This is a genomic window from Chthoniobacterales bacterium (genome assembly GCA_035274845.1).
Lineage (GTDB): Bacteria > Verrucomicrobiota > Verrucomicrobiia > Chthoniobacterales > UBA10450 > AV80.
In genome coordinates this window covers 57,672-115,342 of sequence record DATENU010000020.1, presented here as the reverse complement: position 1 = coordinate 115,342, position 57,671 = coordinate 57,672, and the positions used below count along the sequence as shown (strand labels likewise).

Annotated in this window: 43 protein-coding genes and 1 tRNA gene (1 of these 44 only partly in view); 32 read left to right on the top strand and 12 right to left on the bottom strand. The window is 58.6% G+C overall.

The genetic code is table 11. From position 1 onward, the window contains the following. Window positions 1-2,613: the 5' portion of an ATP-binding protein gene (locus VJU77_14010; GenBank protein ID HKP04463.1), read on the bottom strand. Its footprint begins 381 nt before the window's first position; the window shows 2,613 of its 2,994 coding nt (coding positions 1-2,613); it begins with the start codon at window positions 2,611-2,613; the stop codon falls past the left edge of the window. 503 nt (window positions 2,614-3,116) lie between these two features. Further along, window positions 3,117-3,530 carry a response regulator gene (locus VJU77_14005; protein ID HKP04462.1) on the bottom strand — a complete coding sequence of 138 codons (414 nt, stop codon included), beginning with the start codon at window positions 3,528-3,530 and terminating at the stop codon, window positions 3,117-3,119. Window positions 3,531-3,740: 210 nt separating this feature from the next. On the opposite strand from VJU77_14005, the gene VJU77_14000 reads away from it, so the two are divergent. From VJU77_14000 to VJU77_13920, 17 genes are all read left to right on the top strand, one after another. After that, window positions 3,741-4,538: a tetratricopeptide repeat protein gene (locus VJU77_14000; protein HKP04461.1), complete on the top strand. Its 798-nt coding sequence runs from the start codon at window positions 3,741-3,743 to the stop codon at window positions 4,536-4,538. Window positions 4,539-4,656: 118 nt separating this feature from the next. Next, window positions 4,657-4,989: a PadR family transcriptional regulator gene (locus tag VJU77_13995; protein HKP04460.1), complete on the top strand. Its 333-nt coding sequence runs from the start codon at window positions 4,657-4,659 to the stop codon at window positions 4,987-4,989. Between the two features lie 4 nt (window positions 4,990-4,993). Further along, window positions 4,994-7,654, top strand: coding sequence for an ABC transporter permease (locus VJU77_13990; protein ID HKP04459.1), 2,661 nt, complete (start codon window positions 4,994-4,996; stop codon window positions 7,652-7,654). A 19-nt stretch (window positions 7,655-7,673) separates the two neighbouring features. Further along, window positions 7,674-8,384 (top strand): DUF4386 domain-containing protein, encoded by a 711-nt coding sequence (locus VJU77_13985; GenBank protein ID HKP04458.1) that lies wholly within the window; start codon window positions 7,674-7,676, stop codon window positions 8,382-8,384. A gap of 4 nt (window positions 8,385-8,388) precedes the next feature. Continuing rightward, a complete protein-coding gene (locus VJU77_13980) occupies window positions 8,389-9,498 on the top strand; it encodes an NAD(P)-dependent alcohol dehydrogenase (GenBank protein ID HKP04457.1) in 1,110 nt (369 codons plus the stop codon). 272 nt (window positions 9,499-9,770) lie between these two features. Continuing rightward, window positions 9,771-10,403 (top strand): hypothetical protein, encoded by a 633-nt coding sequence (locus VJU77_13975; protein HKP04456.1) that lies wholly within the window; start codon window positions 9,771-9,773, stop codon window positions 10,401-10,403. Window positions 10,404-10,654: 251 nt separating this feature from the next. Next, window positions 10,655-11,038, top strand: coding sequence for a GntR family transcriptional regulator (locus VJU77_13970; GenBank protein ID HKP04455.1), 384 nt, complete (start codon window positions 10,655-10,657; stop codon window positions 11,036-11,038). 4 nt (window positions 11,039-11,042) lie between these two features. Further along, complete coding sequence (locus VJU77_13965) at window positions 11,043-11,915, top strand: ABC transporter ATP-binding protein (protein ID HKP04454.1); 873 nt, start codon at window positions 11,043-11,045, stop codon at window positions 11,913-11,915. 20 nt (window positions 11,916-11,935) lie between these two features. Next, window positions 11,936-12,835, top strand: a complete 900-nt coding sequence (locus VJU77_13960) for a hypothetical protein (GenBank protein ID HKP04453.1) — start codon at window positions 11,936-11,938, stop codon at window positions 12,833-12,835. A gap of 5 nt (window positions 12,836-12,840) precedes the next feature. After that, window positions 12,841-13,575 carry a hypothetical protein gene (locus VJU77_13955; GenBank protein ID HKP04452.1) on the top strand — a complete coding sequence of 245 codons (735 nt, stop codon included), beginning with the start codon at window positions 12,841-12,843 and terminating at the stop codon, window positions 13,573-13,575. Between the two features lie 28 nt (window positions 13,576-13,603). Then, on the top strand, window positions 13,604-16,024 hold the full coding sequence (locus VJU77_13950; GenBank protein HKP04451.1) for an ABC transporter permease: 2,421 nt from the start codon (window positions 13,604-13,606) through the stop codon (window positions 16,022-16,024). Further along, window positions 16,021-16,764: a DUF4386 domain-containing protein gene (locus tag VJU77_13945; GenBank protein ID HKP04450.1), complete on the top strand. Its 744-nt coding sequence runs from the start codon at window positions 16,021-16,023 to the stop codon at window positions 16,762-16,764. Before VJU77_13950 ends, VJU77_13945 begins: the two co-directional genes overlap by 4 nt. A gap of 92 nt (window positions 16,765-16,856) precedes the next feature. Continuing rightward, a complete protein-coding gene (locus tag VJU77_13940; protein ID HKP04449.1) occupies window positions 16,857-17,834 on the top strand; it encodes a PHB depolymerase family esterase in 978 nt (325 codons plus the stop codon). 38 nt (window positions 17,835-17,872) lie between these two features. Next, complete coding sequence (locus VJU77_13935) at window positions 17,873-18,274, top strand: hypothetical protein (protein ID HKP04448.1); 402 nt, start codon at window positions 17,873-17,875, stop codon at window positions 18,272-18,274. Then, window positions 18,271-18,672: a hypothetical protein gene (locus VJU77_13930; protein ID HKP04447.1), complete on the top strand. Its 402-nt coding sequence runs from the start codon at window positions 18,271-18,273 to the stop codon at window positions 18,670-18,672. The genes VJU77_13935 and VJU77_13930 overlap by 4 nt, the downstream gene beginning before the upstream one ends. Before the next feature lie 2 nt (window positions 18,673-18,674). Continuing rightward, window positions 18,675-19,787 (top strand): NAD(P)-dependent alcohol dehydrogenase, encoded by a 1,113-nt coding sequence (locus VJU77_13925; GenBank protein ID HKP04446.1) that lies wholly within the window; start codon window positions 18,675-18,677, stop codon window positions 19,785-19,787. After that, a complete protein-coding gene (locus tag VJU77_13920; protein ID HKP04445.1) occupies window positions 19,784-20,917 on the top strand; it encodes an NAD(P)-dependent alcohol dehydrogenase in 1,134 nt (377 codons plus the stop codon). The genes VJU77_13925 and VJU77_13920 overlap by 4 nt, the downstream gene beginning before the upstream one ends. 138 nt (window positions 20,918-21,055) lie before the next feature. On the opposite strand, the gene VJU77_13915 is transcribed toward VJU77_13920, so the two are convergent. Continuing rightward, window positions 21,056-21,682, bottom strand: coding sequence for a hypothetical protein (locus VJU77_13915; GenBank protein ID HKP04444.1), 627 nt, complete (start codon window positions 21,680-21,682; stop codon window positions 21,056-21,058). Window positions 21,683-21,845: 163 nt separating this feature from the next. On the opposite strand from VJU77_13915, the gene VJU77_13910 reads away from it, so the two are divergent. Genes VJU77_13910 through VJU77_13900 form a run of 3 tightly spaced genes read left to right on the top strand, consistent with a single transcriptional unit; the run spans window position 21,846 to window position 23,763 of the window. After that, complete coding sequence (locus VJU77_13910) at window positions 21,846-23,072, top strand: saccharopine dehydrogenase NADP-binding domain-containing protein (protein HKP04443.1); 1,227 nt, start codon at window positions 21,846-21,848, stop codon at window positions 23,070-23,072. Between the two features lie 52 nt (window positions 23,073-23,124). Then, complete coding sequence (locus VJU77_13905; protein ID HKP04442.1) at window positions 23,125-23,532, top strand: hypothetical protein; 408 nt, start codon at window positions 23,125-23,127, stop codon at window positions 23,530-23,532. Between the two features lie 33 nt (window positions 23,533-23,565). Continuing rightward, on the top strand, window positions 23,566-23,763 hold the full coding sequence (locus tag VJU77_13900; protein HKP04441.1) for a hypothetical protein: 198 nt from the start codon (window positions 23,566-23,568) through the stop codon (window positions 23,761-23,763). A gap of 282 nt (window positions 23,764-24,045) precedes the next feature. On the opposite strand, the gene VJU77_13895 is transcribed toward VJU77_13900, so the two are convergent. Beyond that, a complete protein-coding gene (locus VJU77_13895; protein HKP04440.1) occupies window positions 24,046-25,275 on the bottom strand; it encodes a hypothetical protein in 1,230 nt (409 codons plus the stop codon). A gap of 90 nt (window positions 25,276-25,365) precedes the next feature. Here VJU77_13895 and VJU77_13890 point away from each other — a divergent pair, with 90 nt between their 5' ends. The 3 genes from VJU77_13890 to VJU77_13880 all read left to right on the top strand — a co-directional run bounded on the left by VJU77_13890 (window position 25,366) and on the right by VJU77_13880 (window position 27,776). Beyond that, the gene (locus VJU77_13890; GenBank protein HKP04439.1) at window positions 25,366-26,628 is read left to right on the top strand and encodes a DUF4339 domain-containing protein; all 1,263 of its coding nucleotides are present in this window, start codon (window positions 25,366-25,368) and stop codon (window positions 26,626-26,628) included. 93 nt (window positions 26,629-26,721) lie between these two features. After that, window positions 26,722-27,567, top strand: coding sequence for a histone deacetylase (locus VJU77_13885; GenBank protein HKP04438.1), 846 nt, complete (start codon window positions 26,722-26,724; stop codon window positions 27,565-27,567). 135 nt (window positions 27,568-27,702) lie between these two features. Then, window positions 27,703-27,776, top strand: a tRNA-Pro gene (locus tag VJU77_13880). Between the two features lie 1,450 nt (window positions 27,777-29,226). On the opposite strand, the gene VJU77_13875 is transcribed toward VJU77_13880, so the two are convergent. Together VJU77_13875 and VJU77_13870 are read right to left on the bottom strand one after the other, a co-directional pair. Next, window positions 29,227-29,532: a DDE-type integrase/transposase/recombinase gene (locus VJU77_13875; protein ID HKP04437.1), complete on the bottom strand. Its 306-nt coding sequence runs from the start codon at window positions 29,530-29,532 to the stop codon at window positions 29,227-29,229. Window positions 29,533-29,862: 330 nt separating this feature from the next. Next, window positions 29,863-29,988, bottom strand: coding sequence for a hypothetical protein (locus tag VJU77_13870; GenBank protein HKP04436.1), 126 nt, complete (start codon window positions 29,986-29,988; stop codon window positions 29,863-29,865). A 435-nt stretch (window positions 29,989-30,423) separates the two neighbouring features. Between VJU77_13870 and VJU77_13865 the strand changes: the two genes are divergently transcribed. After that, window positions 30,424-33,420 carry a toll/interleukin-1 receptor domain-containing protein gene (locus tag VJU77_13865; protein ID HKP04435.1) on the top strand — a complete coding sequence of 999 codons (2,997 nt, stop codon included), beginning with the start codon at window positions 30,424-30,426 and terminating at the stop codon, window positions 33,418-33,420. 81 nt (window positions 33,421-33,501) lie between these two features. On the opposite strand, the gene VJU77_13860 is transcribed toward VJU77_13865, so the two are convergent. Further along, on the bottom strand, window positions 33,502-37,089 hold the full coding sequence (locus VJU77_13860; GenBank protein ID HKP04434.1) for a CHAT domain-containing protein: 3,588 nt from the start codon (window positions 37,087-37,089) through the stop codon (window positions 33,502-33,504). A 94-nt stretch (window positions 37,090-37,183) separates the two neighbouring features. Here VJU77_13860 and VJU77_13855 point away from each other — a divergent pair, with 94 nt between their 5' ends. Beyond that, the gene (locus tag VJU77_13855; protein HKP04433.1) at window positions 37,184-37,723 is read left to right on the top strand and encodes a hypothetical protein; all 540 of its coding nucleotides are present in this window, start codon (window positions 37,184-37,186) and stop codon (window positions 37,721-37,723) included. 33 nt (window positions 37,724-37,756) lie between these two features. On the opposite strand, the gene VJU77_13850 is transcribed toward VJU77_13855, so the two are convergent. The 3 genes from VJU77_13850 to VJU77_13840 are packed head-to-tail and all read right to left on the bottom strand — an operon-like array spanning window position 37,757 to window position 43,479. Further along, complete coding sequence (locus VJU77_13850) at window positions 37,757-39,172, bottom strand: hypothetical protein (protein ID HKP04432.1); 1,416 nt, start codon at window positions 39,170-39,172, stop codon at window positions 37,757-37,759. 45 nt (window positions 39,173-39,217) lie between these two features. Further along, window positions 39,218-40,333, bottom strand: coding sequence for a toll/interleukin-1 receptor domain-containing protein (locus tag VJU77_13845; GenBank protein HKP04431.1), 1,116 nt, complete (start codon window positions 40,331-40,333; stop codon window positions 39,218-39,220). Continuing rightward, window positions 40,330-43,479: a tetratricopeptide repeat protein gene (locus VJU77_13840; protein HKP04430.1), complete on the bottom strand. Its 3,150-nt coding sequence runs from the start codon at window positions 43,477-43,479 to the stop codon at window positions 40,330-40,332. The genes VJU77_13845 and VJU77_13840 overlap by 4 nt, the downstream gene beginning before the upstream one ends. A 137-nt stretch (window positions 43,480-43,616) precedes the next feature. Here VJU77_13840 and VJU77_13835 point away from each other — a divergent pair, with 137 nt between their 5' ends. Beyond that, on the top strand, window positions 43,617-44,045 hold the full coding sequence (locus VJU77_13835; GenBank protein HKP04429.1) for a hypothetical protein: 429 nt from the start codon (window positions 43,617-43,619) through the stop codon (window positions 44,043-44,045). Window positions 44,046-44,364: 319 nt separating this feature from the next. On the opposite strand, the gene VJU77_13830 is transcribed toward VJU77_13835, so the two are convergent. Beyond that, the gene (locus tag VJU77_13830) at window positions 44,365-46,506 is read right to left on the bottom strand and encodes a TIR domain-containing protein (GenBank protein ID HKP04428.1); all 2,142 of its coding nucleotides are present in this window, start codon (window positions 46,504-46,506) and stop codon (window positions 44,365-44,367) included. A gap of 409 nt (window positions 46,507-46,915) precedes the next feature. On the opposite strand from VJU77_13830, the gene VJU77_13825 reads away from it, so the two are divergent. Beyond that, window positions 46,916-47,833 (top strand): hypothetical protein, encoded by a 918-nt coding sequence (locus tag VJU77_13825; GenBank protein ID HKP04427.1) that lies wholly within the window; start codon window positions 46,916-46,918, stop codon window positions 47,831-47,833. A 251-nt stretch (window positions 47,834-48,084) separates the two neighbouring features. Here VJU77_13825 and VJU77_13820 read toward each other — a convergent pair whose 3' ends face one another. Next, complete coding sequence (locus VJU77_13820) at window positions 48,085-49,575, bottom strand: PQQ-dependent sugar dehydrogenase (protein HKP04426.1); 1,491 nt, start codon at window positions 49,573-49,575, stop codon at window positions 48,085-48,087. Between the two features lie 959 nt (window positions 49,576-50,534). Here VJU77_13820 and VJU77_13815 point away from each other — a divergent pair. The 5 genes from VJU77_13815 (at window position 50,535) to VJU77_13795 (ending at window position 57,301) form a co-directional block, all read left to right on the top strand. After that, window positions 50,535-51,389, top strand: coding sequence for a lasso peptide biosynthesis B2 protein (locus VJU77_13815; protein ID HKP04425.1), 855 nt, complete (start codon window positions 50,535-50,537; stop codon window positions 51,387-51,389). A gap of 160 nt (window positions 51,390-51,549) precedes the next feature. Continuing rightward, entirely contained in the window at window positions 51,550-53,364 is a 1,815-nt protein-coding gene (locus VJU77_13810; protein ID HKP04424.1) for an asparagine synthase-related protein, read from the top strand. A gap of 180 nt (window positions 53,365-53,544) precedes the next feature. Then, on the top strand, window positions 53,545-53,685 hold the full coding sequence (locus tag VJU77_13805) for a hypothetical protein (protein HKP04423.1): 141 nt from the start codon (window positions 53,545-53,547) through the stop codon (window positions 53,683-53,685). A 121-nt stretch (window positions 53,686-53,806) separates the two neighbouring features. Then, on the top strand, window positions 53,807-55,615 hold the full coding sequence (locus VJU77_13800) for an ABC transporter ATP-binding protein (protein HKP04422.1): 1,809 nt from the start codon (window positions 53,807-53,809) through the stop codon (window positions 55,613-55,615). Window positions 55,616-56,755: 1,140 nt separating this feature from the next. Further along, the gene (locus VJU77_13795; GenBank protein ID HKP04421.1) at window positions 56,756-57,301 is read left to right on the top strand and encodes a GMC family oxidoreductase; all 546 of its coding nucleotides are present in this window, start codon (window positions 56,756-56,758) and stop codon (window positions 57,299-57,301) included. The last annotated feature ends 370 nt before the right edge of the window (window positions 57,302-57,671 follow it).

Here is a 57,671-nt window from a genome sequence, read left to right as displayed (position 1 = left end):
AGGGTTTTTGGACGAATCGTATTTGCCGTGACAAAAAAAATACATGACGTGCGGCTCAGGGGGACTCAACAAGGGATCGAGGGCCGCTTTGAGCTCCTTCCACGATTCGAGAGTCGAAAAATGCAGGGCCCTCATCTTATCGATGTGATCAGACTCCCCGCTTAACAATTCCGTAGCCAGTGGCATTTTCAAAATCGGTGCGTTCCCTGCTCGAACCTCGCGAACGAGATCCGCGAATGCTTTGGCGCCGCCCGGCTGGGTTGGTTGCTCGACAATGTGTTTGAATCCCCAAAAACCGTATGGACAAACGACGTCGTCGTTGAACCGGCCGGTGACCGGATCACGATGCGTACATCGTTTAACCCCTTCCGCGTACGGTAAAGCCGTTCCGTCCTCGGCACGAAACGCTTCACAAGCTGTCTGCACGCGGTCCGGATCCAAAGGTAGATCATAGACCAAAGCCCAGGGCCAGATATCTCCCAAGTTTTTTAGGCGCGAAATCTGAATGACCTGCTCGTCGCGCAATGCTTGTTTGAGGTGTTGGACAAGCTTTTCCGCTGACTCACGCTCCTCCGCGGTTGGGACCGCGCCGGTGCCGAGGAGAGCTTGATAGAAATTGCTCCCTACTCGGGCGAGCTTCGTCAAGTCCTCTTTGAACCTTTTCCTAGCGTCAGCGGAACTCGGGGTATGATCGCTCTTGAATCGGTACTGCTTCTCCGGAAGACCGGTTTCTGCATTGATCCGGACCTCGCCATTATCGTCCTTTTTTGGATCAAAGGAGATTTCCAGCATTACCGTTCGCGCCTGATCCAACGCGTTTTCAATTTTCCGGCCCAAATCGCGACTCAGCGCGACATCGTCACCCTTAACATTTAAGGTATGCGTCTCATCCGTCCCTTGATTAAGTCCCAGCCACAAACCGCGCGGCGGCAGGTCCTCCACCCGCGCAAAGTCCGCACTAAATGTAAGCTCTATGATCGCACGCTGCGGTTCCCTTGCATTCTCTTGGCCAGCCACTACATCGGTGGAAACACGGAGTGCTTGCAGCAAATGATTCCGGTAAAAAATACATAATCTTAGAAACGCCCGCCCTAGTTTGAGAGCCTTAAGCGAAAAATCTCGGGTCTCGGTCGGCATGCCCGGTACCAAATTCAATCGCTGCGTACGGTCGTCTGGCTGAGTTTCAAAATCATTACTGAAAATTGTTATTTCCAATGGTACCGGCTTGTTCTTGGTTTCGGGAAAAGCATGTCCTATTTCCCGCTCGCTTGGGAACGGCTGTGCTTCCTCCAAGATCGTGCGCTCATCAAATGGGGCGATATTTACTCGGAGAAACACGGTCTGCCCAATCCGCAGTGGCTGTCCTTTGGCGAAATGATTTTCCTTGAAGCGATCTGAAACAAACCAGAGATTCACATAGCGTTCGACCGGCTGCGCTCTGTCCTCTCTTGGTTGCTGAGCGGAATGACTTGGTGGCCCCGCGCGTCGACGTTGCTTTTTTCTGTGCGGTATCTTTTTGCGCGCTATCGTCTTGTGAGGACGTGGACCTGCTCCGAAATTCATATACTCTCTCCAAGAGCTGCCCCGGGTAAACCAGTGCGCAACCATCGGATTTATCCAACTCAATTTGTCCCGGGAATATTTTAGGAGCCCCATTCGGCGAAGCTTTAACAAGGCTGGGCTTCTGATTAGATCATCCGGGAGAGTGCCGCTTTCTTTGAATACGCCGATAACGTTCTCCGTCTGGTCAAGCAAGTCACCGCGCAATGACAGGAGTTTACCGGAACCCGCAAAGTGGTACATGAAATGGGCGTTGTGCAGAAATTCATCTTGCAAGCTCTCAATATCGTTTTGGGTGATGGTATAGTTGGGTGGCTGGGCCGATCTCTCGATTCTTTCTAATAGCCCCTGGACGAAGGAAGGCACTCCCTGGGTCCAGCTTTGGATTTTTTCGCGCGCACCTAAATCTAGTCGAACCCTCAACCGTTCCTCCGCTTGCGCGAAAAGCGCATTCATTTCCAACTCGTCAAACGCACCCAGGGCACCGTGCAAGATCGGCTTGTTCTGCAATTCCTCGTCGAGAAAATCGCCTGCGCATGCGAGCAGAACTCGCGCTGGCGGCTGATGCTGCCACCGATACAGGGTCTGGAATAAATGCTCTTTGGCCCTGGCTGGCAACTTTTCGCAATCGTCGAGGATTAAGAGGAAAGTGAGCCGCTGCTGGTTTGCAACCGTCTCGATAACCCGGAATAATTCGTCCACGCGAACTGACGCTGGGAAAATGCCGGAAAAGCCCAGTTGGTAGCGAGAGCCCGCATTTAACGCGAAAAGCAGATCATCCCACTGTTTGTCCTTAGGACCAATTGCTACCTGTGCCAGGCTTTCCCGACCTAAGGTGACGAGACCAGCACGCTCGGATCTAGCGCGAAAAGCAATTTCATTTAGTAATGAGGTCTTGCCGACACCATTGTGACCGTGCAACAGAACATTCTCTCCATTATGGAGAACGCGCCAGATAAGCTCATCCGCGCTTACACGAGGCCATTCCAAGCGTCGCGGCACCTTAACCCGATCGCCCAGCGGAAATTCTAACGGCTCAGTTCCAAACAGCATCTGCCTTGTTTCGGATTCGATTGGCTCTCGATGTAATGGTTAGCGCAATGGTTGCATTTCAGTCTGTCACCACAGATAGGGCAGTGACAGAGGGAACCGTTCACGAGGATAAGACCGAGACCACTTGATAGGAAAAGCGTGACGTTCTTGTCAAGATTCTTGCGACCAGCGCCAATAGTGCGAACGCGAAAGGGCAGACTACCTCGTCGCCGAATACGGGATCAGCATCATGCTTCGGAGCATGTTTCGGTAAAATGTCTGCTCTTTTGCGTCAGACGGTCCGCAACATTCGGGGAAGCGGCTTAGCTGAGAAAGCGGCGGCGGGAAAGCAGGAGCTGAGTCTGATGACAATCGATGGCCCGGCGCTTTATTTCGGGTTTGCGGCAGCATGAGCGCTTCACGAAAGAAATTCGGGTCCCGCCCATGGACGATTAACTCCGGCAATGGGATTTGCTGAAAAGATGGAGCGACGTGAGAAAACAGTTTCGCGATCCTCCGCGCGTTTAAGCGCCGCTCAGCGATTCGCGGACGGCGGCGATCAGCTCGCTGCTGCGGGCTGGCTTTTCGATGACGTGTTTTATCCCGAGCTCTACCAGCCGCTGCCGGGCATCCCCGGTGATGGAAGCGGCATAAACCACAATGGGCCCGGCATAACCGGCCGCCCGGCTCTTTTCGATCAGGCCGAACCCATCGACCCCGGGCATGCGAAGGTCCGTTATGAGCGCCTGGAGAGCGTGAGGGTTTTTGGTGAGTTTCCCGAGGGCATTGAAGCCGTTGTAGGCGGTCTCGACCTCAAACCCATCGGCCTTAAACGCAGCCTTGAGCGTGCCGAGAATAAGGTCGTTGTCGTCGACGCAAAGGACACGAGGACGGGAGCCGTCAGGCGAAAGGCGAGGTTCCACACGTGAAAGCTTCATCGATTCTCTATTTTCCGGATGAGGACGGGATCGGCATGAATGCTTTCGGCGCGGGTTGCGGCGAGATCGATTAATTAAAAGTGGCCCGCGGCGTCAAGCCTGCGTTTGTTGCAAAAGAGGTCTCCCATGCAGTTTGGTGGGTTCGCCAACGGTTTTCAATTCGCGGCAAGCTCCCCTTGCCGATTCATCTGTTTCGACGAACCGTCCTTCGTGCCTCCAGTCTTTATCGCGCTTCGAACGGCGCCAATATCGGCGGTCGTAGCAATATCTCTGATCCTCAACAGCTTCGCCTTTGCGGAGAGCAGTCCAGATAAACTCTCCAGTGAGGCGGCGTTCAAGACTGCGACTGAATTGATGGGCAAAGGAGAATTCAAGCGCGCGATTCCGTACCTCTCCCGGGTCCAACGGGAACTTCCCGATGACGGTTCGGTCCTGTGGAATCTCGGTCTGGCATTTGCCGCAACCGGAGAACACTCAAAGGCCGTCGAGACCTGGCAAAGCTACCGCCGGATTGAGCCAGACGACTGGGCCGCAAGGGCAAAGCTCGTTCAGGCTTATCAAGCGCTTGGCGACGTCAAAGCGCGGGATGACGAAATCAAGTCGCTTTATGAATTCCGCAACAATTCGTCCGATCCAAAGGTCAACACTGCTGAGCGATTTTGCCGCGAGCAGGGTGTGATTGCCAACCGGAGCGTTTTCGTTTTCGAGTATTTCGCCCCGCCCGGGCCGCGACCGCAATATCTCCGATTCTGCATACTGAATAAGAAGGGCGAGGTTGATTATTACCTCTCTCTGGGGAGTTACGACGATACGACGGCTATCGCCCGCGAGCTGGGTGAGCTCAAAGAGGACGAGCGATTGTATCACCTCGACGAATACACCGACACTGGACACAGAACGTTCGCCTTTTTTAAGACGCGCCCAGAATATGAAGAGGTGCGATCCGCGGTGGTAAGGGCGCTCGGAGGAAAGTCGAAGCCGATATCCGGCTCGTCGATTTCTAAATAGCCCAGGCGAACGCACCAACCGCGTTCCGTCGAGATTGAGCCGGATCATCCTTTGTTGTCGACCTTCGACAAATAGTGCTTGACTCGTGTAGAAGCACGACACTAAGGTCCGCTCCAACATGGACAAAGTACGCAACGAATTGCTCCAGGGAACGCTCGATCTCCTGATCTTGAAGGCTCTCTCAGCCGCTTCCCTGCACGGCTGGGACATCTCAAAACGCATCGCGGTCGTCTCCAAAGATCGGCTGTCGCTCAAGCAAGGCTCGCTCTACCCGGCTCTCCACCGCCTCGAGGGACGCGGTTGGATCGAGGCTGAATGGGGTGTCTCCGAAGCCGGGCGGAGCGCCAAGTTCTATCGCCTAACCAAGGCCGGCCGGAAGGAGCTCGAGGTCGAGAAAGAGCATTGGCTCTCGTTCGCCTCGGCGATGACCAGCGTCCTGAACATGGAGTAAACAAATGATGCCTGAACGTTTTCGCTGGCTCCGCACAAAATGCAGCCGGCTTTTTCGCCGCCGCAAACAGGAAGCGGCGCTCGAGGCCGAGATGCAGTTCCACCTCGACCAACTGACGGCCGAATATCGCGCCGAAGGCATGTCGGAGAGAGATGCGCGTCTCGCAGCACAACGCGAGTTCGGAGCCGCCGCCGCCGCCTACCGCGAGGAAGTCCGCGACACCTGGCGCCCTCCCCAACTGGCGGACCTGTGGCGCAGCCTGCGCTTTGCATTTCGCTCCCTGGCCCGAAGTCCCGGCTTCACAGTGCTGGCCATTATCACACTGGGCTTCGGCATCGGCGGAAACACAATGATGTTCAGCGCCTTCAATGGCCTGGTGGTCAAACCGCTGCCCTACCCCGACAGCGAGCGGCTCGATCGAATCGACCGGGTGACACCGCAGAATCCGGAGGGCCGCGTTTCGCCCGCTGATTTCCTCGCCCTTCAAAAGGAGATGAATGGCTATGGCGAAATCGCCGCCTACGCGCCCGGAGACGCGACTCTTGCCGAGCGCGGACAACCGGCCGACATGGCCGATGCCCTCCGCACCACGGCCAATTTCTTTTCCATCCTCGGCGTTCAACCTCAGCTCGGCCGTGACTTCCGGCCTGGAGAAGACCGGCCCGGCAACGACCGCGTGGTGATTATCAGTCCCCGCTTGTGGCAGAATCGCTTCGGCGGCAGCGCTGACATTATCGGCCGCTCCATCCGGATTGACGGCGAGCCACACGAAATCATCGGCGTCCTGCCGGCTTCGTTTAACGACTGGCGCCACATGGGGTGGGTCGACCTTTTCCGGCCGCTCGCTCTCGACCAGCAGAAATCTGCTGATCGCCAAAGCACCTTTCTCCGGCTCATCGGCCGGCGCGCCGACAACCTCTCTCGTGCGGAGGCGAACGGTTTCATCGCCTCCTTCGGGGCGCGGCTGGCAAAGGACTTTCCCGAGGTCAACGCGGGCAGTACCTGGCGCACCATCCCCTTGGAAAACACGGTGCAGGGAAAGACCTCTTCCCGGATGATGTGGATGCTCATCGGGCTTTCAGGGTTTGTCCTCCTCATCGCCTGCTCGAATCTGGCGAACCTTCTTCTCGCGCGCACCATGTCGCGCGCCCGGGAGTTCGCAGTGCGCTCTGCTCTCGGCGCATCGCGCCTGCAATTGCTCCGCCCCTTGATCGCTGAGTCGCTTTTGCTCGCGCTGGCCGGCGCCGTCTGCGCTCTTCTCGTTGCGCAATGGGGCGTCGATTGGCTCGCCGCTCGATCCACGGGCGATAACGGCGAGCAGGTTATCCTCGAGTTTGACTGGCGGGTGTTCGGTTGGGCCTTTGCGGCCTCGCTCGTCACCGCTCTCGCCTTTGGACTGGCGCCGGCGCTTTTCGCTTTGCGGCTCAATGTAAACGACACGCTCAAGAGCGGCGCGCGCGGCATGACCGGCGGTCGCGGCCATCGCCGCTTTCGTCAGGCGCTCATTGTCGGGCAGTTCGCTCTCGCGATGGTGCTGCTTTCCGGCGCCGCCCTTTTCATCTGCGGGCTCGACGAATTGAACCACCGTCGCGCCGGCTGGCAATCCGATCGTCTCCTCACCGGAACCGTCGTGCTCCCCGCGACCCGCTATTCCAATCCGGACAAAATTACCGCGTTCCATCGGCTTGTCCTGGAACGACTGGAGTCGCAACCCGACGTCGCCTCGGCCAGCATTTCTGCCTTCACGCCGTTCTTCAATTGGCCGGACACGCGCAAATATCTGATCGAAGGTCATGAGCTTCCCCAGCGCGGTCACGAACCGGCTGCGGTCGTAAACAGCGTCACGGCCCGCTATTTCGAAACCGTCGAGACACGCATGCTCTCCGGCCGCTCCTTCAGCGAAAAAGACACTGCGACATCGCCAAGAGTCTTCATCATCAATCAGGCGATGGCCCGGGGGCTGTTTGGCAACGAGAATCCCATCGGCCGGCGTCTCGCGCAGGCCGGGACAAATCCGCAATGGGGCGAAATCGTGGGCGTGGCGACCGACGTGAAATCGGTCATGCCAGACCCCGGGCCGGTCACTTTTCAACTCTACCAACCCATGGCGCAAGAGCCCGGGCCCAACAACGAAATTGCCATCCGCACCTCGGGTGCCGCGCCCGCCAGCCTCGTCGATTCCATTCGAAATCTCATGGCCGAGCTCGACCCGGACTTGCCCGTGCGTCAGCTCCAACCCGCGGACGCAACCGTCGAGCGCGCCAACTATCAAACTGCTGTCCTGCGCGACATTCTTACCTCATTTGCCTTGCTCGGACTTGGCCTGGCGTCGCTCGGAGTTTACGGCATCATCGCCCGCACGATGGCGCAACGCACCGGCGAATTCGCCATTCGGCTCGCGTTAGGAGCGTGCCTGCGAGACATCACGCGCATCGTTCTCGCATCGGGAATAAAACTGGCGATCATCGGATCTGCGCTCGGCATGCTGGGAGCAATCGCCGTGGGCCGGTTTCTTGCCGCCGGCCATCCCGGGATGCATCTCAACCGCCCTTCCGTAATGATCGGGACCACGCTCGTTCTCATCACCGTGGCTCTGGTCGCCTGCTGGCTTCCAGCCCGCCGAGCCGCGCGGATCAACCCGATTGACGCTCTCCGCGCAGATTAGCGCTTTGCCATCAAGTTCTATGAACTCAATTAAGAAACAAGGACACCTCGCCGGCCTTCTTTGGCTGTTGTGCACGGCTACCGGCGGCTGGGGCATGTCGTACATCCGCTCGAACATTCTTGTTCCGGGCGACGCTGCCGCGACCGCAACTCATCTGGTTGCTTCTGAGAATCTATTCCGCGCGGCGATCGTCGGGATCCTTCTTTCGCAAGTCTTCCTGCTCTTCTTCGGTCTGGCTTTGTATCGCTTGTTCAAGGCGGTCGATCGGTGCAGTGCCCTCGTGCTGCTGACCTCGATCCTGATTACTGTCGGCATCGCGGTCGTTAACACGCTCAACCTCTTTGCCGCCATGGCGCTCCTGGGTCCCACCGATTATCTAAAGGCGTTCACCCCCGAACAGCGTAATGCCCTGGCGATGGTCTTTCTCCGGCTGAACAACAGTTCTGGCCAGGCCCTCGTCGAGTTATTCTGGACGCCGTACTTCTTTGCCTTCGGATTGCTCGTCATCAAATCGAGATACCTCCCGAAAATCCTTGGCTTTCTCCTGATCATGATGAGCGCAGGCTACGCCATCAATACTCTGACCAAGTTTCTAGCTCCCCAATTTTATCCCGCGACCTTCACCACGCTGGCGATGGCGTTGGGCGCGCTGGGCGGACTTCCAACCATGATTTGGCTTTTGTTCCGGGGTGCTCGGGAGCAACCTTCAACCGAACAATCCGCTCCTTAAGCTTATGAAACTAAAGCGCATCGTGAAGTGGACGTTCCGGGTCATCGTCGTTCTCTTCCTTCTCATCGTTCTCGGCCTGTTTATTGGCTACTGGAGGTCGACAAATGACTGCGGCAAGACCGCGGCTCCGGCTAATCCAATCAAAGCGATTGTCTATTGCGACTACGGCGCACCGGACGTCCTGAAACTCGAGCAGATCGAAAAGCCGGTCCCGAATGACGATCAAGTCCTGATCAAAGTCCGCGCGGCTTCGATCAATCCTTACGACTGGCATTTCATCAGGGGGATCCCGTACATCTTCCGCCTCGACGCCGGACTTCGAAAACCGAAGGTCCTCCGGATTGGCAGTGACGTTGCGGGAACGGTCGAGGCGGTAGGCAAAAACGTCACGCAATACAAGCCAGGCGATGACGTCTTCGGGATCTGCAACGGCGCCTGGGGAGAGTACTGCCTCGGAAAGTCGAGATTGGCCCTGAAACCAGCCGAGATCAGCTTTGAGCAGGCTGCTTCTCTCCCGGTGGCGGCCATCACCGCGCTTCAGGCTCTTCGGGACAGAGGAAAGGTGCAGCCGAGACAGAAGGTTTTGATCAACGGCTCGTCGGGCGGTGTGGGGACGTTCGCCGTGCAGATCGCCAAAAGCCTCGGCGCGGAGGTGACCGCGGTGTGCAGTGGAAGGAATGTCGAACTGGTCCAATCGCTCGGCGCAGACCACGTGATCGATTACACGAAAGAGGATTTCACCAAGAGCGCGGAACGTTATGACGTCATTCTCGATAATGTCGGAACCCAGCCGTTGTCCGGATTCAGGCAAGTCCTGAAGCCCAACGGGATCTGCGTCATGATCGGTGGCGGTGGGCCGCATGAGGGAAATTGGATTGGACCGCTGGCTCGCCCGATCAAAGCGCTGCTGCTCTCGCCGTTCATCAGCCAGAAATTGACCATGATGATCGCAGACATGAACAACAAGGACCTGACCGCCCTGGCCGAACTGATGAAGAGCGGGAAAATGAAATCCGTAATCGACCGGACCTACAAGTTAAGCGAAGTGCCCACGGCCGTCCGGTATGTCGAAGAAGGCCACGCCCGAGGGAAAGTAGTGGTCAGCGTGGAGTAACCGACTGGCGGTCCTACGGAAGCCGGTACGCCTCCACCACCGCCACTCCGCTGCTCCCGCCCGCGCCCCGGACGATCGCGGTGTAATTGAGTTCTTAGGAAACGGCAGGCAGCGGTGCCAATGCTTATCCTCCCTGGATGCGACCCGTGCAATCGGACAGCGCCCGGCTTGAGTCCGCATTCCCAAGAAAGTTCTCGACACGCCTGAGGAGCCCAAGTTTCAATCGACGCACCCTCGCCTTCGCTCCGACCTCTAACCAACCCACCCTGCTTATGCCACTAGTCCCACTACCTCCCCGGAACGATGACGGCAGTTACACAACACCACCCGCCGCGATGGAAATCGACGGTGATGGCGCTAATGGCCAAACCGGAGGCGTTCCGGTTTATGCCCCTAAAGGTTACACGCCCGCGTGCCTGGATTTCATCGAGAATGCCGGCAAGCCCGGAAATTGGTTTGGCGTCGTCACGGACACAGGCAAACCGAACGGAAATCCGGTGGAGCAGGATGACGATGGTCCCGCTCCGGGCGCCTATGTAAGCGCGACAAGCTACCGTTGGCCTCAACTTTCGCGCATCGATCCGCTGGCCTACGTGGACGCGGCGGGCGTCCCCTATATTGTTCTGCCATCGCATTGGCGGATTCTGGCCGTGGGCGTTGTGCTGGGCTGCAAAGCCACCGTGAAAGACACCAAGACCGGCAAAGTCCTCAACGCGGCGGGAGTCATGGATTTCGGACCCAAGGCGAAGCTGGGCGAGGCGTCCATCGCGTGCGCGAAGTTTTTTGGTATTCCCTCCAGCCCCAAGAATGGCGGGACAAGCCAGAAGCGATTTATCTACACATTTTTCCCGGGCGTGCCTGCGGTCATTAACGGCGTCACCTACCAGCTTCAGCCGATGCCGTAGCGTCCCCGCCCGCTCCTCCGGCGGTTGATTCGGCGCCGGGACGCGAATTCGTTGAGCGTCGCGCCGAGCCCTTTATTCTGAAGGGCTCAGTGTCTTCAAGCGGGATCGCCGCACCCCGGCTCGCTCGCATGTCCAGAATCCGAGTTTTGGCGGCGAAAAAAAAGAAAAGAAAAAGCTTGCGCGTGAATTAGTGATATAGTTAGCTACATCACTAATGAAGGACAAACAGCCATCGCTCCGGGAGGCCCGCGATGAATCGTGAATGGAACAATGCCCAGCCGATTTATCGCCAGCTTCGCGATGGCGCCGTCCATATGATTCTCGATGGCGTCCTCAAGGAAGGCGATCCGCTTCCGTCGGTGCGCAACGTCGCGGCCGACTATCGGGTCAATCCCCTCACCGTCCTCAAGGCGTATCAGCAGCTCGTCGACGAGGACTTGGTCGAGACGAAGCGAGGCCTGGGGATGTTCGTCAAACCAGGCGCGCGCGATCTCCTGCTGAAGGGTGAACGCGAGAAGTTTCTCAAGGACGAATGGCCGCGAGTGGCGGCGACGATCGAGCGGCTCGGCTTAACCTCCAAGGAATTGGACGCCGCCGCTAAAGATGGAGCATCAATCGGAAAGGAGAACCGCTAACCTCATGGCCTGCATTGAAGCAAAAGGTCTGCGAAAAGTATTCGGGACGACGGTTGCGCTGGATAATGTAGATCTGCGCGTCGAAGAGGGACGCATCCTCGGACTTATCGGTCCCAACGGCGCCGGGAAAACGACCGCACTGAACGCGATTCTTGGCCTCACTTCCTACGAAGGGGAACTAAGCGTTTTGGGGCGCGATCCCTGGACTTCGCGTGATGCGCTCATGCGCGACGTCTCCTTCGTCGCCGACGTCGCGGTGGTGCCGCGCTGGATTCGGGTAACGCAAATCCTTGACTACGTCGCCGGCGTCCATCCGCGATTCGACCGCACCAAGGCGGAAGCGTTCCTGGCGAAAACCTCCATTAAGCGCACGAGCAAGGTGCGAGAATTGTCGAAAGGGATGGTCGCCCAGCTCCACCTCGCGCTGGTCATGGCGATCGACGCGAAGTTGCTCGTGCTCGACGAGCCGACGCTCGGGTTGGACATCCTTTATCGAAAACAATTTTACGACTCGCTCCTGAACGATTATTTCGACGGGAGCCGCACCATCGTGGTGACGACCCATCAGGTGGAAGAGGTCCAGGACGTCCTGACCGACCTCATGTTCATCAATGGCGGCCGCATCGTCCTCAATTGTACGATGGAGGAATTCGAGGCGCGCTATTTCGAAGTGATGGTCAATCCCGACCGGATCGACGCCGCCCGGGCGCTGAAGCCGATTTACGAGCGGCAAATGTTTGGGCGCAGCGTGCTCCTGTTCGACCAGGCTGAGCGGCAGCAACTCACTGCCCTCGGCGAAGTCCGCCGCCCGAGCATTGCCGACTTGTTCGTCGCCGTGATGGGCAACTCGCAGGCAAACGCCGGAGGAATTCAATGAACATCGCCCAGGCAAATTCAATGGAATCAGAACCAATTAGTCCCGCGCCCCCTTCCCCAACCCGGCCGCTCCTCTGGTCGGTGCGGCGAGAATTATGGGAAAACCGGTCCATCTACCTGGCGCCGCTGATCACCATGGCAGTCCTGCTCTTTGGCTTCCTGATGAGCACGCGAGGTCTGCCGGGGCGGCGACGCGCCGTCTTGTTGCTCGACGAAGCGCACCAGCGGATGGCGATCACTCCGCTCTACGGCATGGCGGCGTTTGCCATCATCGTGACGGCATTCTTTGTCGGCGTGTTCTACTGTCTCGACGCGCTTTCCGGCGAGCGGCGCGATCGGAGCATTCTCTTCTGGAAGTCGCTGCCGGTTTCGGATCTCACCACCGTGCTCTCCAAAACGATTGTCGCGCTGGTGGCTCTACCTTTGGTCGCGTGCGCGGCCATCATCATCACCCAGGTTTTCATGGCGCTGATCACTGCCGTAGTCCTGCTGGTGAATGGGATGGGGACGGCGTCGTTCGTCCCGCAGTTGAAATTCTTCCCCTCGCCGTTGCTCCAGCTTTACAGCGTAATCGTCATCGCACTCTGGCATGCGCCCATTTACGGGTGGGCGCTCCTGGTTTCCGGCTGGGCCCGGCGCGCGACTTTCCTCTGGGCCGTGATGCCGCTGCTCGCCATCGCCGCGATCGAGCGAATGGCGTTCGAAACCACCCATTTCATGGCGTTCCTGAAGTATCGCGTCGGCGGCTGGTTCGCGGAAGCGTTCGCCTTCAAAGGCCATGAAAGCCTGGCTCTCGATCCGGTGACCCAAATGACTCCGGGCCATTTCCTGAGCCTGCCTGCGCTTTGGCTGGGACTGCTCTTTTTCGCAATCTGCCTCTTCGCCGCGGTGCGGCTGCGCCGTTACCGCGGGCCAACCTAACAAACATGAACAAACAAATAATTATCGCCCTGGCCAAGGTAACAATTCTGGCAGCCGCGGTCATCCTGCCTCATCCCTCCAGCGGCCACGCCGAAGATAAGACGGACGCACTAAAGCAGCGCATCCTCGCCCAGGCCCAAAGTGTCGGCCCGGACGATTATGCCTTCACCCGCACTTCCCGCACCGAACAAACCTCGAACGGTAAGACGGAGACACGCACCCTTATCGACAGGTACGATCCGTCAAAATCCGGCGACGCACGTTGGACCCTGGTTTCGGTGGATGGGACAACGCCGCCTGGGGACGTGCTCGACAAGTATAAGAAGGAGACCCCAAAGCGGCGCGTCCCCGGTTACTACCGGCTCGCCCGGTATTTCGCGACGACCGCCACGACTTCGACCGATTCCCGCGGCCGGACCGTTTTTCACTTTGGAACCCTGCCCAAGGACACCGCGCTCGTCATGGATTCCGATGTGTCATCGAACACGAGCGCCGACGTAACGGTGAGCGACACGAACGGGACAGCGTTCGCGGAGCAGGTGCGTCTCACGGTCAAACCGACGCGGCTTAAGCTGATCATGAAGCTGGAGCACTATGAATCCACGGCTCGTTTCAAAATGGGGCCCGAGGGCAAACCGATCTTGATCGAGCACATCGCCGACATGGCTGGCTCGGGAATGGGCCAGGAAGGCAAAGCCCACACCGTGATCACCTACAGCGACTACCGGCCGGCCAGGTAATCCGCATCCAGTAGAACCAACCAGACCCATGTTCGCGATCCTCCGCTCCGCCATTCGCTCACTCCTGCGCAGTCCGGGCTTCACGTTTCTCGCAATTGTTACTCTTGGTCTCGGCATCGGCGCCAACACCGCCATGTTCAGCATTCTGAACACGATCATGCTCAAGCCCCTGCCCTACCCGCAGAACGAGCAGCTCGAGCGCCTCGATCGCGCTACGCCTCAGAACCCCCAAGGCCGCGTTTCGCCAGCAGACTTCCTTGATCTCCGGCGCGACGTAACGAGCTACGGCGAAGTCGCCGCCTACGCGCTCGGCGACACGAGCCTCTCCGAGCCAGGCCAACCGGCAGAAGTAGTCCGCGCCATGCGCGTCACCGCGAACCTGTTTTCCCTATTGCGCGTCCCGCCACAGCTCGGACGCGATTTCCTCCCGCGCGAAGAGGTGCCGGGCAACGATCGCGTCGTTATTCTCAACCAGCGGGTCTGGCAAAACCGCTTCGGTGGCCGCAGCGACGTCATCGGGCGCATCATCCGGGTTGACGGCGAGCCGCACGAGATCATCGGCATCCTGCCGGCATGGTTCAACGATTGGCGGCACCTCGGTGGGTTCGATTTCTTTCGCCCGCTCGCGCTCGATCAGCAGAAATCCGCTGACCGGCGCACGACCATGCTGCGTATCCTCGGCCGGCGCGGGCCGGGCCGCACCTTTGCCGAATCAAAAGCGTTGATCGGGAACTTCGGCGGGCGCCTCGCCGCGGATTTCCCGGAGGTGAATGGCGGGACGACGTGGGTCCCCGTCGAGCTGAACTCGACCGCGTTTCCGAAGAGTGCCCGCCAGATGCTGGCGATGCTGATCGGGCTCTCCGGTTTTGTCTTGCTCATCGGGTGCTCTAACCTCGCCAATCTTCTTCTCGCGCGAACGATGGCACGCGCGCGTGAATTCGCGGTCCGCGCAGCGTTGGGCGCGGCGCGGTGGCAGTTGCTCCGGCCCCTCATTGCCGAGTCCCTTCTCCTCGCTCTTGGAGGCGGCGCGGCGGCGATGGTCGTGGCACAATGGGTCACAGACTGGCTCTCCGTCCGGACCACCTCCGAGAATGGCGAGCGCCTCCTTTTCTCGCTCGACTGGCACGTTTTCGCCTGGGCATTCGGTGCGGCCCTCATCACCGCCGTCGCGTTCGGCCTCGCGCCCGCCCTCTTCGCGTTGCGGCTCAACGTCACCGAAACCTTGAAGAGCGGCGCGCGGGGCTCGACCGGCGGCCGCGGGCACCGGCGTTTTCGTCACGCGCTTATCGTCGGACAGTTTGCACTCGCGATGGTGTTGCTCACCGGCGCGGCTCTTTATATTCGAGGACTGGACGATCTCAACAACACGCGCGCCGGCTGGCAATCCGATCGGCTGCTCACCGGGACGATCGTGTTACCCGCCACTACGGCCGGCGATCCCGAGAAGATCAACACCTTTCACCGCCTCGCCCTCGACCGGCTGAGAGCCGTGCCGGGCGCCGCGTCCGTCAGCATCTCATCCTTTACCCCGTTCTTTAACTGGGGCGATGTGCGTCGCTACCTCGTCGAAGGCCGCGAGCTACCACCCCCCGGAAAGGAGCCTGCGGCAATCGTCAACGGCATCAGTCCGGATTACTTCGACACTTTTGGCACGCGCATCCTAAGCGGGCGCGCCTTCAACGAGCGTGACAATCTCAGCGCGACCAAAGTCTTCATCATCAGCCAAACCACGGCGAAGGCGCTCTTCGAAAACGAAAATCCACTTGGGCGCCGGCTTGGGCAAACCGCCCTGGGCGCAATTCAATGGGGCGAGATCGTCGGAGTCGCGGCCGATATCAAACCGATTACGCCGGATCCGGGCCCCGTAACGCTCCAGCTTTACCAGCCGATGGCGCAGGAGCCTCGTCCATTCAACGAAATCGCCATTCGCACGAACGGCGTCGCGCCGGCCACGCTTGTCCAGAGTGTTCGCACAATCATGGCGGAGCTCGATCGCGACCTTCCGGTCCGCCAACTTCAGCCCGCGGATATCACGATCGAACGCGCCAATTCTCAAAGCAAGATCCTGCGCGATATCTTCACTTCGTTTGCCCTGCTTGGCCTTGGCCTCGCCTCGCTGGGCATCTATGGGGTCATTGCCCGAACCATGGCGCAACGCGCGGGCGAATTCGCCATTCGCTTCGCGCTCGGCGCCCGCATCCGCGACGTCACCCGGCTCGTTCTCAGCACTGGCGTCAGGCTGGCACTCATTGGCGCAGGTATCGGCCTTTTCGGCGCGCTCGGTGTTGCCCGCTTCCTCGCTGCTGACAATCCGGGCATGCGCTTGGACAGCCCGCCTGTTCTCGCCGCCACCACTCTGTTGCTGATCGGTGTTGGCCTCGTCGCTTCCTGGTTACCCGCTCGGAGGGCGGCCCGCATCAACCCCATCGAAGCCCTGCGCGCGGAATGAACTCTGAACACCTGGAAGAACGGCCGTTGAACGCACTCAGAAAACAATCCAGAATGGCGGCCCTCCTCTATTTCATAAACGGCCTGCCCGCTCCCTTCGCCCTCCTCTACGTCCCGAGCGTCCTGATCGTGCGCGGAAACGCCGCGGCTACCGCCCTGAATGTCCGGGACTCGGAGTATCTGCTCCGGCTCGGCATGGCCGTCGAACTCTTCTCCGCGACCGTCGCCATTTTCGCTGTGATCGCGTTCTACCGCCTGTTCAAGGCGGTCAGTCACAAACACGCGATCGCCATGATGATCCTCCTGGTGATTTCGGTTCCTATTTCGTATCTCAACGTTCTGAACGATCTCGCCGCGCTGACCTTCGCTCGCGGCCCGGCTTTTCTCTCCGCTGTCTTTGATAAAGCCCAGCTCGACGCCTTCGTCCTCTTCTTCCTCCGGCTCCACAATCAGGGAATCATCCTCGCTCAAATCTTCTGGGGTCTTTGGCTTTTTCCTTTCGGCATCGCCGTGATGCGATCCGGTTTTATCCCACGCTTTGTCGGGATCGCGGCGATCGCTGCGGGCATCGGCTACCTGATCAATTCCTCGGTCGCTCTTTTCCTGCCCGCGTCAGCGCAAGGCATTGGCGATCTCGCGATGATCCTTGGAATCGGAGAACTGGCGTTTCTCTGGATGGTGATCTGGGGCGCGAAAACTCAACCGAATCGGCAGGCGGTCGTCGCTTCCGCCCTGGCGTGAGTTATGGCGGCATGAACCAATGAAACGAAAAACTCACCGCAAAAGTAATGTCGCGCCGGCACTGGTTAAGGAGGGCGACTCGTCCAGCGATAATGTACCGATACTTTAAAAAAGCCTTCGTCGCCCTCGTTCTAACATTCATCCTGTTCGCGGGGCTCGCTCTCGCTGCGTTTCGTCACACCTACCCCGACGAGCCGAAGCTACCCGGTAATCTTGAGCATGGATCGCTTGAATATGGCAATCGCATTCGAACGTGGATAGCGTATGTGCCCTCAAAGCCGCAAGCACAGCCACCCCTGGTGATCACACTGCATAGCTCCATGGGCACGTCGAAAGGTGCGCGGCAGTCCTTTGGGTTCGACTTCGATCTGCTCGCCGAGGAACATGGTTTCATCGCGGTCTATCCACAGGGCTACGAGGGCCACTGGAATGACTGTAAAAAAAAGGGGCCATTTGCTGCGAAGGCTGAGAACGTCGATGATGTAGGCTTCTTAAAGGCCCTGGTCGATCGTTTGGTAAGGGACCACAACGCCGACCGCGGTCACGTCTATATAACCGGAGTGTCGAATGGGGGCGCGATGACCATTCGTCTCGCGTTAGAAACGCCCGATTTCGCACGCGCCTATGCTGCCGTTGTCTCCAATGTCCCTTCCCCAGAGAACATGGCAATCACCCCAAAAGGCAAGCCGGTGTCGATGCTTCTAATGGAGGGGACGGCGGATCCTATGAATCCATGGACCGGCGGCGACGTGGTCCTTTACGGGGTGTATGGCAACCGCGGCCCCGTTCTCTCCGCCCAGGCAAGCGTCGACTACTTCCGCGCGCTTGACGGCGCAACAGCTCCGTCTCAAACGACGCAAATCCCGGACACTGATAAGACCGATGGGAGTACCGCCGAACGTGAAGTATGGAGCGCCCCAGGCAACCTTACTGTGGAACTTGTGACTATTCGAGGTGGTGGCCACAGCGTGCCTCATCCCGGGATGTGGGGCTTCCGGTTGCTGGGCAACTCCAACCGCGACTTTCATGCCGCACTGGAAATTTGGAACTTCTTCCAACTGGCGCGTTGATCACGCACTGCGCAGCACAACCAAAGAGAAATTGCACCATGTCTGAAGACACATCGCTGCTCCGCCTGTATTTCATGCGGCTGCTTTACCTCCTTAATTTCGCAATGCTCGGACTCCAGGTCTGGCCCACAATCATTAGCCACCCCGGACCGTGGGATCCAGTGAAAGGCGTTGCCTACAGTTTTTGGGCAGCGTTGTCGGCGCTAAGTATTTTAGGACTTCGGTATCCGCTTAAGATGGTGCCTCTGCTTCTTTTGCAGTTTCTCTACAAGTCGATATGGATCCTGGCCGTTGCACTGCCGATGTGGTCGACCTTCCGCTCGGAGGAACTCACAAGGGTTATGGGTCTAGGCGCTCTCGTGGATATTGCGGTTATTCCTTGGCCTTATGTTCTGGCGAATTATGCCAAAACGCGCGGCGACCGCTGGAGATTCAAATGAAACAGAACACAACCCTAACCATCGCCTCTCTCCTCTCGATCCTTTTAGCAACGTTTCACTTGGCGGACGATATCGTCCGCGGGATGTCGGGGGGAGGGCTTTCCAACCTCGTTGCGGTCGTCATCTGCGTCGTATGGCTGTATGGAACACTCGTGCTCGCCGAGCGTCCAGCGGGGTACATCATCATTCTCGTCGCCTCGCTTTTGATGATGGTCGTCCTCATCCTCCATATGAAAGGGCCGGGAGTCGGCTTCGGGACTGTCCGCAGCAACGGGCTGTTCTTCGTGTGGACACTCCTTGCGCTCGGCGTGACCGCGCTCTTCTCTGTCATCCTCTCAGGACGCGCACTGTGGAAGGGGGCCTGGCGCGATTCCTCGCGCGACGCCAAAGAGGTCTAACTATGCGATTGAGGCGAATCTTAAAACGCAGCATCCTTGCAGTGGTCATTCTGCTCTTCGCCTGGTTCCAGTTCGCCTACTGGACTTCGACCAACGACTGTGGACGCCCCATTCCTGCCAGCGCCGAGCGGATGAAGGCGATCCGGTATTGCGAATACGGCCCGGCCGATCAGGTCCTGAAACTCGAGCAGGTCGAAAAGCCCGTTCCGAACGACAACCAGGTTTTGGTCCGCGTGCGAGCCGTGTCCCTCAGATATTTCGACGGCGGCATGCTCGGCGGCAGTATCCCCGGCAGACTCCTCTTGGGACTTCGTAAGCCGAAAAATACCATCCCGGGATCCGACTACGCCGGGACGGTTGAAGCAGTGGGCCGAAACGTGACCGAGTTCAAGCCCGGCGATGAAGTCTTCGGCGTCAGGGCCGGTTGTCTCGCGGAATACATCTGTGTCAGGGCCGACCGCGGAGCGATAGTTAAGAAGCCGGCCAACAGTACCTTCGAACAGGCCGCGTCGATCCCCACCGCACTCGTTGCCTTACAGGGCCTGCGCGATACGGGCCGGGTGAAAGCAGGACAAAAGGTGTTGATCAATGGCGCGTCCGGAGGCGTTGGAACGTTTACTGTCCAGATCGCCAAGGCTTTCGGCGCGGAGGTAACCGGCGTTTGCAGCACGAAAAACCTGGACCTGGTCCGATCGCTCGGGGCCGACCACGTGATCGACTACACCAAGGAAGACTACACAAAAGGCGATCAGCGTTATGACGTAATCTACGATCTCATCAATAATCATTCGTTTGCGGAACGCCGCCGCGTCCTCAAACCGGGTGGCATCTGTGTGCTGGCGGGGATCGGCGGCTCAGGCATTCACGAGGAGACCTTGTCGCGCTTTATTGGCGGGCTCACCGCCTCGTTTCGTTCGAGCTTTTCGAAGGAAAAGTTCCTCAGATTTGGGGTCGATTTCAGCAAGAAAGACCTCGGGGTTCTGCGCGACATGACGGAAAGCGGAAAGATCGCGCCCGCTCTCACCAAAACGTATCCGCTTACCGAGACCGCCGCCGCCTACAAATACCTCGAGACCGGCCACGTCCAGGGGAAGATCGCGATCACGATCGAATGAAGCTCGTTAGGCGATTTCTAAAATGGACAGCCGTCACCATGCTCATCGTAGTGCTGGGAGGCGGACTCTACCTTTTTATCGCCTACTGGCGGTCAACCAATGACTGCGAAGGCAACACCGCTGCGCCTACTAATCCCATGAAAGCTATTCGTAAATGCGAGTACGGTTCCCTGACGCTGCGGGACGTTGAGAGGCCTGCTCCCACCGACAATCAGCTCCTCATCAAAGTCCGCGCTTCTTCCCTCAACGCGGCCGACGGACACCTGCTGCGCGGCTCCTACCTGATGCGCCCTTTTTCCGGAATGCGGAAACCGAAGGATTCGCGCTTCGGGATCGATTGCGCGGGCACGGTCGAAGCCGTGGGTAAGAACATTACCCAGTTGAAGCCAGGCGATGAAGTTTTCGGTGCGGCGAACGGTTCAATCGCCGAATATGTCTGTGTCAACGAGCGGACCGTGGTCACGAAGCCGGACAACATCACGTTCGAGCAAGCGGGCTCGGTCGCCGTCGCCGGACTGACTGCTTTGCAGGGTCTGCGCGACCAGGGGAACATCAAGCCCAGGCAGAAGGTCCTGATCAACGGAGCTTCCGGAGGCGTCGGTACTTTCGCCGTCCAGATCGCCAAGGCGCTGGGTGCGGAGGTGACCGCGGTTTGCAGCTCGCGGAACGTGGAACAGGCCCGATCAATCGGCGCGGACCACGTGATCGACTATACCAAAGAAGACTTCACCCAGGGCGATCAACGTTACGACGTCATCTTCGACAACGTCGGCAACCATACCATCAGCGACCGCCGGCGTGTCCTGACTCCCGACGGCATCTGTGTCCTGGCTGGAATGGGCAGCGCCGGGAAGCACGAGGGACAGTGGCTGCGCCTGTTAGGCAACTTGAAGGCCTTCTTTGTTTCGCCGTTCATCTCCCAGAAGTTCAAAATGTATATCGCCAAGACTCTCAAAGCAGACCTGACCGTTCTTCGCGATCTGATGCAGGAAGGGAAGCTAATTCCCGTGATCGATCGGCAATATCCGATGAGCGAGACCGCGAAAGCTCTTCGTTATCTCGAGGACGGGCACGCCCGAGGCAAGATCGTCATCACGATCGCCGATGCACCGGCCGGCCCTCAACCGTAAGCAACGATTTGGAAGCGCCGTTCCCCACCCTCTAATTCGCGCCCATTCGCGTTATTCGCGGGCCCAACGGCGATTTGGAAAACGCAGCCTTGCTGAACTCTCAACAATCAACTCTCAACTATAAACTCTCTTCCCCCCTTAGTAGCCGTGGCCGGGGCGTTCGTAGTACGGCTGGTGGCTGTTGAGCATGCTGCCTTCGTAGGCGCGATCGTGCATTTTTTGAATCTTATCCCGGCTGAGGCCGACAACGTTTCGCGCTCTCGCCAGGTCCGCGGGTTCCCAATGATCGCCCAGATTACTTCCGGTCCCTCCATTTACCCAGACATAGGTCTTCCCGTCGATAACCCGCATCTTGGGACCAGCGGTAGTCGTAACCTGGTCGGGCGCGACTTGTCCGGTGATCTTCAATGATCCCCCTACCCTGATCTTCATGGCCACTCCACCGCCGCTAAACTCGCTGCCTGACACCGCGTCAGCGATCACCTTTTTTGTCCCGGCGGAAACAACGAGCAGATAGCTGTTGCTTTTTGGCTCCGCGCTTCGGGAACTGAACTGAACCACATAATCGCCCGCCGGCAGATTGCCGGTCGAGAACACGCCGCTGGAACTTAGGGCGCTCTTAAAAGCGACTTTGCTGTTGCCATCGAACACGGTCACGTTCAGCGCCGGAATGGCGCCATACGCCATCGAAGCGAAGATCAGAGCGAGGCCGAGAATGCCATTGCGAATCAGGTTCACGAATAGTGAAGTAGGTAGCGTTTTCATGCGAATATCCTGACGCTCTCCTCCGACCGAGTCGAGGGGAGCGGCGCGGTTAGACCGTGCCACTTCCGGTGTTTCAGCCCATCCACTTTTCCACGTGATTTGCGAAAGCAACGGCCTGCTTTTTGCCTTTCCGGAATCGCGGGAATCCTGTTAATCCTTGCCGATGCCCCGGGACGAAAAGGCCAATATCCTCGTCGTGGGCGCCGGCGCCCAGGGCGCTCCCTGCGTTTCCATCCTGGCTCGCCAGGAGTCCGTCGGCCGAATTCTCCTCGGCACGCGCGTCCTTGCCGATGCCGCGTCTGTGCGCGATCGGGTCGGAAGCGAGAAAGTCGCCGCGGCAGAATTCGACGCGCGCCAGCCTGACGCCAGTGTCCGCGCCATCCGCGATTCCCTGGGGACCGTGGACGTGGTGATCGATCTCACTCCATCATTCATTTCGGTCGACGTGATGAAAGCCACCCTGGCGTTGGACGCTCACTACGTGAACACCGCCGCCTGCCCGGAGCATCTGGCCCAGTTGATCGCGGGCGAACCGCTCGACCTGGCCGACCGTTTCGTCGCGGCGGGACGGACCGCGCTGCTGAGCTGCGGAGCCAGCCCCGGCGTGGTGAACATTATCTGCCGCCGATTTTGCGATGAACTCGATACCGTTGAGCGGATCGAGATCAGGGCGGGGTTCCATGTTCCCGCACAAAGAGAGATGGTCAAGACTTGGACACCCACCTGGTCTCCCGAGCAGCAATATTTCGACTACTGCGATCCGCCCTGCCTCTTCCACGATGGCCGACACGAACACATGCCGGTGTTTCACGAGCCGGAGACCTACAATTTCGGGGGCAACCTCGGCGAAATCCAGCTCACTCATCACGCCCACGACGAGCAATACACCCTGCCGCTGACGATCGGGAAAGGCATTCAGTATTGCTGCTACAAGTTCCCGTTCGAACCAGCCATCGCGACCCTCTTTTCCACCGGGTTCACCGGCGACCGCGTCGTCGAAGTGGAAGGAGGCAAAGTGAAAGCGGTCGACGTCCTCATGGCGCTGTTACCGCGGCCGGTGCACATCGCGGTGCTTGATCCGCAAGTCCAGAAAGACCTGGTCCCGCTCATCGCCGCCACCCAGGCCCATATTTTGATAAAAGGAACGGCCGGCGGTAAGGAGAAGACCTTCCGGATCGTCACCAGTGTCTTCTTCGACGAAGCCGCGAAAGCCCTGGAGCTATTCGGCACCGCAAACGTCGCCGTCGGCTACGCCGCCGCGACCGGCGCCTTACAGCTGCTGGAAGGAAAAACGAAACCGGGAATCGTCTGGCCCGAAGAACTCGACGCCGCCCGTTTCATCGAACTGGCCAATACGCTCGGGCTAACCTTGAACCTGAGCGTCAGCTAAAACCGAGGTCCGCCGTCGCTCATCTTGTTCTCGTTAAACGCAAAGCACGCGCGTGAAGCTCCCAATGTCCATCAAGGTCTATGCAGCTCTCTCGTTTCTCTCCGCGGGGTCGGCCTTGTGGAGCGCTGCGTCCATCGTGGTGGCCGGGCTGGCAGCTCAGCACGCTGATCAGCTCCTGTTTGAGTTGCTCTGGGGCGCCTTCAGTGTCGCTCTCGGATTCGGCATCCTTCGGTTGCGTCCGGCGTGGCGGGTCGTGGCGCTCGTTTGCTGTTGCTGGGCGTTTGCCGTGTTCGCTCTCGTGCTCGTCGCATGGTGCATTTGGCCGCACAGTGTCACATGGCCAGTCCTGGCCATCACGCTGGTCGCAGCCACCCTAAATGGTTTCTTCTTCTATCGTTTTCGCCAGCCTGATATCAGGTTGTTGTTCCAAGCCAAGTCCGCCGTCGCCCCGAGCGTCTGACCAAACGATGGAGCGTAACGACAATGGCACATCATGTCATCGAAAACCAAACTGAAGGAGGGCGAGTTTTGCCGAGTCATTGGGGGCACGCACGCCGGAAAATCCGGGACCGTTCACGATATCAAAACCAGCAAGACTGGTCACATCACGATCACGGTTAAGCAGAAAAACGGCGAGTGTTTCAAAACGCTGGCCAGGAATGTCGAGGTTCAGCCAAAGGCTGGCGTCTAACCAGCGAATACGGCCTGCTCCAAAAAAAAAGAAGGACCGGCCGTGCTGATCCCCCGAGCCAATTGAGGCGCGCCTTCAGCGCTCGGGTATTTCGATATTCACGGTCCTGGGGCGTTGCCCCAGGTTAGGTTGATTTTGCGCCGTTGGCGCAGACGGCGATCTGAAGCGCTGCCCGGGCAATTGCAGGGCGACCGCTCCGGTTGCCACTTTGTCGCAAGAGCCCTCTCGCGCGGCTCTCAACTATTAACTCTCAACTCTCCCCTGGCCGGCGAGCGATGCTCGCTACTTACCCTCGGCATAAGGGATCGGCATGATCCCCTGGGCGCGCGCTTCGGCGAGGTCGATCCATTGGTAGTTGGGATCGGCTGCCTCGACTTTCTCTTTGTTCTTGAGCAGATCTTCGGTCCCGACCTGAACCGCCTTGGCGAAGGTCTTCCAGTCGCGGCGGGACCGAACGGCCGGGTCGAGCTTGTCGCGTAACGCGGTCAGGGCGGCGGGATCGTTCGGTTTCTTTTCATCGGCGGTATCGGGAAGTCCCAGGACGGTGGTTTCCAAACCGATGAACTGCGATTTGCCCGCGCCGAGATAAAACCCGGCATACATGTGGCCGGGCACAGTCACGAGGAAAGGTTCGATCGAGATTTTGCGCAGGATGGAGGCGAACAGGACGCTGCCGTCGACGCAGTTGGCCTGGGTATTGGTAAGCGATTGATCGATGAAGCGGACGAACTGGCTCTGGACGGTCTCGGAGCCGCCGGGCGTCGTGGTGGTGGAACTGTATTGCAGGCCGCGCTTTTGCAGGGCCGACCAGACAGCGAAAACCTGCCGGAGCGTTTCGTCATGCTCGTGCGTGGTGACGCGGAACGCGCTGACGATTTTCGTGTCGAGCGCTTCCTGAAGAATCTTATCGAGCATCGGATGGTTCTCGTTGACGTAGGCGGCGAACATCCAGCCGAGCTCGGTGGATCCAGCGATGAAGTTTTCATCGTCGAGGGTTTCCTCGGACTTGGCGACGCCAAAGGGGCAATCATTGATCGAGCGCACCTGGAGCGTCTCGTGCTTTTCCCCGGACGATTCGCCGTCCACTTCCACTTCAAAGGTGACGTTGAGCGGCACCTGCTGGGTGACCTTGCGCAGCCGTTCGAATTTGTAATTCACCTTCGGCGCGATGAAGTAATCCTTGCCGGCCTCGGCCAGCTCTCCGTTCCAGGAGGTCGCCGTCATGAGATCGTTTTCCTTCACGGTCACTTTGACTTTGGCGTTTTCCGCCGGGGCCTTCACGGAAACGCCGACTAAACCAAAGCGTTCCCCGAGCAAATAGGGATCGGGCGCTTCCGCTTCTTCGTCGCCCGGCTCAATGGGGCGGACCGAGGCGGTCGCGATCAGCAGCGACGGGAAAAGCTGGTGGTCCATGTTCGCTTCCGGAGTCCATTCGACCTCCTCCGCGGCGGCGGCCAGGGAGAGACAAAAGCACACGAATATCGGGGCGAACAGGCGGACGAAAGACTTCATGGCCAAATGGATGGCCGTTCTTTTTGAAAAGACAAGCGCCAAGCCGAAGCGGGCTTGATCTTGCCGGCGGTTTCCTTCAGAAGATTTGACATGCAACTTTACGTCGGCAAGAACGGCCAACAGCTCGGGCCTTTTTCACTCGAGGAAGTCAATCGAAAGCTGGCGGACCGAACCTTCTTGGGAACAGACCTGGCCTGGTATGAGGGCGCCGCGGGATGGGCGCCGCTCTCGAGCGTAGCGGGGGTTGTTCTTCCCCCGGCCGAGTCGACGGCGCCGGCCGTGCCAGTGGCGGGCGCCGCACCAATGCCGGCGCCCACGCCAGCGCCAGTCCCGGCCGCAGTCCCGAGCCGGCCGAGTGCTTACCCTGCCCAACCGGTAGCGACAGGGAGCCGCAGCTACAAAACGATGGCCCGGGTCGGATGGATCTTGCTGGGAGCCACGCTGCTCATTTCCTGCATACCCATTCTGGGCTGCGGCGCGTGGATCCTCGTCTGGCCCGTCGCCATTGCCGCGATCATTCTTGGAATCATCACCATCAGCCGAGGCGGAACGGGCTCGGGCATCGGGCTCATAATCGCCGCCATAGTCCTTCTACCGGTCGCCTACATCGTGCCGGTTTTCACCACCGCGCTCCTGGGCGACAAACAGGAACGCCAGAACGAAACCCAGATTATGGAGAACTTGCGCAGCATCGATGGCGCCAAGTCGCAATGGGTCACCGCCACGAAAGCGACAAACGGAGCGGATGTGACCATGGCCAACCTAACGACTTATTTGAGCGGAAAGGAAATCAAACCGGTCGTGGAGGAAAATTACGACCCGGCGCCCGTTGGTCAGCCACCCACGGCGACGCTGCCGGCAAAAAAATCACTTGGAGGTTTCACGCAGGGGGAAGTGCTGACCGCCGCGGCCATCGAACAAGATCTGGCCAAGGGTTCATTTTCGTGGATAAAAACATCGATCACCAAGTTGGGGAATGCGCCAAGTCCAACTCCAGCCGTGATTCCGTCGATGCCACCAAAGGTGACGACCCCGCCCGCGTCGCCAAGCCCGTCTGCAGCTCCGAAACCAGCGGTATCGCCGCCCCCAAGCTCGTCGCCGTCGCCTTCCGCGTCCCCAAGATCGAGCACCGCTCCTCATTCGCTGATCTCACCGCGGCAACAGCAGGAACCGGAGGAATCGCCTTCGGCACGCCAGTCGCCTTCCGCCAAGTTCGCTCCTCAACAGAAAGGCCCCCCAGCGAAGCCTCGCCAATCACCTTCGGAACCCGATAATTCCGGCGGTCTTCGGCAGGGAAAAAAGAATCCTCCGGGCGAAGTCCCTTCGCCATCACCAGAGGAGGACGACGAGTGACGGTCTTGCCGACCAAGCCAAGAGCCGATTTTTTCTGTTTGTGACCGCCGGGTCTTGGGGATAACCGTGATCATTTTCCACGATCCTCGGTGCGTGGAATACTCCGCGCCGGGACATCCGGAGCGCCCTGACCGGATTCGGAAAACAGTTCCGCTCCTGAAATCCCGCCATCCGGACTGGGAATGGCGGGTGCCCCAAGCGGCCACGGAAGAAATGCTGCTCCGCGCTCACTCTCCTGGCCACATCGACCGCGTCAAAAGCGCGGTCACGGACTTCGATGCCGACACAGCGGCGCATCCCGGCATTTTCGAGCACGCGGCGCGAGCCACGGGAGCCGCGGTCGACGTCGCGCGCGAAGCGCTCGGCGGAAACGCAGCTTTCAGCCTGATGCGGCCTCCGGGACACCACGCCATGCGTGAGCGCGCCATGGGCTTTTGCTATTTCAGCCACATTGCCGTTGCCGCTCACGAAGCGCTGGCGAATGGCGCGGAGCGAGTCGCCATCTGGGATTTCGACGCGCACCACGGGAATGGAACCGAAGATATCGTGGCGGGTAATCCACGAATCGCGTTCGCCTCAATTAATCAATTTCCCGGTTATCCGGGAACGGGAACGCGCTCGTTTGGCAACATTCACAACTACCCGGTTCCGCCGCTCGGCCCGCGAGCGAACCATGTCGGCGAAGTCCGCCGGGCACTCGATCAATTGGTTGCGTTCAAGCCGGACCTGCTGCTCGTCTCCGCCGGCTTCGATGCTTTTACAGGCGATCCGATCACGGAAATGACTCTAGAAACCGAAGATTTCGTGACGTTCGGCCGGTGGATCCGCGAAACGAAGATCCCTGCGGGCGCGATCCTCGAAGGTGGCTACAGCGATCAGTTGCCGGAGCTGATCGATGCGTTTCTCGCCGGGTGGAGCGAGCGCTCCGACGCTCGATAACTAACGGCGCAAACCACCATCGCGCGACGTAGCGCGCGATCCACCTGGCTTCACCGCCTCAATGCGATCCTTTTCGCGATCTGCAAAACTTTGGTTGGCAGACCGAAGAGGGGCAGTGGATAGTGGCCGCGTCATCGGGCCGTAGCACAGCTTGGTAGTGCGCTTGAATGGGGTTCAAGAGGTCCCGGGTTCGAATCCCGGCGGCCCGATTATCTTAACTGATTATAACAGAGCATGTTATATTCTGCACACAAAGAGAATGGGGCAATATGGGCAATACCGATTGCCCAAATACTGCCTGCACAACCACGAATTATCCGCCAGTCGTCAGGCCCCGCCGAGCAGGTCCTTCCGTCATTCTGACGAATATCCGGCGGCGACGAGTGCGGCCTGCACAGCCAGCGCGCCCTTTTTGTAGACGGTTACCGCGAGCAACTCTACGTCCCGATAAACAGCCCAAAATCGAGCGCCATAATGGGCGACGACCGTTTGCCCGCGCCTTTGGCCGCCGACCGCTAGATGAACCCTCGATAAGGTCTGCCGTTTGTCGATCTGAATCAGATGACGAGGGCGTGTTACATTTCCTGCGTGACATGTTGGTAAATGTTTCAGAATAACGCGACATTATCACGGCTATTTTTAACAGAAATCAGCTCTGCGAACTGGGGATATCTCCAACGAATGACACGGACAGGCGACGCCGCGCGCGGCGATGTTTAGTTATGAATAAGTAAGCTTGCGCCCGATCTTTTTCGCCGGCCCGCCCGTCGCGCGAGCCAACGCATCAATCACCAAAGAGACCTCTGCGTTCGGCAATAAGTCCCGTCGGACAACTGCCTACATCAATAACACCTTGGCGAGCACGTACGCCGCGATGCGTTAGTTAAGAATGATGAAGTGTCACCGACTCTTTTTTTCCGGCCCGTCCGCGGGGCAAGCCAGGCATCAATCGCTAATAGAACTTCTGCATTCGCCAACAAATCCCGTCGGACAATTTGCGCCAGATTCGTCTCCCAGGACCGCGGCGGTCGACCGTATTGCTCGGAAAGGTGCCTTGCGAGCTCTGCTTTAACGCCGCGCGGTGCGAGTTCCCGGGCAACGATTTTGAGCCAGCGATCAAAATTTGGAGTAGCACGTTTCATTGGACGAATCGTTACGCATTTATGGCCATGAAAAGCAACCTTGCAACATCCGACATCAGTGCCGAAGCAATTGGTCGCTTTCCCCGCCGAGGATGCGACCGGCGGGCCAAGCGAGCGCGCTCGCGACATTGGCGGAAATTGGCAGACGCGCCAGACTTAGGATTGCGAAATCATCGATTTCAAGGCTTCGCTTTTCGTTTCAAAAGGAAATGTTCTTACGAGGGGTAAGCATCGATTTCGACGACGTTGCACAATTCTACGAATGGGTGAGCAGAAAAGCGGTCATTTTAGTGGCCTGACCCCAAAAGCTAGACAGGTTACAAGTGTAGTTCTGCTGGTTGTTTGATCTGATAAAATCCGGTTTGGTTAGTCTTGGCAAGTTTGGGCGGAAGGAGGCCGGGAGGAGCCCAATTTTGTTCGCGCCTCGGGCGAACTTTCCTGGTGTTTGGTAGCCGAGCGAGCTGTGGCGCCGCTTTTCGTTATATTCCACGCGCCAGCTCTCGATGTGACCGTTTTCTCACGGACTGCCCGGCTTGATGTAGAGGGTTTTAATCTGCCGCTCTTTGAGCCAATCCTGGATGGCGTAGGCGATAAACTCCGGGCCGTTGTCGCTGCGCAGATGTGGCGGTGTGCCGTAATGCGCGATTGTCGCTTCGATGATCGTGATCGCGTCCACGACCCGGAGGGACCAGGCCGCGTGCATCGCCAGGCACTCTCGGGTGTGCTCATCAAGGAGCGTCAAAATACGGAAGCGCGTTCCATTTTCCGTTTGGTCCTCCACAAAATCCCAGCTCCAAACCTGCCTTGGGACAGTCGCCCGCATTCGAGTGCTCTCCTGCGGTCCCAGCCGCCGCATCCGTCTTTGTCTTTGACGTACCTGGATTCCCGCCACCCGGCGCAAGCGCTGGACGCACTTCGGATTTGATCCTTAGACCGCTGCGTCGCAGGAGCGCTGTGATGCGCCGATAACCGTAACGGGGATGCTGCTCGCTTCGTTTAATCACGGCTCGATTCACTCCGCGCCTCTTTCGACTAAGCTGCGCCGGCCGATAATAACTCGAGCGCGCCAAATCGATCGCTCGGCAGGCTTGGGCCGCGCTGCCCAAGCCTTCTTCCACTGTGAGCTTCACCGCCCGGCGCCCGCTTTACGGGCTTACCATTTTTTTGCGTTCACCTCTTTTAAGATCTGCACCTGCACCGTCAGATCCGCCACCACCCGCTTCAAACGCCCGTTCTCTTCCTCCAGCGCTCGTAAGCGCCGCGCCTCGTCCACTTCCATCCCCCAATTTGCGCTTCCACCCATGGTATGTTTGCACCCCAAAGATTGTGCTTGGCGCAGGCCGCCACCACCGTGGCCCCGGCTCGCACTTCCTTCAGAATCGCTATCTTCTCTTCGTAACTAAATCGACTCTTCTTCATTTTCGTTTTGCCTTTCTAAAGGCAGAACTACATTTATGTCATGTCCACGTTTCCGGGGTCAGGCCACTAGCACAAATCCTAGTACACAAACTTGCCACACTTCGGTTGCTATATTTTGGATCGCCGATTGCAACTGCACCTCTTGCAGAAGAACGGGATCAAACCGTGCTTCCTATTCACGGTTACTATTCGCCAGAGATATTTGTTCATCGCCAAAGACAGGTATTTCGAGGCAAAGTCACGAGACGGTTACGGCGAAGTGGCGCCCAAAGAGCGAACGCGGGGCTGAAATGCAATGCCCGCGGCGGATGGTGCACAGCCACGGCCTGTAATTATGAAGACTGATCCGCTTGAACCCCTGGCGGCCAGGCGAAGTTTACTGCGGCGCTGTATGGACCATTTCTACGGGTTCGATGTCTTTATTTGTTACACCCGCGAGGATGATCGTGAGAGCCGCTATGCGAATGCGCTTTTCGTCAAGCTCGCCAATGAGAAGCCTCGATTAAGATGTTTTCTGGATATCAAAGGACTTAACCAAGATGAAACCCTCTCCGAGGCCATCGCAGGGCGTCTCCGTGAAAGCCGCTTTGTGGTCATCCTAGCCGGTAGTGCCACGGGAGAAAGGCCCTCTGTGCTCAACGAAGCCCGACTCGCAGTTCAGATGAAGAAGCGGATCATGCTGGTGGATCGCGGGATAGGATGGGCGAATTCCTCGAGCAGTCTAAAGCAAGTTGTCGACCCACGCAGCGTCATGGAACCGAACCCGGCGGTTCCTTCTACAATAGTGATCGCCACACTTCGCAATCATGTCCGGCGCTGGCAAGTTGATACGTTGCGGCGCGTGGGCATCGCTACCGCTTTCGTCACCGTGAGCATGCTGGCAATGGCGAGCTTCGGACTTTACCTACGGCAGACGAAGATAGCCGCGGCCGAGGCGGCGGCGCGGCAAGAGGCGAATAAAGCGCGGAAACAGGCAGATGACGCGCTCGCCGACGCACAGCACCAGCGTTCCAACGAGGGTTACATCGCGGCCCAGCGAGCGATCAATGAAAGTGAGGAAATGGAGGCGCTTCCGCTGCTGCTCCACGCGCTGCGGATCTGGCCGGAGAACCGTCTGGTCGCCGACCGGCTCTATGGCCTTTTAACCCAGCGGACCTTTGCGATCCCGGTCGCGGGGCCGGCCTCGGCGGACGCATATCAAAGTTTTTCGCGCATTTCAGGTTTCGGCGTTTCGGATGATGGAAACTTTCGCGTTGTACTAAACGGAATTCCGAATGAGTTTCGAGGCTCTGTGCCTGGGGAGCACAAAATGGGATTGGCTGACCTGAGCAAACCGGATTCGGGATTGGACCCTTTCTTCAGCGGAACCATGAGCCGCGACGGGAGATGGTTTGCCACCAGGGCGGTTGACGGCTTCGGAGAGCAAAATTGGTTGGCCGTCATGGATTTGAATACGTCCAAGGAACTTCGGCAAAAGGTGCCGAAGGAAGTTTCGGCAATCGCCTTGCTTCCCTCTCTGGGGTTGGTCGTCGCCGCCGGTGGGCCCGAAAACCGTAACGAGCGTGAAGTGTCGAAACATCCCGATGGGATCGACGTCTACATCTGGAGGTTTGCCGGTCCAGAGCCGAAATTGGTTACGCAGAAGCTGAATATTGGAACGTCCAGTGTTCGCCACATCCAGCCCTTTCCAGATGAAAGGCGTCTCGCGTTTCTATACAACATGCCCTCGGTGAAGGGTGAGGGCATCTGGCTTTGTGAACTCCAGACACAAAATCTGACGCTGGAATCTACGCAGGAAAAATTTGCCACCATTCCATCGTACTCTGACCTATCTATCGATGCGAGCGGCGCGGTGCTGGCTTTCTCTCCTCCGCACTCTTCTGGAGACAAAAAGACCTCTCTCCCGGCATACGCGATTCAAGGCACAAATCTCAAGCAGCTTCAGGATGTGGAGTGGCCCATGGCACTCCAGCGCTCGGCTGGCCGCGGGTCGGAAGGGCAATTTTGGCCGGGGACAGATTTGTTTCTGTTTTGTGGCACAGATCGCCTCCTGTTGGGTAAACTTCGCCAAGAGGCGTCGGGCAAGCTTCGGATCAAGGCGATCACTACTCCCATGACTTGGTATTTGGCTGGCGCGCGCGACTTCTTTCTCGGGGCGCTCGTATCTGAACACACTTCGGTCAAAGGCAGAGACATCGAACATTCCGAATACTGTATCTTCGATGGGAAGCAAGGGATGGCCTTGCCAGAGGTTGTTCCGCAGGAGGCGCCCACGCGTTTCTATGGAGGGAGTCTGCTCGAGGGAGTCACCGAACTGGCACGGTCCACCAATCCATCGATAATCCTATCGGCCACCGTGACGACCTTGGGAAGAGATCCATCCGATCCAAAAGAGTTGCCAGATGCTTTCACTTTTGAGCTCGCTCTACGCCGTGACGCCAGACAAGCGATTCCCCTCAAGCCTGACTTTAAATTAGAGTGGTCTGAGGATTCTAGCAACGTGAATGCTCGGGGAGCAATTTCGAATGATGGCCAATACGTCGCGGTGGCAGCTCACGACAAGGAAGGCTTTTCGCTGATGGTTTGGGATACGGGAAATGGGAAATTGCTAACGGTCAAGCAGCTACCGAAAACGCTCGAACTAGACGATAGCGCCTCTTTTGGCAGTATCGTGGGCCTGTGCTTTGGCGATGATCCTTCGACCCTCTGCTTGATCAATGAAGCGGGCCGCATTCTTCTTTGGGACTGGCGACGCCGCGCACCTTTCTCCGATCTCCTGGCTCCTCGCGCAGGCTGGAAAGCGGACAAAAACCAGCTCTTTGATGTTTCTGAGCTGCAGTGGACCCGGGGGAAGCTGCAGTTTGTCATGAATACCGGCCAACAGAAATACCGGGTCACTTACAAGCTCGGATTCCCGCACACTCTGCCCACGATTACGCGACTCACGCAGCTCGTCCGGGCCATCACTGGCGCGGATGCCGATACGAATGGATATGTGGTGCCAGTTGCTTCCGTCGTGGAGAATCGCGAACAGCCTATCTCCAGCGACACGGTCAATCGCCTGCGGCAAGAGTGGGCGGACGCGAAGGGCGACGATGAGGAGTTGACATTCTGCCGCTGGTATCTGGCTGATCGCGCAACCCGACCAGTCTATCCCGGTGCGAAGCAAACGGTGCCCGAACTCTTCGAATTCTTTCTCCATGCCGGGCTTTATGACGAAGCCGAGATGCTCAGCTTCGGGGACGGCAAAAAGATCGAGCGCGTTCGGGCAAAGAACAAGCAGGACAAATAGCCAGAGATCTGAACGGTTAGAGTCGATGAGATCGTTCGTTAACGTAGTTGCAGGATCAGTGAAGCGCGTGCTGCCGTGATTCTATCTACCCGAGATGAGGCGGAAATTGGCGCCCCCGACAAGCATGTAGTTCGCCCAATCGGGTTCGCGGGCGGCGAACAAAGCGTTGCGGCCCGCGAGGGCCGCCTGTTCGAGCGTTTCGCCGATGGCGAGCTTGGTGTACACCGTGCCGGCAAATCGCTCCGCAGCAGAATCCCCCACTTCCCAAAAGGTGCCCAGATAGGCATCCATGCCGCTCTGAAGGAACAGCTCCGCGAACGCGGCGGCGTTGGTGGCGGGCTCGCCGCGGACGCGCCCCGCTTCGCAGGCATTAACAAATGCGATACGCGGTAGCCGGGCGACGCTCCCCAGGTCTTCGCCGGTGAAGGGCGTTGGCCCAGCCAAAACCAGCCCGCTTTCCGCAGGCCCGGGACCGTCGAAAAAAGCATGGCCGCAGTAGTGCAGGATGTCGGCCCTGGCGAGCGCGTCGGCGACTTTGGCTTCCGTGGCCTCGTTTTCCCAAAGCTCTTCAAGTTCCAGGCGGTCGCTTTGGCTGAGAAGAATTTTACGCACGGCCTCGGCCTCCCTGGCCGCGCCGGGGAGGTCGCGAGTTGGGTTCGCGATGAGCAGTATCTTGAGTTTCGCTTTTTTTGGCGGCTGGGCGAACTGGCGTTCGAACGCCAAGCCCGAAATGGACAACCGGCGCGTGATGCCGCCAGCGAGCGCCGGTCGCAAATCCGGCGGGGCTAGGAGCATCTCGAAAGGAACCTTCGACGCAGCGGTATCGTGCATCACCACCATCCGCGAGTCCCGGCACGCCGCGAGGATCGCCGACGCCTGCTTCCCGAATAACCGCTCAGCCAGTTCTTCGCCTCGCTGTTCGAGAGTCTCCAAGTTCGGCGTGCTGCGTTTGCGCGGTCCGCTGCCTTCGGCGAGACGGGAAAGCTCGGCCGGCGACAATTTGGTGCGGATGGTGGGAACCACGGCAGCCGAGGAAGGCAGCAAACACGTCGCCTCCAAGTGATCGTCTTCGAGTCGGACATGGAGGATCATCGGTTCTCGAGGACCGGGCTCGGCAGCGATTCTCGCCAGCGATTGGCGCGTCGTCAGTTTTAGCTCCGAGTCTCTACCCAGCGTGTCGCAGAGAGTATTGAAGCGCGTGTCATCGGTCTCATGCCATACGAGCACCGGACGTCGCGGGCTTTTGGAAAAACCGCGTATCATCGCGCTTGCGACCGCCTGCGTATCCGCCAGTACATTCCCGCCAAAGCTCACCACTCCCACTCGCTGGAACCCGTGCCGCGTCGCCTCCTCGCAAGTCTCCGCCGCCGCCTGCTCGATCCTGCCTAGGATTCCGGCTGAGTCGCCCAAAGCGCCGAGCGATGCGAGGAAAAGCCATTCTGCGTCGATGATCGTGTCTTGCAGACTCACCAAGGTCCGGCCGGCGGAACGCGCCTCCGAGGCGATGCCACCGGTGAGCTGGTCGATGGCCGCGCCGGCGCCGCCGAGCGGCACTCCGTCGAGCGTGGCGATGGCGACCGCATCGAGCTTCTCCGCCGCAGTCAGGCTGTCATGGACCAGCTCGATCTGGAGGATGCCCGCGGCTTGCGCGCGAGCGATACCCAGCAGGCCTTTGGAAATCAGGGCCGAGAGCATTACAGAATCGCGGGTCCGGAAGAGCAGCTGGTTTTCTTTCACGGACAGCCCATTCCAAGCCAGGGAAGCCTCGTCATTTTTCAGCAGCGCGCCGGCGAGATTCTTTATCGCCGCCGCGAGCTCTGCCATCGTCTCCGGTAACCCGAGTTTTTTCCGCATCGGATGCGCGTCGAGCTGGCCGGCGTTCTTCGCGAAATAGGGGTGCTGCATCCAGATGCCGTCCTGTAGTTTTTCGGGCGCGGCCTTCCCTTCCAAAAGGTCCGCCACGATCGCCGCCGCGCCACCGAAGCCGCCCGACACGTAGAGCGGATTGCCGATTTCCAGCGACCGCCACGCCTCCTCGACCACGCCGGGATAGCGACCGCCATAGCCCGCACCCCCGGCCTCCGTTCGAGCATCGGCATTTCCTCCGAGGATCACGCGCGCCGCGATGTGCTTTTCCATGACTCGGCGCATGTCCGAAAAATACAATGCGTTCGGCGGCTCGCCTTCCTTCGTGGGAGGGGAGAGGATCGCCTCTGCGGCCATATCGGGAGAAGCCGCGAGATGATGAATGCTGAGCGGAATATTCTCTGGGGCGTCGCCCGGGGAAATGATCGCCGCGAGATAGCTATGCAAATCCTGCGCGGTCTTCGTTGCCGTCTGGTTGTAATTCTGGATCAACTGCGCCAACAGCGGAGTGAAGCCTCCGGGGCGAAAATCGCCGCCATACGCTATCGCCGCGCCAGCGGAGATGAGCGTGCGAGCGATGGCCACGGTCGCATCCTTCGCGTGCTCCGCGGTGAAGCCCTCCGGACCGCCTGCATCCGGGCTGTCGGAAAGCGACATCGCGACTTGCATGCCTTCCAGAGGAGAAGCCACGTCGGCCGCCTCCTCCCCGCGGCTCAGCAGTCGGCGAAAGGCCGTGGAGGGAGTGGCTAGGTGCAGGCGCGGACGTGCGGCCTTTAGCACCCGCCGCTCGATCACGGAGAGCTCGGGATCGGGATGCAGCACCAGTTGAGCGCGCTCGCTGCGCAACGGCCCTTGGGCGAGGTCGAGCAACTCCGGCGGTCGCGCCACGACCGCGACGTCTTGAGGTAGATTCGCCGCCGTAATGATGCGGCGCGCTTCCCGGCGGAAAAACTCCGAACGCAGCCATTCCACCATCGCTTGCGAAACGATGGGCGAGGGATTGCCGTCCCAGACGAGGCTCGGGCTATTGCCGCCATAGGGCGAACTGCGCAGTTCGCCCCGGCGCAGTATTTCGACCGCTAGCACGGGCATTCCGTGCAGCTTCGCTACGAGCACCTCCCGTTGGCACCAAACGCGCGAGCTGTAAACATCACCCCGCACGGAAATCAAAACCCCGCGTGTCACGGCGTCGTCGAGCTGGCCTTCGAGCGATTCGCCTGGTCGCAAATCCGTCGCATCGAAGAATGCCTTCCCGGTCGTGTCGGTCACCGCGAACGCGTGGATCTTTTTCGCCGCTTCATCCGTGGCCGTAAGGTCCGCCTTCGCATGGGAGATGAATAGTTGCGGACTCTGCCCCCCGGCGTTCCAGAGGCGGCTCACCGCGAGCACGATCTCATCGAGCGTCGCCCGACGGGGGTCACCCCGGCCGTAGAGCATTGAGAGCATCTGTTTTCCCGGCAGCTTGCCTTCGTCCGACCGCCAGTTTGCCGAAATCGGGACCGTCAACACATGCCCCGGCCCAAGCGCTGCGTGCCAGTCCGCCAGGGTCCGCAGCACCACATTAACCATTAGCCCGCGCGTCGCGCTCCCCAGTACGGGAATGAGCACCACCGTATCAGCCGCCGCGACATCGACAGATTCCGCCTCGACGCCTACCAACACCGAAATCCCCGGTCCATGCGCCAACGGATCGTCGATAGGCCGTGTCAGCCTGCCATAGAGATCGCTCCCCAGCCGCAGCGCCTCTTCGCGATCGGACTGATGGAAATATACCGACTGCAAAATCAGCACGGGCCGCTTCATGACGATTCAATCCTGACGCCCGACAGGGAAACGGGCAAGCCGGTTTCAGTGGGACATAGCATTTCTCCAAGGTTCTTCCCATCGCTCGCAGACTTTGAGCCATGGAAGCAAAATCACACCACTAAGCTCCGGGCTCGACGCGCCCAATACAATCCGTTCGGCAGCTCGGCCCCTTCGCCAGGACCTGGTCAAACTTGAAAGCGCTGGCCTTCGAATACTCCACCAGAGTCGAGCGCGAATCGCCGCCAACGTTGGTATTGAGGTCGTTGAGTTCCTTGCATCGCACGGTGTTGCAATAGCGTTTTTAGAAGGCGCTGCACGCGCGGATTCCTTAGAGCCCTATTCTTCCGGCTTTCTGAGTGCTCGGCCGTTTCGCCGGCGCCTCGAGATCTTCGATGCCGAGACTTGGCGCGAGCTGGACAAATTTCCAGAGGTCTCTGTCGAACTTCTGTCCGGTTTTCTTTACTTTGTCCTCCCGTGGCTGGATTACCCGGATATTGTCGCGCTCCTCCGCGGCAAAGGTATGGCAGGACTCAATCCGTTGCTCGCACCCGCAGAACAGGTCGAATTGTTTGAAACGGTGGACCCAGGCCGAATCATCGAACTCGTCCTGCGCGGCTTGGGCCGGCTTTAGTCTAAAAGTCTCCTGCCTTTCGATCGGAGCCGGCTACGGCGTCGAGGGCCTGCCTGCCAGCCACCAATCGCGCAATTCTTTCCAGCGCTGATGCCGCGGTTGGGCGGTGCGCAGATGCTCACGCCAGGTCGATTGCGTTTCCAGCGACAGCGTAGCGAGCGAGCCGTCGGGTTTCAGCTCCCGGCCTCCAAGCAGCACGGCGAAGCGGGTAATTGCCTCATCGCTTTCTGCGGGAGGCGGCCACGGCAGGTGTTGCACGAAATTGGCGCGATAACGAACCGCGAGCGTTCGGCCGTCTCTCTGCCATTGAGCCGCGTCGATGGCGCGCTCTTCCAGTTCCAGCGTCCAATCCATGTCGCCTCCGCCGAGCCGGCGGATTAGCAGCGCGCTGTCGCGCGGCCGGCGAAAGCTCCACGCGCCGTCCGGCGAAGGCCCATCCGCGCCAATCGGCAAATCCGGCACCACGCCACGATCCGCCGGGAGCGCGAGCGGCAATTGCCAGATGCCGAGGTGCGAGATGGGATGCGGATTTCGTTCGTCATTCGCATCGAGAGCAGGCGTCAAAGTGGCCGCCACGTAGCCGCCTGTAGAGTCAATGACAGGGGACTGGAGCCCCTCAGGCAACGCGTCGTTTGGCGACAGGCGCCAGCCAAGCCGCAAGTCGAAGACCTCGAAGCGCCCGGTCAGCGGCTCGAGCAAAATTCGAGGAAGATCGGTGGAGACGCCGGAGAAAGTGGCATTGATCGCATCGAAATCGAGCCGCTCCGGGGTGGCGAAATCCGGTGCGGAAAAGCGCCGTAGTCCTAGCATCCGCGCCTCAATGAGCCCGTCGGTTTTGCCCGGAAGCCACATAGCCTGGCCTTTCGACACTCCTTCGCTCACGACAGAAAATGGAGCGCGCGCCTTGAGCACCACCCAACCGTCACCCTCTTGATCGCCATGATCGCACAACAAAAAATCGCCGCCGGGGTGAAAGCGAAGCGAGCTGATTGGGTGCGCGACTGAAACGTCCGCGCAGAGACGCGCGCCGGTGTCTGCGTGAAAGAGGGCAAAGCTCTGCGCCCCGGTTGACACGGCCAGAAATGGTTCACTCGGATGCCAGTCCGCCGCTGAGAGCGGATAGGCCTTGTCCGAGAGAATAATGACTTTATTTGCGTCGTCGATCGGGCGAAGACGGGTGCCCTTCTCGCGATCCGAGAGAACCAGGTGGATGACGCCGTCGCTGCCTCGGAGGACAGGCATCGCCCACGCAGGATCGGTATCGTCGCGTCCTTCCGCGTAGTCGAGCAGTTGAAAAGGATCACACGAGAAGCTCAGCCAGCGCCCATGCCATGAGGTGATTACGAGAAACTTTTCGTCGCGCGAAAAAAGGTGCGTCTGACCTTCGAGCGGCGGAACAAAACCGGCCGGCCACCTCCCGGCGACCGGGCCGGTGGCGCTTCGTTGCATCCGCTTGACGAGCCATGCATTTTGCCCATCGGCCGTCGCGAGTAGCTAGTTTCCAGTCGCGCTCCAGCTCAGGGTGTTGGCATGCCCGGGCAGTAACAATGGCGGCTCCGGTACCGGGCTGGACGCCGCGCGCCCGTAGCGCAGGCAAAGCCAAAGTTGACCCGAGGCGGCGGGATTTTCCGGCCAGTAGCGCAACGCCCGGGCAAGATACGCGAGGGCATCGGACCACTTTTCCTCCCGGAGCAATTCCACTGCTCGCACATGATCGGCACCGCTCGCCTCGCGCAACAAAGTCTGACGGCGATAATTTTGATAGACGGCCGCCGCGGCGAAGAGGCCCACGGCCACAAGCACTGCTACGGCAAGATACAGCGCCCGGCGCAAACGCTGGCTGCGCGCGGCGATATCACGACGGGTCAGCTCGCCGAGATCGACACGGAGAACACCGGCGATAATCTTCAACACTGCTTCGTGCAAGGTGCGTTGATAGTTTTCCTCGGACGCGCGCAGTTGTTTTTTCGTCCGCCGCCTCTCTTCGGCAAGACGCTGATCGGCTCGCTCGAGCGCCTGGCGATAAGCGGCGGCGTTCGTGAAACCTTCGCCGCCTAGACCGGGCGCGCGCAGGTCGATCCGCAACGATTCCTCAAATGGCTTCCTCCAGTCGATCGCGCAACGGTCGTCGGCGCCTCGCGCCAGCGGAACGCCGAACCGCAAGGCGAGTGGCAGACATTCCCGGTTGGGATCGCCCTCGCGACGATCCTCCCACGCGGCTATCGCACCCGGTTCGCCCGCGATCACCACGACGATGATGCGCTCCGCCAGCCCACGCTTCTTGAACTCGATGATTTCCCGCTTCACCCAAGGGCTCTGTGCGCTGCGCGGGCTGCAAAGCACGACCAGCGCATCGCTCCGCGTCAGCGCGTCTTCGATGAGCGCCGCCAGATTGCCGCCGGGCCGCAGCTCTTTCTCGTCGCGAAAGATGGGGTAGAGCGAATCGGGAAAATCCGGGTCACTTTGCCGCCTGATCCGCACGAGGTCGTGCGGCACGAGATAGCCTTCGAGCCGGTCGTGCAGCCATTGCGCCCAGTGGCGGTTCTCCTCGCGATTATCGAGGTGCCGGTAGGAAATGAAGGCGCGGTAACGGCGGACAGGCAGGCTCATGGCGTCGTCGAAGTCTCCCATTTATCCACAATCCCGCGCAGTCTCAGGTCGGTACGTTCCGCGTCGCCCGTTAGAAATAACCGCGCGATTTCCACGGCTTCCGCGTGCCGAGCGCGAGCTTCGTCGACCCGACCGCGAGCGCGCAGCAACTCGGCGTAGTTATACAAATCGACCGCGATTTCAGGATGCGCGGGACCGTGCGTCGCGCGATCCGCGATGAGGGCTGCGCGATACAGGCGCTCGGCGCGATCGAGCCGCCCCTCCTGCCAGTAAATGTGCGCGAGATTGTTTAGGCGTGTGCCAAGCCGCGAATGACGGCGCCCAAAAGCTTTGCGATCGATGGACATGGCATGACGCAAAGCGGCCCGGGCGAGCGGAAGCCGGCCGTCGAGTTGCGCGAGCCGGCCTAAATTATTCCATGTTGAAGCGACTTCGGGATGATCTTCCCCCAGTTTCGAGGTCTGGATGTCCAGCGCGCGCTGGCCAAGCGTCATCGCGCCCGCCAAGTCCCCTCGATTTCTCAGCACAAACGAAAGGTTCAAGCAGACGATGGCGACGCGTAAATGCGAGGCGCCATGCACTTCCTCGTCGATGGCGAGGGCACGGCGGAAACATTGCTCTGCTTCCTCGTCACGCCCCATGTCGGTAAGCACGAGTCCGAGATTGCTGTAACCGTCGGCAACTTCGCTGTGCTTGTCGCCGAAGGTGCGCTGGTCCTTTTCGAGCGTCTCGCGCAACAGGTTCTCCGCCTCGCTTAGCTTTCCCCGCAATCTTAAAAGCAGCGCGAGATTGTTGCAATCGCGGCCGACCGCTGGATGACCCGCGCCGAAGATGGCCGTGTCGGCTTCCAGTGATTCACGGAATGACTCTTCGGCCTCTTGAAATCGGCCCAGGTCTTGGAGCAAAAGACCGAGGTTGCTGCGAATCGTGGATGCCTCGGGATAGGCGCTTCCATGTTGCTGCTCGGTGATCGCTAACGCTTCGCGATACGCCGCTTCTGCTTCCACGAAGCGACCGAGACGCCAGAGCAGGCTGCCTCGATTGCTCAGGCCCGGAGCGAGTTTTGGACTCCCTGGTGGCAGCAGCTTCCGATCAAGCGTCACGGCTCGATCCGAGATGGCGGCCGCTTCGTCGAAGCGATTCATGCTCACGTAGAGCGCGGCAAGATTGTTCAACACGTTGGCCGCATCCGCGCTCTCGCCGAGCTGCCGCTCCTCGAAGATTGCTAGCGCCCTCTGGTAGTGCAATTCCGCTTCCGCTAGTTGATCAAGCCGCTCCGAAACGGTTCCAAGGTTCCCCTCGATACCCGCGACCTCCGCGCTACGCGGGCCGAAATGACGCGCGCGTAGTCGAAGGGCCCGCCGCATGCAGTCCGCGGATTCCACATGAACCGCCTTGCGCAGCAGCAACACCCCGAGCTGGCTCAACAGCCTGCCAGCAGGTTCAAACAGGTTTGCTTTCTCCGCCCACGAAACTGCGGATAGCACATGCGGGCGCAGTGGATCCCAAACCACCCAAGTCTGTGGATCGTGCGGATCACCGGTTGCGTAGGCATCGACGAGATGGATACAATCCGACAGCCACGCGTGTCGCTCCGCAGGCTCGGGCAATCGTGCCCGGGTGACTTCCTGCACCAAACGGTGAATTTGCACCGAGTCTTTTCCGGCCCTCTGAAGCAGCGAATAGTCCGCCAGCTCTTTCAAAGCGGGCAGCGGTTTCGACCGCGCGCTAGCCAGCCGCGCGGCGATCACCCGGGCCGCTGCCTCAGTGCGGAAAAGGCCGCGCGGCGCGGGATCGGTGGAAACCCAGCAAAGCAACCGAAGCAAGGCGCGCGCGTCATCGCCAAGCTCGGCGAAACTGGTCTCCCATGTCGTTGCCACGCTGCGCGGATAACGCATCAAATCTTCGTCGAACCACGCGCGCACCGCGGCATCCTCGCGCGCCCAGCGCTCGCGATATTCGGCAAAGCTCAGGCCGTGGAGATTAATGAAAGCGCTCGCCTGCTCGAGCGCTAGCGCCAACCCACCGAGATCGCGCGCGAGCGCGGCCACGGCCTCTCCGTCGTTCTCGGTTTCAAGTCGTGTCAGGCATTTGCCCAATAAATATGCCACCGACGCCACCTCGCTGAGCACGCCCAAGGCGAGCTTTTGCACACCCGCGTTCCAACTCGCAAGGCGGCTGGTAATGATCACCCGGCCGCCGCTCAACCGGGGCAGCACCTCGCGAACGGCGGCAGCCGCATCTGGCGAATCAGCGTTGTCGAGGATAAGCAGCCAACCCGTTTCGCGTTCGAGCCAATGAAGAACGAGTTCCAGTTGCCTCGACTCGTTGTCTTCTTCGGGTTCAGAGAGCGCGAGCGCTTCGGGCCGCGCCAGCCGGCTCAGGTTTAGCGCGAGCACTTCCGGTGTTTCAGCTGAAACGAAGAGCAACGTGGAATAGCGGTCGGCAAATGCCCACGCATATTCCACCGCCAACCGCGTCTTACCAATTCCTCCGAGCCCGTGAATCGTCTGCGCAGGCACGAGCGCCGCGGTCGCTCCCTGCACGCCGAGCTGACCGTCCAGTGCGGTCAAATCCGCCTCGCGTCCGACGAACAGCGCACCCATCGCCGCGAACGGGAGCGCGCAAACTTTGCGCGGTCGTTGCGGCGCGAGCGTAGGAAAATCGATGGCCCGGATCAGACGCTCCAGCTCCTCCAACGATCCGAAATGGTGCCAAAGACCACCGGCCATCACGCCTCCGATCGAATCGCGATGCTCGCGTTGAAGCAAACGCACTTCGTCTGGTTCAATCCAGACGGGCTGGTCGAAGGGACAGCTTTCCGACGCGAAAAACACATGACACGGCTTGCCAAGCACCCGAGCAAAATCCCATTCGAGCTGCGCGAATGAGCGACGCGGCACGTTGGCCGGCCGCTCCGCCGGTTCGCCCCCAAATTGCCAGCCGATCAAAAAGATCACCGCGTCGCTGATTTGAATCAGCTCCCACAAATGGCGACGCACGGCACGATACTCCATGGTCGCAAATGTCCCCTCATCGATGCCTTCAAGCTTCTTCTCCTCGCGAACGATCTTTGCCGCTGCATCGCGGTAGCTGCGCAAATCATGGGTTGTGGAACTGATGAAGACGCGAAATCTCCGATCCATGGTGCGAAGTTAGCGACCCAGACGGCCGCGCTCAAACTCACAATAAAACCGGCGTCTATCTCTCAAGCCCATGGTCCATTGCAGATCGAACGTTTTCACCTACGAAGGGTTTATCGCCGCTCTCGCATTTTGCGCTGATGTTCCTCTCCGCGCATTTGCTCGATATTTTTCGCACCCCGGATTACGGCGGCGGACGTGGCCGCCATCAGTCTCGTGAAGGCAGCCGCTCAATGACCCTGATCGACGATGACGGAACGGTCTTGTCGGCGCTTGTAGATGGAAAGGCGCAACTGCTTTTTGCAGGGCAACCTGCGGTCTCGCTTCCCGTGGATTCGGTCGTCCGAGCGCTGCCATCGCGCGGCGGGGAACTCGTTTTTCTACAGACAAAGGCGGGGCGCATCGTTGCGTGGGATGTTCGGAGTGGCCGCGAAGCGTGGAGCCGTGAGAGCGTTGCTGGCCATCAGACGGCCATGGACATCGCGGTGCGTCACGAACATTCGTGCAGGCAATGCTTGCGGACGATCGGACGCTGCAAATATGGAGCTCAAGCACCGGCAAGGACCTAAAATGCCTGTCGCTCGACGTTGAAGCGCATGCCTTGAGCCTTTCCCCAAACGGATCCAAGATCGCATTGGCATGCAAAGACGAGAGTATTCTGGTCTATTCGCTACCTGATCTCAACCCGCTGGTGCGTATGAACACCGGGGGCATTTTGCGTGAGTCGAATTCGGTCGCATTCTTGTCATCCGACAGACTTCTCGTCGATCATGACAGCGAGTTGCTGGAATACTGCCTGTATTTCTCGGTGTGGTTGGCGGAAGCCCAGCGGCTATTTCTCCCGGCCGAAAGGCGGTGTCCAAATGACCTCATTGGGTATTCCAGCCATCACTTCGATTCTTCGCTGGTTGGCAGGTTTTCGAGCCGCTCGATGAGGCGGACGCGGAAACGCTCGTCGGTGGCGTCGAGGCGGTTTGCGGCGGCGAGGGCGTCGAATTCCTGGCGCGCTTCGAGGAGCGCGGCGCGGGCTTCGCTCGCGCGGTTCTGAGCAAGCGCGGTTTCGCCGAGGCCGAGCAGGATGTGCGCGTGCTCGCGGTGGGCGGGGATCAGAGAGGGCAGCCGAGCGAGCACGGCGCGGCATTCGCGGCGCGCGGCCTCGTAGCGCGCAGCGGCATCATCCCAGTGGTGGGCGCTACGCTGGGTATCTCCGAGCCGGCGCTGGTAGATGACAACGCCGACGGCATACTCCGACGATCGCGGGAAGCGGCTGGTGAGGCGCTGCTGGATGGTGAGTGCCTTTTCGAGCGCAGCGACGGCGTCGTCCGGCGCTTCCGCGACGTCGGCGAGCTTTTCGTAGTTCGTGGCGAGGTCGTTTTGCAGCCCGCCATTCATCGGCTCGGCCTCGGCCAAGGTGACGAGAAGCTCGCGAGCGGCCTCGAAGGATTCGCGGGCGGACATGCGGCTGCCTTCCGCCAGCGCGAGCTCGCCCATCCACGATTCCGCGACGGCGGCCTGGCGGCGCCATGCCTTGTTCTTCGTGTCGGTGGCAAGCATCGTCCGCGCAAGATCGTGATGCTTCTCAAACCACTCGCGCGCGGCGCGGAGGTCGCCAAGGCGGTAATGGACGTAGCCGAGTTTCTCCAACGCGGCGGCGTAGAGCGCGCGGAGCGGGATGTCGTCGGGCCGCTCGCGGCCGAGGTCTTCCAGCAGCGTGTGCAGCGCGAGGAAGGCAGTCTTTGCTTCCCCAAATTTTCCGGTCTCTATGAGGTGGCCGCCAAGGCGCAGCCGCGCCAGCGCGAGCGGGTCACGGAACGCGCTTTTTGCGCCAGTGTCGGCGACCAGCTTCTTGAGGCCGACAACGCATTGCTCGTAACGCCGTTGCGCCTCATCCATCCGGCCGAGATCGGCAAGCGCGTCGCCCATCTCGCCGTGACAGGCGCTTTCGTAGCGGCGCAGTTCGGCGTTGTCCGGCTGGCGCGCGCGAAGGATCTGCAGGGCCGCGAGGCATTTTTCGTAGGCGGCGAGCGCTTCTTCCGGCTGATCGAGCTTGCGCAGGCTGTTGGCGACCCGCGCGCGGGCAAACGCTTCGTCACGTGCGCGGTCGAAGCTCGCCGGTTGCTCAGCAGCAAGCGCGGTGGCGATGCGCAGAGCTTCATCGAAACAATGCCGTGCGGTTTGCTGCCGGCCTTGCAATGCGTGAGAGTCGCCACGCTCGATCCACATCGCCACGCTTTGCTCCCGTTCGCTTGTGTGTCGGTCGGCTTCCGGAAAAACCTCATAGTAGCGCTCGGCGGCGGCAGTGGCCTTTTCCATCAGATCAGATTTTCCAAGCGGGATGAGATCGTCGCGCAAGTCGCCGAGAATCTGTCCGATCAAGCCCTCCGCCGCTGCGCGCGCCGAGCTTTCGCGGTCGCGGGCCTTTTCCGCGAGCCGCTGCTGGTGCGAAGCGTAAACGGCGGCGGCGATCGCGGCGGCGAGCAGCACTGCGAGCACGCTCACAGCTCCGGCGAGCACACGCGCGCGGCGCGTGTTCTGTTTCACGAGGTCGAAATCCTGGCGCAGCGTATCGACGAGCGCCGCGGAGGGTCCGGCCTGCAACGCCCCGGCGGGCTCGTCGATGCGCAGACGCGTCTCGCCAATGGCCGCGATCAACGGATGATCGGGGGCCGTCCTGGCAAAGAGGCCGCCGGGGTCGATGGCGATCAGACGATTTGCCGGCTTGTGTGCTTGGAAATAACACACCTCCTCCAGCACCGGCTCAGAATCGAAAATCTCCGGACTGAGAACCAGGATGAGGATGCTCGTGCGAGTCAGCGCGCGCTTGCCTTCAACCGTCCAGTGCAGGCCCTTGGCGAAATCTTTTGAATCGAGAAAGCAATGAAATTCGGGCTCGAGCTTCGCCGCGAGTTGCACAGCGTAGAGATGCGCATCCCTCCACCGATGTGAAATAAAATAGTCGAAGCCGAAGACGAAGTCGTAAAGCCGCGCGAGCGGCCTGCGGCTTGGCGGGGCGACCGCCGGTGCGCTCATCGTGGCCGGGCCTGCGCCCACCATTTTACCGCGCCAAGAGAGTCCTCGAAGAGTTGCGGGCCGAATATTCTGGGTTTCACACCGCGAGACTATAACGACCGCGGCGGAAGAACGAGCCTGGATTGCGGTCCGATTCGGCTCGCCATCTGAACGGACTGACTTCAGACTCGGGCGAGATCGTCAATCTCCTATGAGCCTGTCAGAAATCGAGCCTCTCCAGGTGATGCTCTCGAGTCGCGCCTCGGACAAGGTTACGTTCCAAGGCAAACCTCAGGAGTTGTCCGTTCTGCGGCGGGCGATCAAAGCGCAACTGGAATCTCTCAAAATCGAGCGGGTTTCGTTCTTCAAAGTGTGGATCCACGAAGACGACGCGTTCCAGCCAGGGGATGCGGACTCGTGGGAGAAATGCATGGAAAAGGCACGTGATGCCAATCTCGTGATTGTTTTGTATAACGGAGCGTGCGGTTGGGCGATGGATCGCGAGCAGTTCCGCGATCGCATAGGGATTTGCCATGGCGAGATGCATGAAGCGCTCACGCGGGCTCCCGCGAAGGTGCGCGCCGTAATGCTGCCGGAGATAAAAGCGAAGAAAAACTCTCCCGACGCGATGTTCCAAGAATATTTTCATCGACAAAACATTTTAGGTCCACAGGTCGGGACCGCCGAAGAAGCGTTGGCGGCAGTGCAAACGACAGCCCTCGCTGCTTTGCTAAGCTTAGCGCGGCAGGGTGTCGCCGAGAGCAGTAAAGGTAAGTTCTATGGTGGCGATGCGCTCTCCTGGAGCAGGCTCGATTTCAATCAGCGCCGGAAAGTGACTACCGGCACATTAGTAAATTTCCTACGAGGACGCGGCGGACGAGTTGTTCCGAGCCTGGAGAATACGATTGTCGTAAGTCTTGAAGGCGAATCGGTTGCGTTTAACTGTGATTGCATTCCGGCTTCAATGGGGGTCGCCGCGGCGCGGGAACTTGTCGGGCAGCCGTTCCTGAGAGATCACGAAATCGCGAAACAACTTCCGGCTGGAGTTGGCGGCCCCGTTCACCTAATTGCCTGCCAGAAGAGCGTCAGCGAAGGGCAGGCCCTCAGGCAATTGGGATTCCCCGATGCGGTGCTGGTCGCTGCGCCGTTCGGGATCTATGTCGCAGACGACGTGCAAAAGATCCAGATGATCTTCGTAGCGAATTGCCGAGACGAAACAACCACCCGCCACCGCGTTCAGAGATTCCTGGAATGGCTCTCGCAAGAACAAGAAGACCGTTTGCTAGCTAGGCGTGCGCTGTCGCGCCGCAAGATTAGCGACCTAATCGGACACGAAAACAACGGATGAGGCACCGCGAAACCAATCATTTGGCATAGGATATTGACGGCGATTGCATCACCAGTGGAATTCCACGAGCAGTATCCACATGCCGCCGGCGCCACTCGGTTCGAAGTTCGGCGAGTAGCTGCTCTGTTTGGATTGGGACCGGCGCGGTCTGCTCCTACGACGAAAAAGACCGAAGCCCAGCACGTGCCTGCGCAAAGTGCCGGTCGATACTTACCTTGATTACACCTTGAAAAGGCAAGTTCCGGAACAGTTCATTTCCGTGGATAGCTAACCCGCCAAATCGTTTTGTTCCCGTCCTCGCTGAACAGAAGACTGCCATCTTTGGCAATCGTGATTCCAACCGGCCGGCCCCAAACGTCTCCGTCCGGTGTGACGAACCCAGTGACGAAATCTTCATAATCGCCACGGGCTTTACCCGTTGCTTTGTCAAAAGGAACGCGAACGATTTTATAACCGGTTCGCCGGGTTCGATTGTAGGAACCATGAAAGGCCGCGAAGATGTCGCCTTTATATTCCGACGGGAATTGTGCGCCATCGTAGAAACAAAGGTTTAGAGTTGCGGAATGACTTTGAACCAAGACGTCGGGGACGAGAACTTTGCTAGCTAGTTCGGGGTGTTTCCCTTTGTGCCGTGGATCCTCGTGATTACCAATATAATACCACGGCCATCCGTAGAATCCGTCTCGCTGCACCCGGCTGATAAAGTCCGGCACAAGATCGTCACCGAGGTCATCCCTCTCATTCGCACTCATCCAAAGCTCGTTGGTATCAGGGCGGAAGGCAATTCCGACAGGGTCCCGAAGTCCCCACGCGAATACTTTCCGGTCTGTTCCATCCGGGTTGAATTCGAAAATGCGCGCCCGATCTGCTTCCTTCGCATTATCGGAAATATCCGAAAACGAACCTACCCCGACGTACATCTTTTTGCCGTCGGAGGAGAAGACGATGCAACGGGTCCAATGTCCGCCCCCAGGTAGCAATCCACCGCCTGAAAGTTCCGCGCCAAGTTTTTCAATCGGTCCCCGCGCCTTGGTATCCCCGACTCGATAAGGAAATCTAACGATCCCGTTGGTATTGGCGACATAGAGGAATTGCGGCTCAGGTCCAGGCGGATAAAAAGCAATCCCAAAGGGATCTTTCATGCCGGTATCCGCAAAAATCTCGGTCATGTCGCATTTTCCGTCGCCGTCAGTGTCCCGTAGAACTTTTACTGTATTTATGTCGCTCTCCGTGACGAAGATGTCGCCATTGGGAGCAGGCAGCAGGAATCGTGGGTAAGAGAGGCCAACCGCGAATTCCTCAATTTTGAAATTGCGCGGAACATGAAGTTGGGCGCCTGGAGGACGAGCAACGATGTGTGGACGGTTCATCGTCGGGGACGTTTCCGGAGTCGGTGACAGTTCCGTGACCGCTATCCTATGGCGAACGCCTGGAGCATCCTCGGTCCAATCGCCGCGGTGTACAGAATGATTTGGAGAAGGGCTATTTTCGAGTTTTTGGTCGATTTGAGTAGCTGGAGTACAGTCTGATATCGGCGTACTCGTCGCGTCGGCAGTTATAGTGTTTAGGTTTTCCGCGGAACCTGCTCGCCCGACGGAGATCACCAATCTCATCGTGACGACTAAAACACACACACGGGCAGAGCGGATTCTCATGGTAAGATTTCTAGAACAATGCTCGGAACTATGTACGGTTCGCATGAAATAATTTCGGTGCTGCGTTAAATCAGGGGAACGAATCATGCCGGCCAGTTGTTAAAAGATTTGCGACGATGGTCAAGGGTCATTGTTTTCTCGACACTGGGTAATCTGTCGGCGGCCGTCCGCAACACTTTCTGAACGACGTCTTGCCACGACGACCCCGCGAAAGATTCGAGCCCATCTGGACTAGTCATTTCTCCTTTTGCGGCGCAAAATGCGCAGCTGCTGTCCGGTTTTCAACCCCTAGCTTTGGATAGATTCGCTCCAAATGCTTACCCACGGTAGCAGGCGCAACTCCAAGAATTTCGGCAATTTCGCGGTTCGATTTCCCCTCGCCGAGCCAGAAAAGAACCTCGCTCTCGCGGCGGGTTAGTGAGCGATGTCTGCGATTGTGTTCACACCTGCCTGCTTCAGCGACTTCGAGCAACAATGAGATGGAATTCGAGGGACTTGGTTGTTGGCGTCTAATGAATAAGCGAGTGTTTCTACACCTTGAAATCATTGACTTTGGCCTCGTGCCGGCAAAATCGCTCTTCAGCCAGTTACAGACTTCCGGCGGGAGGCATCCCGCGCGAGCAGGCTTGCGAAAAAATCGCTTCAACCAATCCTTCGCTTCGATTTCCGCGAATTGAATCTGGCAATCGGGCTTGGCGACTACGAGCGCCCGGCGGAGTCTCTGATTCGTTTGTTTTTCGTCAGTCGCCACTCTGGGAGGTCTTCTTTCCGGAGGTGAAGCTGCTATCTCACACGAAAATTCCATTCTCTCAATCTTTTTTGTCCGGCATTTACGCTGTGTAAAAGCCAGCGACAAATGTACGGCATTCACCGTATATACATGGCTGCTCTGGGTTGATAATAATCTGCCCACGTGATTCCTCCTTCTCTGATTTTGAATCTCCCGGCCCAGAGGATAAAGGAGGTTGTTAAGGCGCAATTGAGTCCGCGATAACCTGTCAGTAACCAGCGGATATAACCACTCCCTGCCTTCGGCTGTACCCTCCATGACCATTTTCGAAACGTCGCATTGCAACCCGCGCGAACGCCAAGACAGTCCGCGAGATTCAGAGGAAAACGGGTGCCAAATTTGGAGAACGTGTTCGCATCTTCGATCGATCGTCGATCCGGATGGCGGCCTCGTGTTAGACCTTAGCACCGGTCGTTTCCATAGTCTTAATCGCACGAGCGCCGTGGTCTGGAAAGCCCTACGCGACAATCCTGAAGGCGCGGACTCCAACGAACTTTTGCGAGCCATGACGGCCGCTTTCGGACCGAATCCGGGAATGGGTGACGACCTCCATGGACTCCTCCAGGCCTTCGAACATAAAGGGCTCGTGCAGCGTTATCCAGCCAATGATGGAACCCTAGATTCGTTTCCGAGAACACCAGAGATCCGAGAGAAATCGATGGAAAAGGATGGCGCTGTTGCCAATCCACTCCAAATGCCACCCAAAACTGAATTTGATCGAGCCGGCAGCCAGGTGTGGTGGACAAGCGCAGCATGGCTAGGCTTTCTGGTCGTTAATCTGATTCTCTGGATGGGAGGATTTCCACGTCTGCACCAAGCGCTGAGCTGGCTATCTGCAACGCGGCGAATCGGCGAGCCCTCGCAAAAGAAAATCTCGACTATTTGTGGCGCGGTGAACCGAGCTGCCGCGCTTTACTTACGCAAATCATGGTGCCTGCAACGTGCGGCTGTCACTTTTTCGCTTCTTCGGCTTGCCGGCATGCCCGCGGAATTTGTAATTGGCTGTCGACGGCTGCCCTTCTATTGCCACGCCTGGATCGAGGTTCATCGATTTGTCGTTAACGACAACGCTCGTGTGAAAGGCTTGTACCCCGAGCTAGATCGGTTTTGAACAGATGAATGTCACTCGGCACGGCGGCATTTTCTTTAGGCAACGCTCGCAGGATCCCCACGAGCTTTGTACCGGCTTGGAAGCGCATCTCCTTCGCTTGGACCCTCGGCGGCGAGTGCGCAGCGCGCGAGCAGCAGGGGTCGCAATGTCAATGACAACAATGAGGGATCTGGCGTTGCCGACTCAACCGGTGTCCGATGACAACAAGGTTCTTCTCGCATGGGATGGACGTCTTGATAACCGATCGAGTATTGCAGCGGCCTGTGAATGGCATGACGAGGGGGTCGAAGACGCTCCGTTAGTGGCGAAGGCATATTCAGCCCTAGGGCCGGCGCTGTGGTCGCGTCTCATAGGTGACTACGCACTAGCCTGTTGGGATCCGGTAACCAGACAATTATATCTGGCGCGAGATCCGTTCGGCACCCGACCATTATATTATTACATTGACGATTCGATGGCGATTTGGTGTTCGGAATTAAGTTATTTCGTAGAGCATTTCGGAGGCGCCCCAGAACTTGATAAGGAATACCTCGCCAGCTATCTCCTGGCGACTGAAGACCATGGCAAGACTCCTTACCGTGGTATTTTTGCCATACGGCCCGGTCATGTCACGTGCATTAGCGAGCAAAATGTGAGTCACCGCCGTTTCTGGAGTGCTGAGTCATGCGACGAGGTAAGATTGGAAAGCGACGCCGATTATGAGGCTCGCTTTCGAGAGTTGTTCACTCAAAGCGTGGAGCGACGATTAACAATGCCCGGCGTGTCGATCGCCGAGCTAAGTGGCGGCTTGGATTCTTCGTCCATTGTCTGCGTCGCCGATCAGTTATCTGGAGTGCTGGGGAAGGACGTCGGGAAAATCGCAACCGTCTCTTACCTTTACGACGGATCGCGAACATCGGACGAGCGACGGTTCATCAGGGAAGTCGAGCAGTTCCGAGAAGCGAGGACGCTCTTTCTCGAAGATCACAATATAGTGCGGCTGTCTCCGTCAATGGCATTCCGACCGAGCTGTCTCGAGCTCTTTCACGATATGTTTGCAGGATTGCAGAGAACTCTCGAATCGCTGGGCGCTTCGAGCCTGTTATCTGGCTTCGGAGGGGATCAAGTAACCCTGAACGAGGAGGTCCTTTGCCCGGACCTAATTTCTCTGATGAAGCGAGGGAAACCGTTCGCAGCTTTCCGCGCAGCCAAAAACTGGGCTAATGCGCACAAAGCCACCACGATGGAGTTGCTCTGGACAGGCCTGGTCGGGCCGCTGATGTCTATTTGCCTACGGAGACCGCAAATACCTAGCACCATTTTCCCGAGGTCGTGGATGGGCCCTGTTCTAGTGGAGCGCCTGGGGCGACCGGAGCGTGGAGTGAACAGGCAGCCCGCTGGACTACTATTCGACGTTGTGCGCGGACAACAACGTAAACTGCTTGATGAGGCGATTTCCTTTACGTCCCAATGCTATTACCGCGAGCAAGGATGTTGTGATGTTAGCTATCCATTCCTAGACAGATGCCTTGTCGAATTCCTAATCGGCATTCCGGCCGGCCAAAAACTTCGCCCGACCGAATCCCGATCCATTCATCGCCGGGCCATGAAAGGCGTTTTGCCGGAGGCCATACGATTACGTAAAAGCAAACAAGGTCCGGATGAGTCACTATTGCGGGGTCTGTCCCGTACTTGGTCCGACTTAGTGCACATGTTTAGCGATGCCGAAGTCTCCAAACTGGGCTACATCCACGGAGAATCATTCCTCCGCGAACTCTTTCGAGCAAAACATGGACTCTGCAGTGCAACGCCGTCATTGCTGCGCGTCCTTTCGTTGGAATTTTGGCTGCGCGGGCGCGAACGGCGCTCGACCGACAGAACCAAGTCGGCGTTAGACGCGTTTTCGTCAGGCGGATGCCGAGACCTAAACGGGCTAAGTCTCCGCCCTCGGATAGATTTATCAAACGACGACCGAAAGGAGGTGAAACACAATTGAAATACGAAACACCAGAGATTGTCGAAATCGGCCAGGCGGAAGAACTCGTAATGGGCGCCGGGGGGGCGTTCGCTGATTGCTGCACTTGCAGCAGCAGAAAACTTCCGGACATAGACTCCGACGACGACACCATTTAAGTAGTCGCTTATCGAACGATGACCGAAAGGAGGTGAAACACAATTGAAATACGAAGCACCTGAGATTGTCGAGATCGGCCAGGCAGAAGAACTCGTAATGGGAGCTGGCGGACCGTTCTCTGACTGCTGCAATTGCAGCGGCAGGAAGGATCCGAACATAGACTCCGACGACGACACCGTCTAGGCAGTGGCTGTCACAGCTGGTGCAGAGCGTAGCTAACTCTGCATCAGTTGTTCTCAACGCATTTGACCTAGCCGTGCTATGGGTATCTGAAGTTTATTCAAAGCGGTTCAGTTTATTCAAAATGTTCAACGACATTAAGTGGCTAATTGGTAACGCTCGCCGTTACTTGCCACTATACATTCTAAGTCTTTTCTACACGACTGGCAGCGGCCTCATCAGCTTAGTTGATCCACTGCTGATGCGATGGGTTATTGATAGGGTCATCCCGGGAAGGGACGCTACAGCGTTGGCGGCGGCGGGCTGTGGATTTCTTCTAGCATATGGCGGCAGACTGTTTTTCGGGGTCCAAGGCGCAAAAGTCGGAACCGAGGCGGCGCAACGGCTGGCGGTGCGCCTTCGATTCAAGACGTTGCGACATCTTCAGCGCCAATCGAGTGCGTACCATGATAATACGCCGCCGGGCCAGCTCGTTTTCCGACTTGAACAGGACGTGGAGCAAATCGGCCGGGCGGGTGAAGATCTGTTTTCCTCCTCATTTCGATCGACAATCTTCCTTGTGCTCAACTTAGCGGCAATGTTCATGCTGAACGCGAGGCTTGCCGTAATTTGTTTGCCATTAGCACCAGTCTTCGTCTTGGTGCGTTACCGTTATCGGCGTCTGGTTGCGACACAGTCAGACAATGTGCAAACCGCATCTGCTGCTCGAAGTTCGTTCCTCCAGGAACAAGTTCCAGCCATTGCGCAGTCGCAGCTTCTTTGTAACGAGCGCGCCCAAGCACGGCGTTTCTTGTTTTCAGCTCGCCGATCCATGATCGCGCAAATGAGCAGACGACGAACGGAGATGCTCTATTCCGGCCTTTCTCTTCTGGTAATGGGTGCGGGGATTGGTCTGATGCTTGTCGCTGGTGGCTTTCAAGTCATGTCTGGAATCTTGACGGTGGGTGGATTGGTAGCGTTTTGGGGCTATTTGATGAGGCTATTCGAGCCTATCGCCGGATTGATTGAGCTTGATACAAAGCTGCAACGGATACGCGTAAGCGTTCGGCGCGTCCGTGAAGTCTTGGAGACGCCAAGTGCGATTGAGAATCCCGTCTCGCCGATAACACTAGAGAGAATTGAAGCCGCAACCGTGCATTTTGAGAATGTTTCATTTACCTACCAGGACGGCAGGATCGGAATCGAGTCGGTGAGCTTCGCGGTAGATGCTGGGGAAAGAGTGGCGATCGTGGGAAGAACCGGCAGCGGCAAAAGTACAATCACGAGGCTCTTAGCACGGCTTTACGACGTTCAGAAAGGTTCGATCGAGGTCGACGGCTTCGACATTCGCTCCTTGGACCTACGCAGCCTGCGTTCCAGCGTGTTAGTCGTCCCCCAGGAGCCAATCCTTTTCGAGGGTTCTTTTCGCGACAATTTATTATGCGGGCGTTCGGCGATCACTCCCAGAAAATTGGAGCATGCCGTCGAGGTCGCGGAGCTTGTGCCCGTTTTGTCCGCTTTGCGGGGGGGGTGGAACGAGCAGTTAGGTCCGAGAGCCACAAAACTCTCGGGTGGGGAACGTCAGCGCGTGGCTCTCGCGAGAGCCATTCTGCGAGAACCACGCATGTTGGTGCTGGACGAGTCTACTTCTGCGCTGGATGCTTCGACCGAAGAGCGCGTTTTAAGAAACCTCACTGACCTGGCAGGGCCGGCGACGTTGCTGTTCGTGACCCATAACCCTGTCGTGATGAAGTCGGTAGATCGCATAATTTTCATGACCGGTGGTCGGCTGGTCGATGAGGGCTCGCACCGCGAAGTGAGCCTACGAAATGAAATGTACCGGAACATATGCGAAAGTAACCTTGTCGAAAGGCGAAAGGCTTCATCGTCCGGAGTTGAACAAGAATTGACGTTGATCCGCGCGTCCAGGCCTCTTTCCTGCATCTTGTCCTAGGCTAGGTAGCCAGCTACATTAAGCTTGATCTCGCAATCAATGTCATTTGCAGGTCCGAACGCTGGGATCTACGACGTCTGCATTATCGGCTCCGGGGCCGCGGGTGGAATGTCAGCGAAACTCCTCACCGAGGCCGGCCTTGATGTAGTGTTGTTGGAGGCAGGCCCCTCTATCAACCCTGAAGTTGATTTCAAACAGCACATGTGGGTGTACGAACTTCCGCGCCGTGGTCTGTCGAAAGGAGGGGACGGTGACGATTTATATCCGCCCCAAACTGGCTTTACGATTCCAGGAGAACCGTATACCCGTAGCCGGCGCAAGCCCTTTAATTGGTTTCGAGCTCGCGGAGTGGGCGGTCGAACGAACCACTGGGGCCAAGGCGTGGCCCGTTTTCAGCCGCATGACTTTATTGGTCGGTCACTTGACGGGCATGGTGAAGACTGGCCGATTACTTACGAAGACTTGTCGCCCTACTACGACAGGGTCGAAGATCTTATTGGGGTATTCGGAGCGGGTAACATGCCTCCACCTAAACCGAGGTGTACTGAGCTTTTTGTCGGAAAGGCCTGCCAGAAAGTCGGAATTCCGTGCGTGCCGTGCACTGCCTCTATTCTAACTCAGCCGCATCGCGGGCGGCCTGCCTGCCACTATTGCGGCCAATGTTATCGAGGCTGCAAATCGAATTCGTGCTTTAGCTCGGCCCAGGTCTTGATTCCATCGGCGTTGGCAACCGGCCGCTTAACCTTGATCACCAACGCTATGGCACGGGAGCTACTCGTGAGTAGCGACGCGCGAATTCGGGCGGTGTCGTACATCGACAAGCAGAGCTATTCTGAGCGACAGGTGCGAGCGCGGGTCGTTGTCTTAGCGGCGGGCACCTGCGAATCTACGCGACTCCTGTTAAACTCGAGGTCAACGATATTTCCCGATGGTGTTGCAAATTCCTCTGGGGTCGTTGGCCGTTACCTTCGCGATTCTGTGGTGAGTAGAGCCGCGGGGTTTTTCCCACAACTAACAAGAGTTCCGCCTCACAATCACGATGGAACGGGGAGACCCCACCTTTGGATTCCCTGGTGGAAAGCTGGAGCCAAGAACGATTTCTTGCGCGGATATCACATTCTCTTCAATGGAGGAAGAAACGTGCCCCTCGTAAGCGCATTCGCCCTTGAGGTCGAAAGACACGAGGGTTACGGGATTGAATTGAAGCGTCGTTGCCGCGATGTTTATGGCTGCTACATTAATTTCATAGCAGCGGGCGAGATGATTTCGAACGATGAAAGTTATTGCGAGATCAACAACAACCTCATGGACCGTTGGGGGATTCCGACACTCCGTTTTCAATTCGCTTTGGGGGACAATGAGTTCAAGATGATAGACGATATGCAGCGTTCGTTCCGCGCTATCGTGGAGGCGGGAGGCGGTACCTGCATTCCCGATCCTGGGGAATTAGTCGGCAATCCTGGCGGGGAGGGGTTTCAGGAGCAGGGTACGATTAGGATGGGCCGTGATCCAAGAGCCGCTGCCTTGAACGGCTTTTGCCAGGCTCATGACGTAAAAAATCTGTTTGTAATGGATGCGAGTTCTTTCGTTTCGAGTTCTGACAAGCCGGTTACGTTAACGATTCTCGCCCTGGCTTGGCGTGCTTCGGAGTTCTTGCTTAACCAGGTGAAAAGAGGGTATCTCTAGTTTATGACTGAGTCGGGCCCGCGCCTTAGTGGATTTGAACCGTCTATTCCTTCTGTGGGGACGACAAGCCACGAGTCAAAACCGGAGCAACTCGACGAGCATCAGCTGCGGACCTTGCGGGTACTCTGCGACCTTATCATCCCACCGGACGCGGACTCGCCCGGGGCTGTAGAGGCTGGCGCACCAGAGTTTATCAGTTTACTTGCGAGCGAAAAGGCTTCAATCGGTTTATGTATTTCAGGCGGACTTCGATGGCTCGATTCCATCTATTCCATGCGCCACGGTCGCGTTTTCGCGAACTGTTCCGAGGCGGAACAACACGAGGTCCTGGACATCCTCGCGCATCGGGAAAAGGCCGCTCGCTACCCGG

Bases quoted from the DNA above. Each gene is read 5' to 3' on its own strand.
- VJU77_13935 (HKP04448.1), top strand. From the start codon at position 17,873: ATGTCTGAAGACACATCGCTGCTCCGCCTGTATTTCATGCGGCTGCTT.
- VJU77_13950 (HKP04451.1), top strand. From the start codon at position 13,604: ATGTTCGCGATCCTCCGCTCCGCCATTCGCTCACTCCTGCGCAGTCCG.
- VJU77_13830 (HKP04428.1), bottom strand. From the start codon at position 46,506: ATGAGCGCACCGGCGGTCGCCCCGCCAAGCCGCAGGCCGCTCGCGCGG.
- VJU77_13835 (HKP04429.1), top strand. From the start codon at position 43,617: ATGTTCCTCTCCGCGCATTTGCTCGATATTTTTCGCACCCCGGATTAC.
- VJU77_13910 (HKP04443.1), top strand. From the start codon at position 21,846: ATGCCCCGGGACGAAAAGGCCAATATCCTCGTCGTGGGCGCCGGCGCC.
- VJU77_13865 (HKP04435.1), top strand. From the start codon at position 30,424: ATGCCCGCGGCGGATGGTGCACAGCCACGGCCTGTAATTATGAAGACT.
- VJU77_13870 (HKP04436.1), bottom strand. From the start codon at position 29,988: ATGGAAGTGGACGAGGCGCGGCGCTTACGAGCGCTGGAGGAAGAGAAC.
- VJU77_13800 (HKP04422.1), top strand. From the start codon at position 53,807: ATGTTCAACGACATTAAGTGGCTAATTGGTAACGCTCGCCGTTACTTG.
- VJU77_13965 (HKP04454.1), top strand. From the start codon at position 11,043: ATGGCCTGCATTGAAGCAAAAGGTCTGCGAAAAGTATTCGGGACGACG.
- VJU77_13860 (HKP04434.1), bottom strand. From the start codon at position 37,089: ATGAAGCGGCCCGTGCTGATTTTGCAGTCGGTATATTTCCATCAGTCC.
- VJU77_13995 (HKP04460.1), top strand. From the start codon at position 4,657: ATGGACAAAGTACGCAACGAATTGCTCCAGGGAACGCTCGATCTCCTG.
- VJU77_14005 (HKP04462.1), bottom strand. From the start codon at position 3,530: ATGAAGCTTTCACGTGTGGAACCTCGCCTTTCGCCTGACGGCTCCCGT.
- VJU77_13850 (HKP04432.1), bottom strand. From the start codon at position 39,172: ATGCAACGAAGCGCCACCGGCCCGGTCGCCGGGAGGTGGCCGGCCGGT.
- VJU77_13820 (HKP04426.1), bottom strand. From the start codon at position 49,575: ATGATTCGTTCCCCTGATTTAACGCAGCACCGAAATTATTTCATGCGA.
- VJU77_13915 (HKP04444.1), bottom strand. From the start codon at position 21,682: ATGAAAACGCTACCTACTTCACTATTCGTGAACCTGATTCGCAATGGC.
- VJU77_13955 (HKP04452.1), top strand. From the start codon at position 12,841: ATGAACAAACAAATAATTATCGCCCTGGCCAAGGTAACAATTCTGGCA.
- VJU77_13980 (HKP04457.1), top strand. From the start codon at position 8,389: ATGAAACTAAAGCGCATCGTGAAGTGGACGTTCCGGGTCATCGTCGTT.
- VJU77_13960 (HKP04453.1), top strand. From the start codon at position 11,936: ATGGAATCAGAACCAATTAGTCCCGCGCCCCCTTCCCCAACCCGGCCG.
- VJU77_13845 (HKP04431.1), bottom strand. From the start codon at position 40,333: ATGAGCCTGCCTGTCCGCCGTTACCGCGCCTTCATTTCCTACCGGCAC.
- VJU77_13900 (HKP04441.1), top strand. From the start codon at position 23,566: ATGTCATCGAAAACCAAACTGAAGGAGGGCGAGTTTTGCCGAGTCATT.
- VJU77_13890 (HKP04439.1), top strand. From the start codon at position 25,366: ATGCAACTTTACGTCGGCAAGAACGGCCAACAGCTCGGGCCTTTTTCA.
- VJU77_13840 (HKP04430.1), bottom strand. From the start codon at position 43,479: ATGGATCGGAGATTTCGCGTCTTCATCAGTTCCACAACCCATGATTTG.
- VJU77_13825 (HKP04427.1), top strand. From the start codon at position 46,916: ATGGAAAAGGCACGTGATGCCAATCTCGTGATTGTTTTGTATAACGGA.
- VJU77_13920 (HKP04445.1), top strand. From the start codon at position 19,784: ATGAAGCTCGTTAGGCGATTTCTAAAATGGACAGCCGTCACCATGCTC.
- VJU77_13815 (HKP04425.1), top strand. From the start codon at position 50,535: ATGACCATTTTCGAAACGTCGCATTGCAACCCGCGCGAACGCCAAGAC.
- VJU77_13930 (HKP04447.1), top strand. From the start codon at position 18,271: ATGAAACAGAACACAACCCTAACCATCGCCTCTCTCCTCTCGATCCTT.
- VJU77_13940 (HKP04449.1), top strand. From the start codon at position 16,857: ATGTACCGATACTTTAAAAAAGCCTTCGTCGCCCTCGTTCTAACATTC.
- VJU77_13925 (HKP04446.1), top strand. From the start codon at position 18,675: ATGCGATTGAGGCGAATCTTAAAACGCAGCATCCTTGCAGTGGTCATT.
- VJU77_13810 (HKP04424.1), top strand. From the start codon at position 51,550: ATGAGGGATCTGGCGTTGCCGACTCAACCGGTGTCCGATGACAACAAG.
- VJU77_13990 (HKP04459.1), top strand. From the start codon at position 4,994: ATGATGCCTGAACGTTTTCGCTGGCTCCGCACAAAATGCAGCCGGCTT.
- VJU77_13875 (HKP04437.1), bottom strand. From the start codon at position 29,532: ATGCGGGCGACTGTCCCAAGGCAGGTTTGGAGCTGGGATTTTGTGGAG.
- VJU77_13895 (HKP04440.1), bottom strand. From the start codon at position 25,275: ATGAAGTCTTTCGTCCGCCTGTTCGCCCCGATATTCGTGTGCTTTTGT.
- VJU77_13970 (HKP04455.1), top strand. From the start codon at position 10,655: ATGAATCGTGAATGGAACAATGCCCAGCCGATTTATCGCCAGCTTCGC.
- VJU77_13945 (HKP04450.1), top strand. From the start codon at position 16,021: ATGAACTCTGAACACCTGGAAGAACGGCCGTTGAACGCACTCAGAAAA.
- VJU77_13975 (HKP04456.1), top strand. From the start codon at position 9,771: ATGCCACTAGTCCCACTACCTCCCCGGAACGATGACGGCAGTTACACA.
- VJU77_13985 (HKP04458.1), top strand. From the start codon at position 7,674: ATGAACTCAATTAAGAAACAAGGACACCTCGCCGGCCTTCTTTGGCTG.